General features: G+C 45.3%; 52 protein-coding genes and 1 pseudogene (1 of these 53 cut by a window edge). 26 read left to right on the top strand and 27 right to left on the bottom strand.

Translation table 11 applies throughout. The features are described 5' to 3' along the window. Positions 1-62 precede the first annotated feature (62 nt). On the top strand, positions 63-1,025 hold the full coding sequence (locus AC07M6_RS07150; protein WP_494888304.1) for an isopenicillin N synthase family dioxygenase: 963 nt from the start codon (positions 63-65) through the stop codon (positions 1,023-1,025). 444 nt (positions 1,026-1,469) lie between these two features. Here the strand turns inward: AC07M6_RS07150 and AC07M6_RS07145 are convergent, their stop codons facing one another. From AC07M6_RS07145 to AC07M6_RS07130, 4 genes are read right to left on the bottom strand one after another with little or no spacing between them, the layout of a single operon-like run. Further along, positions 1,470-3,011 carry a DHA2 family efflux MFS transporter permease subunit gene (locus AC07M6_RS07145; protein WP_494888303.1) on the bottom strand — a complete coding sequence of 514 codons (1,542 nt, stop codon included), beginning with the start codon at positions 3,009-3,011 and terminating at the stop codon, positions 1,470-1,472. 11 nt (positions 3,012-3,022) lie between these two features. Beyond that, complete coding sequence (locus AC07M6_RS07140) at positions 3,023-4,075, bottom strand: HlyD family secretion protein (protein WP_494888302.1); 1,053 nt, start codon at positions 4,073-4,075, stop codon at positions 3,023-3,025. 17 nt (positions 4,076-4,092) lie between these two features. Continuing rightward, the gene (locus tag AC07M6_RS07135) at positions 4,093-5,457 is read right to left on the bottom strand and encodes a TolC family protein (RefSeq protein ID WP_494888301.1); all 1,365 of its coding nucleotides are present in this window, start codon (positions 5,455-5,457) and stop codon (positions 4,093-4,095) included. Positions 5,458-5,461: 4 nt separating this feature from the next. Next, complete coding sequence (locus AC07M6_RS07130) at positions 5,462-6,091, bottom strand: TetR/AcrR family transcriptional regulator (protein WP_494888300.1); 630 nt, start codon at positions 6,089-6,091, stop codon at positions 5,462-5,464. Between the two features lie 214 nt (positions 6,092-6,305). Here AC07M6_RS07130 and AC07M6_RS07125 point away from each other — a divergent pair, with 214 nt between their 5' ends. Then, on the top strand, positions 6,306-8,825 hold the full coding sequence (locus AC07M6_RS07125) for a PIG-L family deacetylase (RefSeq protein ID WP_494888299.1): 2,520 nt from the start codon (positions 6,306-6,308) through the stop codon (positions 8,823-8,825). Between the two features lie 205 nt (positions 8,826-9,030). Here the strand turns inward: AC07M6_RS07125 and AC07M6_RS07120 are convergent, their stop codons facing one another. From AC07M6_RS07120 to AC07M6_RS07080, 9 genes are all read right to left on the bottom strand, one after another. Next, positions 9,031-10,362, bottom strand: coding sequence for a sensor histidine kinase (locus tag AC07M6_RS07120; RefSeq protein ID WP_494888298.1), 1,332 nt, complete (start codon positions 10,360-10,362; stop codon positions 9,031-9,033). A gap of 3 nt (positions 10,363-10,365) precedes the next feature. Further along, positions 10,366-11,043, bottom strand: coding sequence for a response regulator transcription factor (locus AC07M6_RS07115; protein ID WP_494888297.1), 678 nt, complete (start codon positions 11,041-11,043; stop codon positions 10,366-10,368). Between the two features lie 9 nt (positions 11,044-11,052). After that, the gene (locus AC07M6_RS07110) at positions 11,053-11,934 is read right to left on the bottom strand and encodes a hypothetical protein (protein WP_494888296.1); all 882 of its coding nucleotides are present in this window, start codon (positions 11,932-11,934) and stop codon (positions 11,053-11,055) included. A 21-nt stretch (positions 11,935-11,955) separates the two neighbouring features. Further along, a complete protein-coding gene (locus AC07M6_RS07105) occupies positions 11,956-12,291 on the bottom strand; it encodes a hypothetical protein (protein ID WP_494888295.1) in 336 nt (111 codons plus the stop codon). A 217-nt stretch (positions 12,292-12,508) separates the two neighbouring features. Beyond that, positions 12,509-13,336: an FAD:protein FMN transferase gene (locus tag AC07M6_RS07100; protein ID WP_494888294.1), complete on the bottom strand. Its 828-nt coding sequence runs from the start codon at positions 13,334-13,336 to the stop codon at positions 12,509-12,511. A gap of 581 nt (positions 13,337-13,917) precedes the next feature. Beyond that, positions 13,918-14,730: an SDR family oxidoreductase gene (locus AC07M6_RS07095; protein ID WP_494888293.1), complete on the bottom strand. Its 813-nt coding sequence runs from the start codon at positions 14,728-14,730 to the stop codon at positions 13,918-13,920. A gap of 135 nt (positions 14,731-14,865) precedes the next feature. Next, complete coding sequence (locus AC07M6_RS07090) at positions 14,866-15,951, bottom strand: acyl-CoA dehydrogenase family protein (protein WP_494888292.1); 1,086 nt, start codon at positions 15,949-15,951, stop codon at positions 14,866-14,868. Then, positions 15,948-16,616 carry a nicotinamide riboside transporter PnuC gene (gene pnuC / locus AC07M6_RS07085; RefSeq protein WP_494888291.1) on the bottom strand — a complete coding sequence of 223 codons (669 nt, stop codon included), beginning with the start codon at positions 16,614-16,616 and terminating at the stop codon, positions 15,948-15,950. The genes AC07M6_RS07090 and pnuC overlap by 4 nt, the downstream gene beginning before the upstream one ends. 143 nt (positions 16,617-16,759) lie before the next feature. After that, a complete protein-coding gene (locus tag AC07M6_RS07080; protein ID WP_494888290.1) occupies positions 16,760-19,153 on the bottom strand; it encodes a TonB-dependent receptor in 2,394 nt (797 codons plus the stop codon). A 483-nt stretch (positions 19,154-19,636) separates the two neighbouring features. Between AC07M6_RS07080 and AC07M6_RS07075 the strand changes: the two genes are divergently transcribed. The 5 genes from AC07M6_RS07075 to AC07M6_RS07055 all read left to right on the top strand — a co-directional run bounded on the left by AC07M6_RS07075 (position 19,637) and on the right by AC07M6_RS07055 (position 26,931). Continuing rightward, positions 19,637-19,828, top strand: a complete 192-nt coding sequence (locus AC07M6_RS07075; protein WP_494888289.1) for a hypothetical protein — start codon at positions 19,637-19,639, stop codon at positions 19,826-19,828. Positions 19,829-19,936: 108 nt separating this feature from the next. Continuing rightward, positions 19,937-21,643 carry a sodium:solute symporter family protein gene (locus AC07M6_RS07070; protein WP_494888288.1) on the top strand — a complete coding sequence of 569 codons (1,707 nt, stop codon included), beginning with the start codon at positions 19,937-19,939 and terminating at the stop codon, positions 21,641-21,643. 375 nt (positions 21,644-22,018) lie between these two features. Continuing rightward, positions 22,019-24,418: an ABC transporter permease gene (locus AC07M6_RS07065; RefSeq protein ID WP_494888287.1), complete on the top strand. Its 2,400-nt coding sequence runs from the start codon at positions 22,019-22,021 to the stop codon at positions 24,416-24,418. A 240-nt stretch (positions 24,419-24,658) separates the two neighbouring features. After that, positions 24,659-26,230, top strand: a complete 1,572-nt coding sequence (locus AC07M6_RS07060) for an ATP-binding protein (protein ID WP_494888286.1) — start codon at positions 24,659-24,661, stop codon at positions 26,228-26,230. 44 nt (positions 26,231-26,274) lie between these two features. Then, on the top strand, positions 26,275-26,931 hold the full coding sequence (locus AC07M6_RS07055) for a hypothetical protein (RefSeq protein ID WP_494888285.1): 657 nt from the start codon (positions 26,275-26,277) through the stop codon (positions 26,929-26,931). A gap of 5 nt (positions 26,932-26,936) precedes the next feature. On the opposite strand, the gene AC07M6_RS07050 is transcribed toward AC07M6_RS07055, so the two are convergent. The 4 genes from AC07M6_RS07050 to AC07M6_RS07035 form a co-directional block, all read right to left on the bottom strand. Continuing rightward, a complete protein-coding gene (locus AC07M6_RS07050; RefSeq protein ID WP_494888284.1) occupies positions 26,937-27,404 on the bottom strand; it encodes a hypothetical protein in 468 nt (155 codons plus the stop codon). Between the two features lie 14 nt (positions 27,405-27,418). After that, positions 27,419-27,826, bottom strand: a complete 408-nt coding sequence (locus AC07M6_RS07045) for a response regulator (protein WP_494888283.1) — start codon at positions 27,824-27,826, stop codon at positions 27,419-27,421. Between the two features lie 75 nt (positions 27,827-27,901). Beyond that, a complete protein-coding gene (locus AC07M6_RS07040; RefSeq protein WP_494888282.1) occupies positions 27,902-29,524 on the bottom strand; it encodes a sensor histidine kinase in 1,623 nt (540 codons plus the stop codon). 288 nt (positions 29,525-29,812) lie between these two features. Beyond that, entirely contained in the window at positions 29,813-30,172 is a 360-nt protein-coding gene (locus AC07M6_RS07035; protein ID WP_494888281.1) for a SnoaL-like domain-containing protein, read from the bottom strand. A 174-nt stretch (positions 30,173-30,346) separates the two neighbouring features. On the opposite strand from AC07M6_RS07035, the gene AC07M6_RS07030 reads away from it, so the two are divergent. After that, positions 30,347-31,087 carry a TonB family protein gene (locus tag AC07M6_RS07030; RefSeq protein ID WP_494888280.1) on the top strand — a complete coding sequence of 247 codons (741 nt, stop codon included), beginning with the start codon at positions 30,347-30,349 and terminating at the stop codon, positions 31,085-31,087. A gap of 268 nt (positions 31,088-31,355) precedes the next feature. Next, positions 31,356-32,411: pseudogene (locus AC07M6_RS07025) on the top strand (YifB family Mg chelatase-like AAA ATPase); the annotation flags it as partial. Here AC07M6_RS07025 and AC07M6_RS07020 read toward each other — a convergent pair. The 6 genes from AC07M6_RS07020 to AC07M6_RS06995 form a co-directional block, all read right to left on the bottom strand. After that, positions 32,386-33,888: a recombinase family protein gene (locus tag AC07M6_RS07020; protein ID WP_494888279.1), complete on the bottom strand. Its 1,503-nt coding sequence runs from the start codon at positions 33,886-33,888 to the stop codon at positions 32,386-32,388. The pseudogene AC07M6_RS07025 and the gene AC07M6_RS07020 overlap by 26 nt on opposite strands. A gap of 77 nt (positions 33,889-33,965) precedes the next feature. Then, complete coding sequence (locus AC07M6_RS07015) at positions 33,966-34,439, bottom strand: RuvC family protein (RefSeq protein WP_494888278.1); 474 nt, start codon at positions 34,437-34,439, stop codon at positions 33,966-33,968. 415 nt (positions 34,440-34,854) lie between these two features. Next, positions 34,855-35,088, bottom strand: a complete 234-nt coding sequence (locus AC07M6_RS07010) for a helix-turn-helix domain-containing protein (protein ID WP_494888277.1) — start codon at positions 35,086-35,088, stop codon at positions 34,855-34,857. Positions 35,089-35,218: 130 nt separating this feature from the next. Next, a complete protein-coding gene (locus AC07M6_RS07005) occupies positions 35,219-36,772 on the bottom strand; it encodes a hypothetical protein (protein ID WP_494888276.1) in 1,554 nt (517 codons plus the stop codon). 86 nt (positions 36,773-36,858) lie between these two features. Further along, entirely contained in the window at positions 36,859-37,482 is a 624-nt protein-coding gene (locus AC07M6_RS07000) for a DNA/RNA non-specific endonuclease (protein WP_494888275.1), read from the bottom strand. A gap of 99 nt (positions 37,483-37,581) precedes the next feature. Then, a complete protein-coding gene (locus AC07M6_RS06995; protein WP_494888274.1) occupies positions 37,582-38,475 on the bottom strand; it encodes a tyrosine-type recombinase/integrase in 894 nt (297 codons plus the stop codon). A gap of 1,334 nt (positions 38,476-39,809) precedes the next feature. On the opposite strand from AC07M6_RS06995, the gene AC07M6_RS06990 reads away from it, so the two are divergent. From AC07M6_RS06990 to AC07M6_RS06955, 8 genes are all read left to right on the top strand, one after another. Further along, positions 39,810-40,049 carry a hypothetical protein gene (locus AC07M6_RS06990; protein ID WP_494888273.1) on the top strand — a complete coding sequence of 80 codons (240 nt, stop codon included), beginning with the start codon at positions 39,810-39,812 and terminating at the stop codon, positions 40,047-40,049. 497 nt (positions 40,050-40,546) lie between these two features. Then, on the top strand, positions 40,547-40,903 hold the full coding sequence (locus AC07M6_RS06985) for a hypothetical protein (protein WP_494888272.1): 357 nt from the start codon (positions 40,547-40,549) through the stop codon (positions 40,901-40,903). 55 nt (positions 40,904-40,958) lie between these two features. Then, positions 40,959-41,675, top strand: a complete 717-nt coding sequence (locus AC07M6_RS06980; protein WP_494888271.1) for a Cthe_2314 family HEPN domain-containing protein — start codon at positions 40,959-40,961, stop codon at positions 41,673-41,675. 6 nt (positions 41,676-41,681) lie between these two features. Beyond that, entirely contained in the window at positions 41,682-42,608 is a 927-nt protein-coding gene (locus tag AC07M6_RS06975; protein ID WP_494888270.1) for a hypothetical protein, read from the top strand. Then, a complete protein-coding gene (locus AC07M6_RS06970; RefSeq protein ID WP_494888269.1) occupies positions 42,608-43,201 on the top strand; it encodes a hypothetical protein in 594 nt (197 codons plus the stop codon). Before AC07M6_RS06975 ends, AC07M6_RS06970 begins: the two co-directional genes overlap by 1 nt. After that, complete coding sequence (locus tag AC07M6_RS06965; RefSeq protein ID WP_494888268.1) at positions 43,167-44,756, top strand: hypothetical protein; 1,590 nt, start codon at positions 43,167-43,169, stop codon at positions 44,754-44,756. Before AC07M6_RS06970 ends, AC07M6_RS06965 begins: the two co-directional genes overlap by 35 nt. A gap of 2 nt (positions 44,757-44,758) precedes the next feature. Then, a complete protein-coding gene (locus AC07M6_RS06960) occupies positions 44,759-45,487 on the top strand; it encodes a hypothetical protein (RefSeq protein ID WP_494888267.1) in 729 nt (242 codons plus the stop codon). A 394-nt stretch (positions 45,488-45,881) separates the two neighbouring features. Next, entirely contained in the window at positions 45,882-46,496 is a 615-nt protein-coding gene (locus AC07M6_RS06955) for a hypothetical protein (protein WP_494888266.1), read from the top strand. A gap of 12 nt (positions 46,497-46,508) precedes the next feature. On the opposite strand, the gene AC07M6_RS06950 is transcribed toward AC07M6_RS06955, so the two are convergent. Together AC07M6_RS06950 and AC07M6_RS06945 are read right to left on the bottom strand one after the other, a co-directional pair. Then, a complete protein-coding gene (locus AC07M6_RS06950; protein ID WP_494888265.1) occupies positions 46,509-47,240 on the bottom strand; it encodes a class I SAM-dependent methyltransferase in 732 nt (243 codons plus the stop codon). 488 nt (positions 47,241-47,728) lie between these two features. Next, positions 47,729-48,646, bottom strand: coding sequence for a tyrosine-type recombinase/integrase (locus AC07M6_RS06945; protein ID WP_494888264.1), 918 nt, complete (start codon positions 48,644-48,646; stop codon positions 47,729-47,731). A gap of 112 nt (positions 48,647-48,758) precedes the next feature. Here AC07M6_RS06945 and AC07M6_RS06940 point away from each other — a divergent pair, with 112 nt between their 5' ends. From AC07M6_RS06940 to AC07M6_RS06925, 4 genes are all read left to right on the top strand, one after another. Then, positions 48,759-49,931: a type IV secretory system conjugative DNA transfer family protein gene (locus AC07M6_RS06940; protein WP_494888263.1), complete on the top strand. Its 1,173-nt coding sequence runs from the start codon at positions 48,759-48,761 to the stop codon at positions 49,929-49,931. 105 nt (positions 49,932-50,036) lie between these two features. Then, a complete protein-coding gene (locus AC07M6_RS06935) occupies positions 50,037-50,939 on the top strand; it encodes an ArdC family protein (protein ID WP_494888262.1) in 903 nt (300 codons plus the stop codon). 350 nt (positions 50,940-51,289) lie between these two features. Then, positions 51,290-51,811: a hypothetical protein gene (locus AC07M6_RS06930; protein ID WP_494888261.1), complete on the top strand. Its 522-nt coding sequence runs from the start codon at positions 51,290-51,292 to the stop codon at positions 51,809-51,811. A 201-nt stretch (positions 51,812-52,012) separates the two neighbouring features. Continuing rightward, positions 52,013-52,210 (top strand): hypothetical protein, encoded by a 198-nt coding sequence (locus AC07M6_RS06925; protein ID WP_494888260.1) that lies wholly within the window; start codon positions 52,013-52,015, stop codon positions 52,208-52,210. 72 nt (positions 52,211-52,282) lie between these two features. On the opposite strand, the gene AC07M6_RS06920 is transcribed toward AC07M6_RS06925, so the two are convergent. Beyond that, positions 52,283-52,450, bottom strand: coding sequence for a hypothetical protein (locus tag AC07M6_RS06920; protein ID WP_494888259.1), 168 nt, complete (start codon positions 52,448-52,450; stop codon positions 52,283-52,285). A gap of 332 nt (positions 52,451-52,782) precedes the next feature. On the opposite strand from AC07M6_RS06920, the gene AC07M6_RS06915 reads away from it, so the two are divergent. From AC07M6_RS06915 to AC07M6_RS06905, 3 genes are read left to right on the top strand one after another with little or no spacing between them, the layout of a single operon-like run. Beyond that, on the top strand, positions 52,783-53,901 hold the full coding sequence (locus tag AC07M6_RS06915) for a hypothetical protein (RefSeq protein ID WP_494888258.1): 1,119 nt from the start codon (positions 52,783-52,785) through the stop codon (positions 53,899-53,901). A 1-nt stretch (position 53,902) separates the two neighbouring features. Then, entirely contained in the window at positions 53,903-54,586 is a 684-nt protein-coding gene (locus AC07M6_RS06910) for a queuosine precursor transporter (RefSeq protein ID WP_494888257.1), read from the top strand. Beyond that, a complete protein-coding gene (locus tag AC07M6_RS06905) occupies positions 54,543-55,385 on the top strand; it encodes a hypothetical protein (RefSeq protein WP_494888256.1) in 843 nt (280 codons plus the stop codon). Before AC07M6_RS06910 ends, AC07M6_RS06905 begins: the two co-directional genes overlap by 44 nt. A 614-nt stretch (positions 55,386-55,999) precedes the next feature. Here AC07M6_RS06905 and AC07M6_RS06900 read toward each other — a convergent pair. Further along, positions 56,000-56,278: a hypothetical protein gene (locus tag AC07M6_RS06900; RefSeq protein ID WP_494888255.1), complete on the bottom strand. Its 279-nt coding sequence runs from the start codon at positions 56,276-56,278 to the stop codon at positions 56,000-56,002. 126 nt (positions 56,279-56,404) lie between these two features. On the opposite strand from AC07M6_RS06900, the gene AC07M6_RS06895 reads away from it, so the two are divergent. Together AC07M6_RS06895 and AC07M6_RS06890 are read left to right on the top strand one after the other, a co-directional pair. Continuing rightward, positions 56,405-56,872 carry a hypothetical protein gene (locus tag AC07M6_RS06895; RefSeq protein WP_494888254.1) on the top strand — a complete coding sequence of 156 codons (468 nt, stop codon included), beginning with the start codon at positions 56,405-56,407 and terminating at the stop codon, positions 56,870-56,872. A gap of 1 nt (position 56,873) precedes the next feature. After that, positions 56,874-57,671, top strand: the beginning of a protein-coding gene (locus AC07M6_RS06890) for a type IV secretory system conjugative DNA transfer family protein (RefSeq protein ID WP_494888253.1). It continues 2,100 nt past the right edge of the window; 798 of the gene's 2,898 nt are visible here — the first part of the coding sequence; it begins with the start codon at positions 56,874-56,876; its stop codon lies beyond the right edge, outside the window.

The following is a 57,671-nucleotide window of genomic DNA, read 5'->3' as shown; positions in this document are numbered from 1 at the left end:
TTTTACACAGGTGCACTTATTAAAATATTAATTGGATATTTTTACTTTTTAAACTTTAAAATATGAGTACAGTAAACATCCCCTGCCTTGACCTGGACACCTATGTGAACGGCACCGCGGAACAGCGGAAAAAGTTTTCGGACGAAATTGGCAAAGCTTTTAACGAAACCGGCTTTGTAACCATCACCAACCATGGTTTAAGTAAGGAACTGATAGACAATTTGTATACGCAGGTAAAAGCCCTGTTTGCTTTGCCCGATGCCGTAAAAGAAAAATACGAGATCCCCGAATTAAGCGGCCAGCGCGGCTATACCAGTAAAGGCAAGGAAACAGCTAAAGGCTTTAAAGTGCCCGACCTGAAGGAGTTTTGGCAAATAGGCCAAACGGTAACCGATGGCGACCCCGTAAAAGAAGAGTATCCCGATAACGTAATGGTAGCCGAGCTGCCCGAGTTTAACAAGGTAACGCTTGAGGTTTATAAAAAACTGGAAACTGCGGGCAAATCGGTGCTAAAAGCTATTGCCATTTATTTGGGCCTGGACGAGGATTATTTTGACCCGCATGTGCATAACGGCAATTCGATATTGCGCACCCTGCACTACTTTGGTATTGAAGACCCCGACTCGTTACCGGCCGATGCGGTACGTGCCGGCGCGCATGAGGATATTAACCTGATCACCCTGCTGATTGGCGCCAGCGCCGACGGCCTGGAATTGCTGACCCGCGAGAATACCTGGTTCCCGGTGAGCGCCCATGGCGAGGATGTGGTAGTTAACGTAGGCGATATGCTGCAGCGCTTAACCAATGGCAAGTTAAAATCAACCACGCACCGTGTAGTGAACCCGCCGCGCGAGCTGATGAAGAACTCCCGTTATTCGGTACCTTTCTTCCTGCACCCGCGTTCGGATATGGATTTGACCAGCCTGCCATCAACCATTGATGCCGAACACCCTAAACAATTTAGCGATATGACCGCCGGCGAATACCTGGACGAGCGCTTACGCGAAATTGGTTTGAAAAAATAGAGGCTATACCTGTTATCAGCCAAGATAAACGGAGCGGGCCGGTGCACATGCACCGGCCCGCTCCGTTTAATATCATGTCGGTTGTAAATAATCGCTTTGCAACAATTTTGCTTCAAACAAAACAATCCCGGAAATAAATTTTAGATATTAATTAATTTTTTTTATTTTAGTGGTATGATTAAATACACTCGCGGCCACATTTTTAATCGTTAGTGTTAGAATGTATTTTTCCCGTTGAGGTGGAAAATTTAATTGTTGATTTTTGGGAAAAAGCCGTTCCGCTTAACAGCAGAACGGCTTTCTTTTTTCACCCTTCTTTTTTTATGTCATTGCGAGGAGCGGCCCGGTCGGTGAATTGGGGCGACGTGGCAATCTCGTAGCTATGCAATAGTAAACTAACTACGAGATTGCCACGCTATCGCTCGCAATGACAATTGATTCGCATTAATGCGAATCAGCAACAGCTTTTAACTTCTTAAACGGTTGCAGATACAGCAGGGGTATTGAACATAACATTACCATACCCGATACCCAGTAGGCATCATCATAAGTAAGCAACATGGTTTGGCGGGCTACCATACCCTCAATAGCTTTATAAGCCATAGTAGTTGCATCGCCTACAGATTTTCCGGCAGTCATAAATCCGTGTATCAGGCCATTAAACCTATCGGTAAAGGCAGGGTTGTACTGGTTGATATTGACCAGCAGATCGCTACGGTGTTTCCCCGAACGGCTATGGATCAATGTAGTTAAAATCGCTATCCCGAACGATCCGCCTAATTGGCGCATCATGTTGTTCAAGCCCGATCCCTGCCCTAATTCCGGCCCTTTTAAATCGGCCATAGCCAGGGTGGTTAACGGCACAAATAATAAGGCCATACCTACACCACGGATCAGCAAAGGGATTAATACATCTTTCTCGCCTGTTGCCAGCGTGGAGTGACTAAGCATATTGGTAAACACAAAGAACAAAAACATACCAATGGTAGCCATAAACTGCGCCGGGATACCTTTATTTAATGCCTTACCTATAAAGGGCATCATGATAATCGTACACAAACCACCGGGGAACAATAGCTCGCCCGTTTGCTGCGCGTTGAACCCGAGCAGGTTTTGGCAAAATACCGGGAACACAAACACCGAACCATATAACCCAAACCCCAGCACAAATGATGTAAACATCCCCACCGCAAAACTTCGGTGCCGAAGGATGCTGAAGTTGACAATAGGGTGATCGGTGCTCATTTCCCTCCAGATAAATAATAGCGTACCTAATACCGCTGTAATGGTTAATACAAGTATGTAGGATTTAGCAAACCAATCTTCGCTTTCGCCTTTTTCCAGTACGGTTTGTAAACTACCAACTGCAATTGCCAGCAATACAATGCCCCACCAGTCAACCGGCTTTTTCAGGTCTTTGGGTGTCTCTTTAATATAGGTGACGGTACAAAATGCTGCGAGCGCCCCAACCGGGATGTTTACATAAAATATCCACGGCCAGCTATAATGCTCCACTATCCAGCCCCCGATAGTTGGGCCGACTGTTGGCCCTACTACCGCACCTAAACCAAACAGGGCAGTAGCAGTGCCTATTTGCTCACGCGGCCAGGTTTCTATCAGGATAGCTTGTGCTGTTGATATCAAACCACCGCCGGCCAGGCCTTGTATAATGCGGAATACGATCAGCTCATCCATACTGGTGGCATTACCGCATAGGAAAGATACGATAGTGAACACGATGATAGACGTAAGGAAATAGTTTTTGCGCCCGAAACGGCCGCCTAACCAGCCCGACATGGGTAATATAATTACGTTAGCCACCGCATAACCGGTCACCACCCAGGCCACATCTTCGAGGGTTGCCCCAAGGTTACCCTGCATTTTGGGCAGGGCAACGTTTACTATGGTGGTATCAATCAACTCCAGTAACGAAGCCACTATCACAGTGATAGTGATGATCCACTTTTTAAAGCCTGTTTCAGCCATAATTTTAATTTTTAGATATTCACAGAAACCTTAACGCTCATGCCCGGACGTAATTTTTCCATTACCTCTTTACCCGCGTTAATTTTAATTTTTACAGGTACCCTTTGTACAACTTTCACAAAGTTACCGGTAGCGTTATCCGGTGGCAGTAACGAGAATTTAGCACCCGTAGCCGGCGAGAAATTGTATACCGTACCTTCAACTTTCATATCAGGATAAGCGTCAACTTCAATATCTACTTTCTCGCCGTTCTTCAATTTTTCTAACTGTGTTTCCTTAAAGTTGGCGGTGATGAAGATGCTGTTATCGTTAACAATAGAGAACAGCGTTTGCCCTGCCTGTACCAGCTGACCAACCTGTATGCTCTTTTTTGACGTAATACCACTTGCGGGGGCTTTAATGGTAGTATAGGTTAATTGCAATTTAGCATAATCAATATCTACCTGCTTTTGGGTAACGCCGGTATTAATTACCGTCATTTGGCTGCGGGTTGCGCCTATTTGCTCAACCGATGCTTTGTACTGATCTTGCGCGGCTTTGTAGGTTGCAGCAGCCACATCGCGGTCGGCTTTGGCCTGGTCAAATTGTTGCTGGGTTACACTGCCGTCTTTCACCAGGTTGGCGTAGCGGGCGTAGTCTTTTTCGGCCTTATCTAAACGTGCCGCTGCCGATACCACCTGTGCTTTTGCGCTGGCCGAATTAGCTGTTTGCGATAATACCTGCGCCTCGTTTACACCGGTGCCTGAGCCCGCGCCTTGTTTGGCGGCTACGGCCTGCTCCAGTTTTACTTTGTAGTCGCGGTCATCTATTTTAACCAAAACCTGGCCTTTGTTTACGTGCTGATTTTCCTCGAAGTAAATACTATCCACGTAACCGCCTACACGGGCTACAACCGGACTGATATCGCCATCAATCTGCGCGTCATCGGTATCCTCATGCTTGCTGTAATAGATATATTCTTTAGTCCCGAATATGATACCTCCTAACAGTAACACGCCCAAAATGATCGGCATCACTTTGTTTTTCTTTTTAGGTTCCTGCGGAGTAGTTTGTTCCTTTGCCATTGTATGTTGTGTTTGTATTATTTTATAAGTTTTCCGGTTGATTTTAATAAAGTATAGTAAGCTAAACCTGCATCGGCTTTAGCCAGTTCCAGGTTTATTTGCGCCTGGTAAAGCAGTGTTTCGGCATCTGCACGGTCTGTAGCCGACGCGATATTGCTTTGGTATTTCGATTCCAGGATCTTGTTGTTCTCGCCTGCCTGCTCAATGCTGGTTTGCAGTAATTTGATCTTGTTCACCGTCATCATATAGTTCTGATAGTTGCGGTTCACCTCGTTCTTCACGTTATCCACGGTCATATCCTTGCCAATAACGGTTTGGTCGCGCTGGATACGGGCTTCGGCAATTTTATTCTTGTTGGTCCATAGGGTACCGAAGTTCCACGACAGGGTTAAACCCGCGGTGATAGGGGTAATGAACTTTCCGTTTTGCGGGATAGGGTTAGCCGATACATCTACATAATAAGCGCCCAGGCTTGCGGCCAGTGTTGGCGACTGGTTGGCGCGGATAGATTTGATATTGGTTTCGGCATACCGTGTACGCAGATCATCCTGCTTTAACTCCTGGCGGTTAGCCATAGCGGTATCCAGATAGTTAGCCAGCGGACCAATACTTTTATCGGCATCGGTTATCTGCGCTATACTTAGCTGAGTGCTTTCGGGCAGGCCTAACAAAATATCCAGGTTATAGTTGATGATCTTGCGGTTGCTTTCCAGATCAATACCGTTCAACTCGATATTAGCACGTTGCAGTTGGAAACGCAGTACATCATTTTTGGTAACCAAACCCTGCTCAAAAAAGCGTTTAGATTGCTTGATCTGCGCATCAATAGTCGCCAGGTTTTGATCGACCACCTTTTTGCTTTGCAACACCTTGTACAGGTTATAGTAAGCGTTAATAATATCGTAGGTAATCTGGTCTTTATCCTTATCCACATCCAGCCGGGCCACCTGTACCAGCAGGTCGGTTGATTCGCGGGCGTACCTTAGCTTGTTGCCGGCAAAAATAGTTTCGCTTACCGACGCGATGCCTAAATAAGCATTGGCCGATGATGGCAGTTTAATCGGGTCGCCGCCGCCAAGGTCGAGCGTATGGGCGGGGATCTGCGCACGGTTATAAGCAAAGCTGGCTTCGCCGGTTGGCAGGGCCTTGTCTTTCGCCTGGTTATACTCGGATACCGCCTGCTCTATTTTAGACTGCGACATTTTGAGTGTTTTGCTGTTTTGCAGGCCCAGCTTAACCGCCTCGTCAATAGTGATGGTACGGTCTTGCGCGCTGGAGGCTAATGTTAAAATAATAAGTAACATGGCTATCATTGCCGTAATGATACCCGTAGCCTTAAACACCCTTAAGATTTTGTGAAATTTATGTGTTTGTGTGTTCATTGTATTAATTGAGTAAGTAGCATTTAAGCAGGTTTTTCATATAGCTTTTCATACGGGGCTTAAACTTTTCTTCCAGGATCTTATCGTCCTGTATATCGTAACCCAGCAAGGTTGATGTCATCAGCGGCATGTTCACCACGTAGTTTTTGGTGCCATACAGGGTGGCGGTAACCATATCGGTATCTGTATCGGGTTTAAACTCGCCGTTATCAATCCCATCCTGTAATATCTTGCGAAACTCTACTATGTTTTGCATCAGAATATTGCGGACCCTGTCAGACAGTTCAGTGCGGCGGTTCATGCCCAGTTCCTGATAGATCAGTTTTTGAAAACAGTTGTTGGATACGATCTTCTCACTGTACAGGTCGATGTATTTTACCACCTTTTCCCATTGGGTTAGGTTATTATCGCCGCTGATATTAACCAGCAGGTCTTTAAAACTGCTCACTTTACGCGCTATCACTGCCAGGAGTAACCCTTCTTTCGATCCGAAATAATAGTTCAGCATAGCCATGTTTACGCCGGCCTCGCCCGATATCATCCGGGTGGAAGCGCCGTCGAACCCATTCTCTGAAAATACCCGTTCGGCTACGTCCAGTATGTGGTCCTTTTTGTCTATTTTATCTTTGTCCATAATTTTACCTGCACAAAATTAATCAAACGATTGATTAATGATATTAAATCTTTGTCATGTTTATGTAAACAGTATTTAACCATTTGATTATCAGATATAAAAAACTAATCAAACGATTAACATAGTATATAATAGTATGACGATTATATTTGTTTTTAATTTTAAACTTTTTTGAAATTTATTAATTACCATTGCTTTTGATCTGCATATCTCCATGAAAACGAAATATTTAGCCCTTATCCTTTTTATATTTTCAAAAAGCCTGCTGGCGCAAACCGCCCCGCCATCCAATACCGGTGTTATTAAACAAAACCTGAATAAAATGCAGGTGCTCGGCAGCGTGTTGTACATAGCCGCCCACCCCGACGACGAGAATACCCGCCTGCTGGCCTACCTGGCGCAGGAAAAACATTACCGTACCGGCTACCTAGCCCTCACCCGCGGCGATGGCGGCCAAAACCTGATCGGTAACGAGCAAAGCGAACTATTAGGATTGATACGTACGCAGGAGCTGTTAGCCGCCCGCAGGGTGGATGGCGCCGAGCAATTTTTCACCCGCGCTAACGATTTTGGTTTTAGCAAAGGCCCCGAAGAAACCCTGAAAATATGGGACCGCGAAAAGATATTAGGGGATATGGTTTGGGTGATCCGTAAGTTTCGTCCTGATGTAATGATCTGCCGTTTCCCAACAACCGGCGAGGGCGGCCACGGGCATCATACCTCATCGGCCATATTAGCGCAGGAAGCATTTGCAGCGGCGGCCGACCCGAAGCGTTTTCCCGAACAATTGCAATATGTGCAGCCATGGCAAGCCAAACGCTTGCTATGGAATACCTTCAATTTTGGCGGCAATAATACTACTGCCAGCGATCAGTTTAAAATTGATGTAGGCGGCTACAACCCGCTATTGGGTAAAAGTTATGGCGAGATAGCTGCCGAAAGCCGCAGTAACCACAAAACCCAGGGCTTTGGTTCGGCAGCGCAAAGGGGCGCTTCTTTCGAATATTTCCGCACCATTTTAGGCGATGCGCCGAAGACCGATTTAATGGATGGCGTGAATACCACCTGGAGCAGGGTTGAGGGCGGAGACGCCATAGCGACAGACCTTGATGCGATAAAAAAGACTTTTGATGACGAGCATCCGGATAAATCGGTGCAGGCAGAAGTTCAGTTGTTAAATAAACTGGCCAAAATGCAGGCTTCCTATTGGAGAGATAGAAAAATAAACGAGTTGAAGGAATTGATCGCTGCTTGTGCGGGTTTATGGTTCGAGTGTTATGCGCCGGAGGCCACTTATCCTCAAGGGGAAACTATAAACGTAAGAACACAGCTAATTTTACGTAGTGACATACCCGTAATCCCTGCCGGAGTATATGACAGCAGGATGACCCGCGAACAATTAGCGAGACAATCTGAGGCTTATTCTAAAAAGGCTGAAAAGAATATTCTAATAACCGGCAATACATCTATTACTGCTGATCTTATTTCACAACCTTATTGGCTTAAATACGATCATCCTATTGGTATTTATAATACTTCTTATCTTGACAGCACCAATATTAACCAAAAAAGCCTGCCTGAAAACATTCCATACAGCGTTAATTTTAACTTTGATATTTACGGTACTTTCATTACATATACGCGTCCGCTCGCATACAAATATGTAGACCCCGCCAAAGGCGAGATCTACCAGCCGGTGGAAATTACCCCGCCTATTATTGCCAATGTGGCCAGTCCGGTTTATGTGTTTAATGGCAAAAAGCCCAAAGTGGTGCAGGTAAGTCTGAAGACTTTTGTGGCCGGCAGCGGCAGCGTGAGTATGCAGCCTGTTGCGGGTTGGAGCATTAGTCCCGCCAGGATTCCTTTTACCGATAAAAAGAAGGGCGAGGAATGGACCGCCGAGTTTATAGTAAGTCCGACCGATAATCAGCAAAAAAGCGCGGAGCTGACCGCCGTGGCCGAGATCAACGGCAAAGCGTCATCGCTGGGGATCTTGCGTATCCGTTACGATCATGTGCCTAATATTACCTTATTCCCGCCGGCGCAGGCCAAACTGGTCAGTATAGATCTGAAACTTAAAGGCGGCAGCAACAAGATAGGCTACATTGCCGGCGCCGGCGACCTGGTGCCCGAAGCCCTGAAACAAGTAGGCTATGATGTGCACATGCTCACCGAAAACGAAATTATGAACACCGACCTATCCGGTTATGATGCCATTATTACCGGGGTGCGTGCCTATAACGTAAACCCGCGACTGGTAGTTGAACAACCCAAACTGCTGGAATATGTAAAAAACGGCGGCAACCTGATGGTGCAGTATAATACTTTCAACAACCTGGTCACCAACCAAATTGGCCCCTACCCCTTCCGGGTGGTGAATGAGCGCGTGACCGACGAAGATGCTAAAGTTACCTTCACCAATCCTAACAGCCCGATATTGAATTTCCCCAATAAAATTACCCAGGCCGATTTTGACGGCTGGATCCAGGAGCGCGGGCTTTATTTTGTAAGCGGTATCGACCCGAAATATCAAACCCCGTTTGAGATGAACGATGCCGGCGAGGCGCCTAAAAATGGTTCGTTGATTTATACCGATTATGGTAAGGGGCGCTTTGTGTATACCTCGTTAGATTTTTTTAGGGAATTGCCTGCAGGCGTGCCGGGGGCTTACCGTTTGTTTGTGAATTTAATGAGCGCGCCGCCCAAGCCGGTGAAATTGAATACAGGGAAGTAGGGCACAAACCCATGTCATTTAGATAGAGCAAGAGGTGGGTTGTGCAATGGGGCGAAAGAGAACTATCTCTTGACCGGAGGGAAAAAATCTTATACAATATGCTATACCGCCTGCATTGCGTATAAGATTTCTCCTCACGCCCGCGCTTTGCCCCTCACGGGTTCGTCGAAATGACAAATTGTGCGCTCCTAACGGAGCGTCAGAATTATAAGCCCACTAACCTATCCGGAAAAGTTAATTCAAACGTAGTGCCTACATTTTCTTCGGAGGTGATGTGGATGTTGATGTGGTGAAAATCGGCGATGGATTTTACAATGGGCAGGCCCAGGCCAAAGCTATCCTGCTCCAGCGATTGGCGGAATTTTTTAAAGCGGTTAAAAATATGGGGCAATTGTACCGCGCCAATGCCAATACCCGTATCGCTAATGCTGATCATATAACCCCCCTTTACCGGCTGCCCTGTTACGTTGATGGTGCCGCCGCCCTCCTTATTGTATTTAATGGCGTTATTCACCAGGTTAAAAAACAAGTTAAACAGCAGGAATTTGTTTACATGCTTCAACTTTATATCGGCGGGCAACTCAATTATGCAGCTAATATTTTTATCCTGCAGGCGTATGGAAATCTCGTCGTAAACATCCTGCAGCAGTTCGTTTATCCCTATTACGTCTTCCTTTAAAAACTGCTCGTTCTCAATCTGCGATATCAGCAACAGCGTTTTGGTAATGGTTTTAAGGCGGTTCAATATCCGCTGCATTTCCAGCAGGCGTATTTTTACATCATCGGGCACATCCTCCTCCTCAAACATGTTCTCAATTTTTGATTGCAGGATAGATATGGGGGTCATCAATTCGTGCGAGGCGTTGGAGATAAATTCGCGCTCTTTCTGGAAGGTGCGCTCTATCATCTCAATCATCTCGTGGATACTCATATCCAGGTATTCAAAATCGGTAGTAGTGGTTTGCACCTTTTTATACGCGCCAAAATTGGGGAATTTATTGCCGCGCAACTTTGTTTTAATAATCAGACCCAACGGGCGCAGCACGTAATTTGAATAGATCAGGTCGGCCAGGATGGTGAGCACAATCATGCCCAATAAAACCTCTAAGGCTATGTTTTGAAGCGGCCCACTGGTTTCGCCAATGGTATTTACGCTTTTTGCCACCTCCAGCAGGTAGTTCTTTTTGTTGATCTTAAACGTATGGCTTAAAATACGATAGGGTATGGTATCGCCTTCAATAATGCGCCGTTCGTTGCGCAGGGTATCTAAAAACTCGGTTTGCGGGACGGTATCCAGACTTACATATTCCTCTTTTAGCGGGGTGTAGCTGGCATAAGGCTCGCTATTTTCAATAAAAAAATTGATGCCCTTATTATGTACTACCTGCAGCACTTTATCCTTTTGCTTGCGCAGGCGGTTATCGGTATAGTTTTGGTTAATGGTTTTAATAAGCGAGGGCAGCAGCGCCACAAAAAGCAGCACAATTACCAGTTTAGATACGGTATTGAATAAAGTAAGCTTAGTTTGCAGTTTCAATACTTACAAGTTTATCCTGTAGCCTAAACCCCTTACGGTTTCCAGCCAGTCGGGCGGTTCATACACGTTTAACTTTTTACGGATATTTTTAATGTGGGCATCAATATAATTGCTGTCATAATCATCATTAACCACGCTGCCCCAAATATGTTCGCTTAACTGGGGGCGGGTTAGCGTACGGTTTTTATGCAGGATGAGATAGCCTATCAGGTCAAACTCCTTTTTAGTGATGGTATTGATCATGGTGCCGTTAAAAGCAATGGTCCGGTCGGTCAGATCCACCGCGAAATTTCCCAGCGAAACCAGGTTGTGCTTAATGCCAAATTTGCGGCGGATGATAGCCTGCATCCGGCTTTGCAGTTCCAGCAGCGAGAATGGTTTGGGCAGGTAATCATCGGCGCCCATATCCAGGCCTTTTATACGGTCGTACACCTCGGCTCGGGCTGTCAGGATCAGGCAGGCCGCCTCGGGGTTGCTGCGCTTGGCTTCCTTTAACAGGTCAAGGCCATCGTAATCGGGCAGGCCCAGGTCTATCAGGATAAAATCGTACTGACTGGTGGCTATCTTTTCAGACGCGGTTGCGCCGTTGTAGCAGGTTTCGCACAGGTAGTTATTACCCGTCAAAAAAATTTCCAGTTCGCTGGCTAATGCTTTTTCGTCTTCTACAATTAAAACATTCATGCCGGTTAATTAATAAAAAAGGTAATAAAAGGTGAGTGTAAAAAATACTTCTTTGTGGTTTTTCAATTGCCCTTCCACGTTTACCGGGATAGAGTACTTGGTACTGGCTTCCAGCGTATAATGCGGCCGGTTATAAGCAATAGGCAGTTTAAAACTGTAATTTAACACATTAAACTGGCGGTTAGCATGCGCTGTGCTTAAATCATCCGTCTCGTGCCCGAAACCAGCGTCCGGATTAGGGTCGTCCCGTTCATTGGTTGTGTAATGTTCCACAAAGTTTTGCGTGCCTAAAATCATACTGATACCGGGTGTGAACGACAGGTAATCCTTATTATCAAAAATACCGAATTTGGTTTCGTAATAACGGGATATGGATGGCGTTAAAAAAACATCGTTTGCTTTGCCAAAAAGGTAATCGGCAGCAATACTGGTTTTAAACAGTTTCCAATCGTAAGTTGTTTTTAAATCGACATTATTAGTAGATGCCGATTTAATGATCTGCGCGTCGCGGTTAAAAAAGAAATGGGTATAACTGGCTGTTCCGCCAAGTTTTTTTGTCAGGTGGAAAATATACCCGCCGCCTACATCAACTTCATCCAGTGTGGGGTATGATCCGGATACCTTCCAGATGGTACCATAGGCAAAAAACCCGGATTTGGCATTGTAGATCACATCGGCCGTATAATAACGATAGCGCTTGGGGCTGGTCCGCCCAAAAAACATCGCATCGCTGCCCCCCATAATACCTACTGATAGCGATTGTTTTCTGATAATGGTATCCGTATCCGATTTTACATATTCGCGGTAGTTTTTTACCACAAACGGTTTTTTTACCTCCGCAGCAGCACCGAGGCAAATAATAAATAAAGCAAAGGCATAAATTAATCTCATTGGTTTGGGCTATGTTATCCTTTAGTTATCATTTCTTCGTGGTATTTCGGGCGGGCGCACCATGCCATCAGGCCTTCGCTGGCGGCCGGTATTCCCTTTTTTGTCGTTGGTATCGTCCACTTTTTCGGGCTTCGGCTGTTTTTTGGATTTAGCTACTTCTTTAACCTTCGCATCCGGTTTGGTTGATGTTTTCAGCGTTTTAACCGTATCGGCAAAGTTATTATTTACCGGGCGCGAAAAAACAACACCTTGCTGTAATCCAATAGCATATTCCCTGCGGCTAAGCTTTGTTTTAGCCGACAATAAATATGGTGTGAATACCAATAAAAAAACAATATACACAAACCACTTTATCATGAGAAATTGGATACCCTCAAATACATGCTTAAATTAGTAAATACTGTTTGCCCGGTTAACATTTTATTATTTTTTATCCTTTTTTAAAAGCCGTTTGGTTAAGGCCTTTTAATCAGAACAGCGCACAATTAATAGGTAAGTATTAATAGTAACGCTGTTCATCTATATATTGATTAAATAGGGAGGAAATTTTTTAACCCACAAGGGGTTTATCAGATCAGGTTAGGATGGTCATAAATTTGGAAGCAAACATTTGGTTATACTCATCAACAAATACACAGGCTAATTGCTGCAGGCGGTTCACCAGGTCGGTACCGGCGTTAATGCCCAGCATAATTACAGGAGTGGTCATGGCGCCGGCCATTTCGGCACGGGTGCTCATTACGCAAACACTTTTTGTATGATCAACCTTGTGGCTATCTTCGCGGTTGATGGCGGTGGCTACAGCCATATTGCTGATATTAAAATCCGAATACGGTTTCATCCTTTGCTCGGGGTCGGCATCGCCGATGGTCCATTGTCGGCCGTCGGGCTGCAAGCCCCAGGTAATCAGGTCGCCGGCGGCATTAATTACTCCGCTGCCTACACCCTCCATCTGTAAAACATATTTGGCGCGGTCGGCCGCATAGCCTTTGGCAATACCGCCAAAATAAATGCGCATCCCTTTTTCCTTTAAAAAAACGGTGTTTTGAGCAGCATCAAGCTCTACTTTGCTGTAACCAAAGTTAGTACCGTAAGTAATATCAAAGGCGCCCTGAGTTAGTTCGGCTATTTTAAGCGACCGGTCTATCAGTTTAAATAGCTCGCCGCTGATTTTTACAGGGGCAATGCCGGCACTGCGATTAATTTGACTGGCCTGGCTATCCTGGCTTAGTGTGGTCAGTAGTTTATCAATCCGCTTTATTTCCGCTACCGCTGTTTTCACCCGCTCCTCTGCCCAATCCGCGTCAGCAGCCACTATACTGATCTCGAAGGGGGTACCCATCAAATTCACGTTTTTTTTGTGAACGAGGCTTTTGCTGACAATACTTTTTACAACCTGCATAACCAAACAATTTACACCTGCAACCCAATAACCTATCCATGCTTTTCTCAGGGAATCAGCATGGATACTATTCGAAAGTAGGTGGCTATCATGAAATTAAGATGAAAAGGGAGGGCTAATTGTTAGCCCTTCATGTAAACTTCACACTATTTAACATTTAGCCGGCACAAAGCGGAAGTTTTCAGAATACCAGGGGGTTAACACGACTTAACATAATTCAATTTTACAATGTATTAAGTAATTAATAATCAGAGATTTAACCACATTTCGGGGTTAACACAAAATGACTTAAAAGTCAGTGTGACCCGTGCAAGACAAAGCGTTAAGTGCCTGTGGGGACACGGGCACCGGGTTTATTAATTCATTGCCGTTGGCTTCAGCCAACGGATGCCATGTGGTATGTGTCCTGGCTTTAGCCAAACTCCTATTCTTACCCGGTGTTCCGTTTGGCTAAAGCCAATAATTAATACCTGTTTATCCGTCCCATAAATGGGACGGCAATGAATTTCTTTGCATGTCGTGTCCTTCAGACTTTCGCAGGGTCCTCTCCGAGAGACCCTGCGAAGACACAAACAATGCCTTTACACCCCGCTAAACACGGCGAAGCCGCCATCCACATTAATCACCGTGCCGGTTACAAATTTGGACGCATCACTTAACAGCCACAGCAGCGCGCCTATCAGTTCATCCGGCTCGCCGAAGCGTTTGAAGGGAGTTTGCTTGATCACTAAATTGCCCCTGTCGGTATAGCTGCCATCGGGCTGGGTAAGCAGGGTACGGTTTTGCTCGGTCAGGAAAAAGCCGGGGGCGATGGCGTTCATGCGCAGTTTATCGCCATGGCGGTTAGCCATCTCTACCGCGAACCACTGGGTATAGGCATCAATAGCCGTTTTAGCCAGCGTATAGCCCAGCACCTTGGTAATTACCCTTTGCGATGCCATGCTGGATATATTCACTATACTCCCCTTGCCGGTTTTGGCCATCACCTCGCCAAATACCTGGGTGGGAATCAATGTACCCCACAGGTTTAGCTCCATTACCTGGCGCAGGCCGTTCATATCCAGTTTAAACACATCGGCATCCGGCTGCACAACACCACCCGGCATATTGCCGCCGGCGCCGTTCACCAGGCCATCTATCCGGCCAAATTCGTTGATCATTTTATCACGGGCGGCAATCAGTTCGTCTTCTTTCATCACATCGGCCACCAAGGCCAGCGCTTTACCGCCCAAAGCGATAACCTCTTGTGCACGCTCCTCCGCTATTTTTTGGTTACGGCCTAAAATGCCTACCGCACCGCCTGCCGCGGCTATGCCTTTTATAAAAGCATCGCCCAAAATACCTGTGCCGCCGGTAACTACAACTACTTTATCTTTTAATGAGAACCCGTCCATTTTTATTGATCTGATGTAATAGGTAAATAAATAAACCCAAAGCAAATAAAAAAACAGCATACCACTTGTATCGTGATATGCTGTTTATTCATTTGTATTAACAATTTGTTATTATGGCGTATTAACCGCCATTTTTTATTCGGCAAAGGTTAATAAGGAGTGTTGCCCCGCCGTATGCAGATCGCGCCATACCCGGTTAATTTCGGTATCAGGGGCAGCGGCCATCAAGCCGCAATAAGGATAAAGCCTGTCAACCGCTTGCCGCGATGTAATAGCCAAATGCCGGCTGGTTTTGCTGACAGCCCTTAGCCCTTCTTCGCCGGGATTAGTCCACGATGCATCAACCGCGGCAAAAAGATTATTCCGTGCCGATTGTAAGGCATCAATGGTATCCTGCAATTCTTTTGTTATTTGTGCTTTATGGTCATCGGTTAACTTAGGCTGCTTCGCCCGCTCCGCAAAAACATCCCGGCACAAATCGGTAAAGTGCACCGCCATGCCCGATAGATTTACAGCCAGCGTGGCCTCGGCTAACTGCAAAAACGGGTATTGGTATAGCGGGCTATTCACCTGGGCATAATGGGCATCGATATGGAAACTGCGATTTTTAGCTACCGTTACATTACTCATGTTAAATGAGTGACTGCCCGTAGCTACCATGCCTATATACTTCCATGTAGGCAACAGGCTTACATCTTTTTTATCAATAACAAAAGGCAACACCAGTGGCTGATTATCATCACCCAATACCGTTTCACCATCTTCTTTAATCAGGCAATTAGCCGTAAAATGCGTGGCATGATATGCCCCGCTGGCATATTTCCAGGTGCCGTTGAGGCGGTAACCGCCGTCCACTATTTCCGCTTCGCCGCTTACCGCACCGCTGCCCGCAAGGCAAACCTGCGGAGTGTTAAATATCCGTGCTGCAACATCAGGAGCAATAAATCCGCTAAACCAGCCGGCACCGCAGCACAGGGTAATTACCCAGCCGGTACTACCGTCGGTCCAGCTAATGGCTTCCTGCAGGCGTACCAGGTTGGGCAGGCTTATTTCGTGCCCGTTGTAGATCTTCGGCACCAATAGCTTAAACCAGTTGTGCCGGTAAACCAGTTCCAGCTGTGCCGGGTTGAGCATGCCCAGCGCTTCACCTGCAGCCGCGTTATCGCGCAGGATAGCGGTATCCTGCGGTGTGATATAAGTTGATGGGTGCGGCGCGCTCATGATGCCTCCCCTTCAGCCTCTTCTAAACCGCCACCACCGGTTGACGCAGCGGTCTTTGGATTTTCACTTTTCCAGATCCGCAGCCACTCATAAAATCCGGCGAAAGCCACAATGAATAAAAACAAGGTGAGCAGGCCAAACAGGGGCAGTTTTTTATAAAACAGCAGCGGTATGGCAAACAGGTTAGATACGTTGAGCAGGATCCAGTTTTCCAGCTTGCGCCTGGCCAGCAGCCACATGCCCGCCCAGGCGGTTGACGATACCCACGAGTCCCACAACGGCACGTTAGAAGTGGTATAGTTTTTTAACAGGAAATATAAAAGCGCCCAGCCTGCAAAAACAATCAGTAAGGTAATTACCCATTCGCGTTTGGTGGCCCAGGTAATTTTTACCGGCGGTTCACCGCGTTTTTTTATCCAGTAGATCCAGCCGTAAATGCTCATCACCAGGTAATAAACGTTCAGCGCCGATTCGGCATACAAGCCGGCTATTAGCAATACATAAACACTTAGGACTATCCCGGCAATACCCGTCGGGTAAAGCCAGATGTTGTTTTTTTTGGCCAGCAGCACCTCGGCTACGCCCAATAATACAGCCGCCCACTCCCAAAAGGTGGTTTGCTGTACCTGCTCATTAAAGAGCTGTATCCAGGGATGGAGGTTCATGATTTTCCTTTTTATTTTTAGTTCCCTCCCATGGGGAGGGGTGCGTTGGGAGGGTGATGTGGCAGGGAGGGGTTTATTCCGCATGACAAAACCCCTCCCTACACCCTCCCTATGGGAGGGAATCGCACGCCCCTCGCTTCTATCTAAAACTTAACATTTAAACTGGCCAAAAAGTTAACCGGTGCCTGCGGGAAAAAGTAATTATAGTTAACTACTTTGCCGCCTTCCACATCTGGGTAGGTTGCCCCGTCCGACTGGTACTTTTTGCTGAAGATGTTATTCACCAATAAACCTACACCCACATTTTTAACGCCTTTAAAGCTGAAGTTATAGTTCAGGCGCACATCGTTCACCAGATAGCCATCCAGCGAGCGGCTTTTTGTGGAGGTATTATCCAGGTACTGGCGGCTTACATATTTGCTGATAAAAGCGATCTCGCCGTTTTTAATGGCCTGCCAGCTAATGGTGCTTGAGCCGGTAAAGTTTGGCGAGTAAGCAATATCGGTTTTGGTATACTGCGTAGCATCCAGCTTGTCGGTATCATAGTTGTATAAAAACTGCTGAAAGTTTTTCACCTTGTTGGCGCTGATGGTTGCGTTTACAGACCAGGTTAACGGCTGAACAACACGCACCCTTGCATTGGCTTCTATACCTGCGCGGTAGCTGTCTTTAATATTGGTGCGGATAGCCTCGCCCACATCATTCAGCGAGCCAGTTAATACCAGCTGATCTTTATATAACATGTAAAAACCGTTAATACCCGCGCCAAAGCCCGGCTTGTTGATCCGGTAACCTGCTTCAAAATCGGTTAGGTGCTCGGCTTTGGGGCGGCTGGCCGGTGACGAATTGGTAAAATCGTTACGGTTAGGCTCGTGATTGGCTACCGCTACCGACGCGTATACATTACTGTTATCGTTCAGGGTATAAGTTAAACCTGCTTTGGGGTTAAAAAAGTTAAGCTGGGCCTGTTGCTGCACGTTGTTCAGGTTACGGTCGAACCCTAAGAACGAGTAGTAGATATGGCGGTATTGCATATCGCCATACAGCAGCAGGTTATCGCCTAAATGATATTCGGCACGGGCAAAAATATTGAAGTCGGTTTTCTTGGCATTATCGCGCGAATACTCATATCCGGGCGCGATGTTAGTGCTTTGCTGCGTCCACTGGATATTATCGTAGTGCTGGCCTTTGTACTCGTTATAAGCACCGCCAACTTTAATATTCAGTTTGTTAGTTGGCGTATAGTTGAAGTTATAGGTCAGTCCGTAAAAATCATTATTTAACCATAAGCGGCGCACCAGATCGGTATTGGTGATGGGTGTCCCGCCGATAATCACCGGTGTTAAGCCATAATTAGTTACATCCTGATCGTTTTTATACTCCTCGTAATAACCCATTCCTTTGGTATAGTGCAGGGCGCCGCTGAAAGATAGCTTGCTGCCTAATTGCTGATCGTACAGTAACTGGTAGTAGTTTTGCACGTAATTATCGGTTTGGTTTTTATAGTAATCTTTGTACTTATTCATATAACCCAACTCGTTATACCGGTAGTTACCCTTCAGCACTTCCTCTTCGGGTACGCCGTTCCAGGCCTGGTAGGTTTGCTCGTATCCCGAAAATACGTTGAGGCGCAGCACGCTGGTTTTGCCATAATATGCGCCGCTGAGGAAATATGATTTCAGTTTAGAAAATGCCCGGTTGATATACCCGTCCGAGTTCATCCGCGATAAGCGGCCATCTACGGTAAAGTGGTCATTCAGTAAACCCGTACCCAGGCTCACGGTATTTTTAATGGTACCGTATGATCCGGCCGAGTTGTTCAGTTCGGCATAAGCCGAGTCACGGCGGGTAGTGGTTTGAATATTGATGCTGGCCCCAAAAGCGCCAGCGCCATTAGTAGATGTACCCACGCCGCGCTGGATCTGTACGTTATCAACAGATGAAGCCAGATCGGGCACATCCACAAAGTACGATCCCTGGCTTTCGGCATCATTCATCGGGATACCATTCAGCGTTACGTTAATGCGCGATGCATCCGAACCGCGGATCCGGATACTGGTATAGCCCACGCCCGCGCCTGCGTTTGAGCTGACTACGGTTGATGGCGTTTGCTCCAGCAGATACTCAAAGCCGCGGCCCGAATTGTTTTTTTCGATGTCCTTTTTATTCAGATTGGTAAAAGCTGTGGGCGAATTATTAGAGGCACGGGTACCGCTCACGGTAACTTCGTCGGTAAGGACGGTGCCGCTGGCCAGGCTAAAATCGGCAATGGTATTGCCTGATACCGTAATGGTTTTTTGCGTGGCGCGATAGCCTACATAGCTTACCTTTATGGTGTAAGTGCCGTTCTTCAGGTTTTTGAACAGGTAGGCGCCTTGTGCGTTGGTAATGGTGTTTAGCTCGTTGTCGAGACTGATGGTTGCGCCGGGCAGTGTGGTGCCGGTTTGCTGATCAGTGATTTTTCCGGATACGGAAAACTGGGCCGCGGCCAGGACAGGCAGCAGCAGGGCGGTTAGCGCCACAAATAATTTTTTCAATGTGTGTAAAATAAAAATTGTTAAAATAACCACACGCCAGGGCAGACGCGCAGCACTATAACTTATTACCTTTCCCTACGCCGGCATTATCCGGATCAGGTGCATGTTCAAGTCTGAAGTCGTGAGTTGGAAGTCTGAAGTCGAACGCGCTGACTTATGACTTAAAACTATGGACTTTGTACTTAAACAATGGGTATGATCTCAGCCTGTCTTTGTGTTTTGATCGCTCAAAGCAAGGCACCCCCTTGAGAATTACAGGGCAAATGTAGTAAATCAACCGGGATTTTGTGCACGCATTAATAATTCCCACGTAATTTCTATATTTAAACCCGATGAAGAAACTACCCCTCCCCTAAAATTAGCTACAGGCTCACTATGATACCCAGTTGAAAAATTGCATATGCCCGTATCCCCACATTAATCCCCTCTTGCACATTAAACATTAATCCCCTATTTTTACGGCATCTTTAAATAGATTACATTATGGCACACCATCACACCGAAAAAAAAGAAAATATCAATAACCTGTATTACCTGGTTGGTTTATTAGCCGGCTTGTTTACAGGCGCGGTTATCGAGTTCAGCATTATTTACCTGGTAACCGGCGCAATAGTAGGCTTGTTATTTGCCGCCTTATTCCTCAATGTGTTGGTTAAAGGCCGTGTTGACGCCTGATCCCGAATTACCCTCATTTATACGTAACTGGAACCAGTTTTACACCCTTGTGGCTGTATGGCTGGTTTTTTTAATTTTCATCTTCTGGCTCATTACCCTTTATTTTAAATGAGCAATACCGACTGGATAGTACTGGCTGTAACGCTGCTTTCCATTGTTGGCTTCGGCGTTTGGAAAAGCGGCAGCAATAAAAATATCGATCAGTTTTTGGTGGGCAACCGCTCGCTGCCCTGGTATCATATCGGCCTTTCGGTAATGGCTACACAGGCCAGCGCTATCACCTTTCTTTCGGCGCCGGGGCAGGCCTATACCGATGGGATGCGCTTTGTACAGTTCTACTTCGGGCTGCCCCTGGCTATGATTGTGCTGTGCGTTACGTTTGTCCCCATCTTCCATAAGCTAAAAGTTTATACTGCTTACCAATATCTGGAGCAACGCTTCGACCTGAAAACACGGGCGCTTACTTCATTCCTGTTCTTAATCCAGCGCGGGCTATCAACCGGTATTACTATTTACGCCCCGGCCATTATCCTATCCACCATCCTGCATATGAATGTGGTTTATACCACCCTGTTTATTGGCGGGCTGGTCATTTTTTATACCGTTTACGGGGGCACCAAGGCGGTATCGTACACGCAGGTGCTGCAAATGAGCATCATTTTTTTTGGGATGTTTTTTGCCGGTGTAATGGTGGTGAAGCTATTGCCCGATGGTGTGGGTTTTACCCACGCGCTAAAAATTGCCGGTAAAATGGGCAAGATGAATGTGATAGACTGGCACTTTGACTGGAATAACCGCTACACGGTTTGGAGCGGACTAATAGGCGGCTTTTTTTTACAGCTCAGCTATTTTGGTACCGACCAAAGCCAGGTGGGGCGTTATCTGGCGGGTAGCTCGGTAGCGCAAAGCCGGTTGGGGTTAATTATGAACGGCCTGATTAAGATCCCGATGCAGTTTTTAATATTGCTGATAGGGGTACTGGTTTTTACTTTTTACCAGTTTAACCGACCGCCCATGTTTTTTAACAGTTACGAGGTTGACCAGGTTAAAAAAAGCGCCTTATCTAAGGATTATAATGGCCTGGAGCAGCAGTATCAAGATATCTTCGCGCTGAAAAACCAAAAAAGCCAGGTGTTGACCAATGCCCTGACCAGCGGGGACCAGGACAAAATACACGCGGCTAAAGAAGGCCTGAAAGCCGTTGACGAGCAAACCACCACCATCCGCAACCAGGGTATAGCCCTGATGAAGCAAAATAATCCTGATGCCAATACCGACGACACTAACTACGTGTTCCTGAGCTTTGTAACCCAGAACCTGCCCGTTGGCCTGATCGGGTTATTAATTGCCATTGTATTCCTGGCTTCAATGGGTTCAACAGCCAGCGCCTTAAACTCGCTGGCATCAACAACGGTGGTTGATATTTATAAGCGGATTATTAACCCCAATGCATCGGAGGCTAATTACCTGCTGGCATCACGACTGGCCACCATATTTTGGGGGTTGGTTTGTATTGGTATGGCTCTTTATGCCAGCAAAATGGGCAACCTGCTCGAAGCGGTGAACCAGTTAGGTTCCTACATCTACGGCACCATATTAGGGGTATTTGTGGTAGCGTTTTACTTCAAAAAGATCAGTGGCACTCCTGTGTTTATAGCCGCTTTAATTACCGAAGCGCTGGTTTGCGTTTTAGGCTTAACCGGGTCGGTAGCTTATTTATGGCTGAACCCTATCGGGTGTTTTTTGGTGATCATTATTGCCTTTGTGCTAAACGGATTTTTTAACAAATCAACAACTCTTCAAAAAGGGACATAGCGGCAATTTAACCACAAAGGTCACAAAGAGAGAAACACAAAGGACACAGAGATTTTATTTGTGATTAAAGAAGGCTATTGCCGTTTCAAGCGTCCACGCTTGAAACTTATTCTGAGGCAAGCGTCCACGCTTGTCCGGCGGTTTTCCCGGTGTCTTCCGTGTAAAACATAGTGGCAATTTAACCACAAAGGTCACAAAGAGAGAAACACAAAGGACACAGAGATTTTATTTGTGATTAAAGAAGGCTCTGTGATTAAATTGTCGCCAAACTTTATTGTATTTAACATCTTTTTGTTAAAGATTGTTAATCATCAGCTACTTAGTTGATGGATAACGGATTGTTAAGTAATATAGCGTTACCAACATCAATCACACATGCTGAAAAACTACTTTAAAATAGCCTGGCGCAATATTGTTAAAGGCCGTTTCCACTCCGTGGTAAATATTATTGGCCTGTCGGTAGGCATCGCGTTTACGCTGCTGATAGCCGCTTATGTATACGGCGAGCTGCAGGTTAACCGGCAATTACAGGATGCCGATAACCAGTACATCGTCCTGAGCAAGTGGAAAGATCCCAACATGGGCTACCCGCTGACTACCCTGGCCGAGTTTCCGCGGGCGTTGAAACGGGATTATCCTAATTTAGTAGCTAATTATTACCGTTGGGATGGGGTATCGTCTACCGTATCAAAAGGTGATAAGCATTTTCGCGAAGTGCTGCAGATAGGCGATAGCACCATGCTGAAAATGTATGGCTTTAAGCTGATCCATGGCGATAAAAACACCGCGCTGAACGATCCTTTTTCGGTGGTGATTACCCGGGAGCTGGCCATTAAGTATTTTGGTAAAACCGATATCGTTGGCCAAACCATTAATATCGAAAACTTTAAGGGCGGTAAGCACGATTTTACCATTTCGGGCGTGCTGGATAAAACCCCGCAAAATACGGTAACCGATATGGTGGCCCACACCACCGTATTCCTAACCGCAAGCGCGGCTACCTTTATGGGCCGCTTTATGGACGGCTGGAACAATACGGGCATTGCAGGTTATGTGCAATTGCAAAAAGATGTCGACCCAAAACGACTGGAAAAACCCATGCTCGACCTGATAAAAAAGAACGCGCCGCCGCAAATAGCCGCCAATATGACACCCTACCTGGTGCCTCTTAAAGATTATTACCTGGATGCAGGCAACGGCACGGTGAAGCGCATGTTATACACACTGTCGTTCATCGGTCTGTTTATTTTGATGATGGCTATCATCAACTTTATTAATATGTGTATAGCCCGCTCATCAAGCCGGATGAAGGAGATGGGTATCCGTAAGGTGCTGGGCGGTATGCGCAAGCAGCTGATCTGGCAATTTTTGACCGAATCGGTGTTGCTGGTTTTTCTGTCTACCTTAATGGCTTTGGTATTATACCTGATCGGGCGGCCATTCTTTGCCGGTATGGTAGGTCGCGAGATCATTAGCCTGTTTGCCTTCCCGTTATATTTTTATTTGATCCCGGTTGTACTGGCCGTGGTGATTGGCTTATTGGCCGGCGTTTACCCGGCGCTGGTATTATCGTCGCTGCGCTCGGTCGATTCGTTAAAAGGCAAGCTGAGTATTAAAGAAAACATCTTTACCCGTAAAACGCTGGTGGCTTTCCAGTTTGGGATAGCCATTGTGGTACTCATCAGCTCGGTTGTCATATCGCAGCAAACCAGCCTGTTTTTTAATGCCGATCTGGGGTTCGACCGTAACTATGTGGTTTATGCCCCGCTCCCGCGCGATTGGTCTAAGGCCGGTATCGACCGCATGGAAACTGTAAGCAGGCAATTAACACAAGTGCCGCAGGTAAGCAACGTAAGCCTGTCATGGGAGATCCCCGATGGCGCTAATATGGGCAATACCCCGGTATTTTTGCCCGGCGCCGATTCACTGCGTGCACCATCGGGGCAATTGCTCACTACCGATAACCAATATGCCGCTACCTATGGCATCCGTTTAAAAGCGGGCACGTTTTTCACCCCAACTTTTTCGCCGGGTGATGAAAATAAGGTGGTGATCAACCAAACGCAAGCCAAAGCCCTGGGTTGGGCCAATCCGGCTAAAGCCATAGGCCAGCAATTGCGCATCCAGGGCTATCAGCCAACCTTTATTGTTTGCGGGGTAACCGCCGATTTTAATTTCGGATCGATGCGCGGCAGTATCCCCCCGATAGTTTTCCTGAATGTAAATTATACCAACCTGTACCGCTATTTTTCCATCAAACTAAAAGGCGGGAACTTACAGCAAAGCATTACCGCCCTGCAAACTGCCTGGAACCGGGTATTGCCTGGCGCACCATTCGAGTATAAGTTTATAGATGATGCCATCCAAAAACTATATACCGTTGAGCTGCAGTTGAAAAGGGCCGCTTACCTGGCTACCATACTATCTACCATCATTGTGCTGCTGGGTGTATTGGGACTGATATCGCTCAGCGTACAAAAACGCACTAAGGAGATCGGGATCCGCAAAGTGCTGGGATCATCTGTAGCGGGGATCAGTATGCTGTTCCTGAAGGATTTTTTAGCGGTGGTTATCATTGCCGGGGCAGTGGCATGCCCTATTGCCTACCTGGTGATGCAAAACTGGCTGAACGATTATGCTTATAAAATATCGCTGTCTATTCAACCTTTTATTTTATCGGTTATGGTGTTAACGTTCATCACCGCTATGATCATTATCCTGCAAACTATAAAAGCCGCCTTTGCTAACCCGGCAGAGAGCTTGCGCAGCGAGTGAGAAGTTAACCACAGAGGACACAGAGGTTTTCACGGAGGGTACAGAGGTATTGTATAATGATCACAATTAAAATCTCAGTGTCCTCTGTGCTTCCCATCTCTGTGATCTCTGTGGTTACTTCCTCCGTGGTTAAATTCCCATCAAAGTTTGAAACATTTTTAATTTCCTGCCGTTACTTCTTATTACACACTAAGGAGCATTAGCCTCAATTTAGCGTATCACAAAATCTACTTTTATTAAATGTCTTCAAGCAATAGCCTGCAATCTGTCTCTCGTCTGTATTTAGCGGGCGGCGGCGAAATGGGGCAACTAACCCGCTCATTCAACTGGGAAGGCACTGTTTTAGGGGAGCCTGAAACCTGGCCGCAAAGCCTGTTGGCTACGGTTAGTTTGATATTAAACTCGCGTTTCCCCATGTTTTTATGGTGGGGGCCCGATCTGATCCAGTTTTATAACGATGCTTACCGGCCAAGTCTGGGTATCAGCGGCAAGCACCCCAGCGCCCTTGGGCAGCGGGGCCAGGATTGCTGGCCCGAAATATGGCCTGTTATTAAACCATTGATAGACCAGGTACTGGCCGGCGGCGAATCGACCTGGAGCGAGGACCAGCTGATCCCCATTTACCGTAACAATGTACTGGAAGATGTTTACTGGACATTTAGCTACAGTAAAGTACGAGACGACTACGGGCAGATTGCCGGCGTACTGGTAACCTGTAACGAAACTACCGAAAAGGTAAAATCGTACAATAATTTAAAAGAAGCCAAGCAGGAGTTAGAACTGGCTATTGAGGCTGCTAACCTGGCCACATGGGATTTAAACCCCAAAACCAATCAGTTTATCAGTAACACGCGTTTAAAAGAGTGGTTTGGCCTACCGGCCGATGGTGAGATTGACCTGAACGATGCCCTTAGCGCTGTTATTGAAGCCGACCGGCAAAATGTAATCGAGGCTATTGATCAGGCATTGCAAAAAGGATCGAACGGGGTTTACAATATTGTTTATACCATTGTTAGTCATAAAGATCAAACCCAGCGGGTGGTTAAGGCCAGCGGCAAGGCTATGTTTGATACCGAGGGAAACCCTTACCGTTTTACCGGTATTTTAGAAGATGTTACCGATGATTACCAGATGCAGCAACGCAAGGATGAATTTATCAGCGTGGCCAGCCACGAGCTGAAAACACCCATTACTACGCTCAACGCATCCATGCAGATATTGCAAAAGCTGGTGAAAACCGACCCTACATCCGATAAGGTGCCGATGTTTCTGGATAAGGCCAGTAATAACCTGAATAAGCTGGTACGGCTGATGGATGACCTGCTGAATGTTACCCGAATACAACAGGGGCAGCTGGGCCTTAATAAAACCGTGTTTAACCTGATTGAACTGATAAACGATTGCTGCGACCATGTACGCGTAACCGGCAGCCACGAGTTTATTTTAACCGGCGATACCGAACTAAGGGTTTTTGCCGATTACCGCCGGATAGACCAGGTACTGGTTAACCTGGTTAACAACGCCGTAAAATACGCCCCGCAATCTAAAAAAATCGAGATCCATGTGGAGCATAGCGGGGATATGGCAAAAGTATCTGTAAAGGATTATGGGATAGGCATTAACCCCGAAAAACTGCCGCACCTGTTCGACCGGTATTACCGGGTAGACTCGCTGGGCCACCAGTTTTCGGGATTGGGGTTGGGCTTATATATCAGTTCGGAAATTATTGCCAGGCATGGCGGCGAAATTGGTGTGGAAAGCAACCGTGGCGAAGGCAGCCGGTTTTGGTTCACTTTGCCAATTAACGGTTAAGTTTATCCTGATAAACCCACGCTAAACTGTATTTTTGCAGCACTATGAAAAGAGTTTTGTTATTGGCGATGATAGTGGTGGTTACCATTTTAGCCGCTTGTTCTGATAAAGAAAAGGAAGGTGTAATGGTTTACAACCTTGAATATACCCTGCCCGATAGCCTGCGTAGCTATGCCGATTACCTGCCCAAACAATCCACCGTTTATTTTAAAGGCGATTCGGTAGCCAATGTGCATGGCTCGGATACCGAATCAACCACCATGATCACGCATCAGCCTACGGGTTATTTGCTGGCCTTGCTTAAGTCGGGCATCAGGCGCTACCAGGTGGTTTATAATAAGGAAGAACAGGCGCATGAGTTGCCTGATATGTCGAAATACGACTTTATACAAGGCCCCGCCACTAAAAAAATAGCCGGTTATAATGCGCAGCAATACATAGTTAAGGATAAATTTACCGGCGATACCACCAGCGCCTGGTTTACACACGATATTAACGTGCCGCCCAGTTTTGCAACGTCGATGTTTAAGCCCGAACTGGGTGTGCCGCTTTCATTCAGCATTAATCAAAACGGGATGATCACTAAAACAACTTTAACACATATCAGGTTTGAGCCGGTACCCGCCGGGATTTTTACCGCGCCTGCCGATTACAAAAAATTGACACCTCAGCAGTTAAACGAAATGCCGGTTGGCAATTAGGGGTATTATTTCCCTGCAGCCGTATTATACCTTGCCTGGTATTCGGCCTTGCTTAGTTTTAACGCGGTAATGGTAAATATTTGCCCGGGCAAATCCTCTTTGATCATCAGGTGTTTAGAAAATTTGGATACGTATTGATTTGTACCCGCCTGCTTCCATTCAAATTTCTTTTTATCTAACAGGGTATGCAGCATAATGTGGTAACAGGTATCGCACTCAAAAATCCATTTTTGCGAGTAGCAGTTGCCTTTTTTATCAAACAAAAAATATAATTCCTCGGGCTTAACATCTCCCCGCAGTAAATAGGTATAGGAAGAATCGGTTTCGCTTTTAATGCTGGTTTTATTGTACTTGCCGGCATTAACCCCCACCCAGAATTTCAAACTTCCCTTCCCTTTACCCACGTAAATTTGCGCAGAAATTACACCGCTGAAAAACAATAGTAAGCATAAAGCCAGGGCCGCTTTCCTCATGTTTGTTGATTTGGTTATACCTCGTTCAGTACTTCTACCATTTTTTGCAGCTTAGCCACATTAATGGGCTTCACTATAAAATCCGAGATGTGCTCGTACGAGCGGGCTTTGGCAAAATCGGCCTCATCTATGGATGAACTGACAATGTAAATGGTCACCTTCTTTTTTATCAGCGGGTGTATCTTTACAAACTCATCCATAAACTGCCAGCCATCCAGCACCGGCATATTAATATCCAGCAATATCAGGTCGGGCAGACTGTCGGTTTGGTTTACGTACTCCGTAAAAAAATCAAGGGCTAATTTCCCGTTGGGAAAAAAGAGGGTTTTGTGAGCAATTTCAGAGTTATTGATAATCCGTTTTACGGTAAAGGTATAGATCTCATCATCGTCAATAACACAAGCGATATCAAATTTTTTCATTCTTTATTTAAGGCACATTATTACAAAAATACTTTTTTACAGGTAAAATATAGCTATTCGCTATAAAATATTAAACTAAAATATAATTTTAAAAACAGCGCCCTGACCAGGTTCGCTTTCAACCACAATTGTGCCCCCTTGTGATTCAACCTGTGTTTTTATTAAAAACAAACCAACACCATGCGCCTCCTTATGGGTATGGAAAGTTTTATATAAGCCAAATAAACGGGTACCATGCAATTTTAAATCAATACCCTGGCCATTATCGCGGCACTCTAAAACAGTGCGGTCTGCATCGTCCTGATAGGTTTTTAAGGTGATCACCGGCGGTTCGTTCTCCTTCCGGTATTTAATGGCGTTAGATAACAGGTTCATAATGATACTTTCCAGGTATAGTTTAGGGTACCGGATGGTTTTTGTACTAAAATGATATTTAATTTTTGCCCCGTTCGCTAATATCATCGATTCCAGTATTTCCACCACATTTCCGGTCGCTTCCCTGAAGGATAGCTCTTCCGATTCAATTTTACTTTCGCGGATCCTTATCGCCGCGGCCAGGTCGTTCAGGGTGTCATTTAAACCAACCGATACTTTGTTGATCTTTTCAAACAGTTCGCGGTTATCATCGTCCATCCCATCCGGATTTACCAGGCTGGATAGCAATGAGATATTGCTGGCATGGTTGCGGATATTGTGCGATAGAATATGAGTGAACGTTTTTAACTGCTGATGGCTGCGGAACAATAACTCGTGCGATGTATTAAGTGCTTCTTCGTTGTTTTTATAACGGTCGATATCCATAAATACCCCGCGCAGCTTGCTCATTTTGCCGTGGTCATCATAAAAGCACTCCCCGCACGATCGTACCCAGATATGCGCGCCCTTACCGGTGATCATTTGCAGTTCGAGGTCCCAGTTGGTACCATCAGCATACGCTTTTTCAATAGCGGCTTTGAGCAATACGGCCGATGGTTCGGTATAAAAAGAGAATGGGTCCGAGCCGTCGATATCATAATCATGCGGAACATCATAAATGTTATATACCATGGCCGACCAGGTTGATTTTTTTTTCACCGGATCAAATTCCCAGCCGCCTACCCTGGCAATACGTTCGGCCTCTTTTAACAAGAATTTGCTTTGCGCCAGTTTGATTTCTACCAGCTTGCGCTCGGCAATTTCGCGCTCAAGTTCATCAATCGTCCGCAGCGAGAGCACACCGGGCATTATTTTATATACAGCATACACCGTAAAAGCCGAAACCACGGCTGTTGCAAACCTTATCAGCGCGCTTAAGCGATAGGCCGGCCACCAAAAAATAATAGCATCGAGCAAATGGGTGATGCCGCACAGTACAATAAAGCCTACAAACAGCCAGATGATCCTTGGAAACGGGATATCTTTCCGCCTGGTAAGCATTACGATAAGCAAAATGGGGATAGCAAAATAAGATGCCCAGATCAGCAGGTCGGACACGATATACAGCCAGCCGTGAAAATCAGACCAGCTACCGCAATGCCAGCGTGCAGGCCAGTTTTTGGTATCAAATAATCCTAAGAAAAAATCTGCCGCCTGCCTGCCTAAGCCGGCCTGCTGTGCTGTTGCTGCGGCGGGAGGGCAATTAGCCCCGCATACTACAACCGGCTGTGCATGGGCCACAACAGGTGTTAATTTTGCCACGGTATCCGGCAGATAGCTCATGATGTATAGCGTTTAGCAATAGTTTTCTTGATCAATGAATCAGTACCGGCCTGTAAATTTATTTAACAGAGGGGGTGCCTCTTTCAAATATCGTAAACTGAATACTATTTTTTCGATGTTTTATTAGTTAAGAAATGGCGCGTTGGTTTGAATATTTATCGAATGGTTAAACCCGCGGCATTTAAACAGAACGTTAGTATGCGCCGGCAAAAAGCCCCGTATTTTTGGTGAAAAATTAAACCAAAAATACGGGGCTTTTATGCTGTGCCTTCAGGCTAAATAACCAGGCTACATATTATAAAAAAACTGGTCGGCAATAATCTGGCCGTCCTTTACTTCGTAAACGGCAATTTCGTTCATGGCCATGCGGCCATGTTCCTTATAGGTCACATCCATTTCCATGGTAACGGCAAAAAAGTTACCGGTAACAATCGGGTCGGATATTACCCCGCTATGGATCTCCTGCACCATGTTGTACCAATCCTGATTTTTTTGCAATACACCATCCTTGCCTTCAACCAGTTCGGTTGCCGATCCCTTAGGTTCCCTGCTTACTATATTATCGGCATAAAGCTCATTAATCGCATCAATATTTTTGCCTTCGCGGCAGTACTGTACCAGCTTGGCGGCTACTTCTTGTGTGGTCATAATTATTGGTTTTTAATTTAATTAAAGCTAAGTATTGCAAGTTCATAAGCGGCTTGTTTTGTTTTAAGTTTTTATTAAGATTTTGTGTTTAACCGCTTATACCTAAATTCAATACTTGTTATCTTTTTTCTTGCGGTTCAATTTTCATATCTTCATATGTTCTTAAATAAACCCATGAAAAAGCCAATTCTGATCGCTTGCCTTATCCTTGTTATGCTGGGGTGCCAATGTTTTGCGCAGGCCACAAAAAGCGTTACTAAAGATACCCTTAACTACCGCGAGAAATTTGAGGTATTGCGATCGGCCCCTCATATTAAAGATGGAAAATATATGCTGTCGGTTAAATCGTCGGGCAAGATACTCACGATGGGTTTTTACAAAAACAACCTTAAAGATGGTTTTTGGCACGAGTATAACGGTAAAGACAACGTAGCTGCCGAAGGCCATTTTAAAGACGGCAAGAAATATGGCGAATGGAACTATTACGGCCGCCTTTGGAAAATAGTAAACACCTACGATTTTACCCGGAACGAGCTCATATACCATTTACCTACGCATGACGACAGCACGCACGTTTACCGGGTTATCAAGGGCCTGGATACCGTTGAAACCCTGCTGCAGCGCGCGCCCATTTACCTTAGTCCCGATTTAATGTACCGCCCCTTAATTTATAATATTGTATACCCCGCCGCGGCTATCAGCAAAAAGGTAGCAGGGCGTGTAATCATTAGCTTTACGGTTGATGAGAACGGGCACATGCGCGATTATAAGGTTGAGCAAGGCATGGGCTATGGTTGCGATGAGGAGGCGCTGCGGGTAGTTAAACTGATCCCCGAAGATTGGGTACCCGGCAAGCTTAACGGCAAAAACGTGGCGGTATCCATGCGCCTGCCGGTGGTGTTTAACTTGTGGTAGGTACAAATGCCCCTAAAAAAGGGCCCCCACTCCATGTGAACATGCCGGGTAAGAATGCCTTTTTCAGGGTTAACACTATAAAAAGTTAATGTTATAATTGTCAATGATTTATCTCAAAAAACGCCTGAATTGTGTTAAGTTATGTTAACCCAATTTTTACCACCTATCTGCCTAAAGGTGGAATTCCTGAAATAAGTTTACCTATGGTAAATACCCGCTTGTGCAATTATAAAAATGCCTTTATCTTACGCTAAATTAAATTATCACATTGTTAGTTAAAACCTTTGGCAGCGCCGTTTTCGGTATCGAAGCTATTACCATTACAGTTGAAGTAAATATAAGCGGCGGCATGCCCAACTATTTTATAGTAGGTTTGCCCGATAGCGCCGTGCGCGAATCCATGTCGCGTGTGGAAGCTGCCCTGCAAACCAACGATTACCGTATGCCACGGCAAAAGATACTGGTAAATATGGCCCCTGCCGATATCCGTAAAGAGGGTTCGGCTTATGATTTAACCATTGCTATAGCGATACTTGCCGCATCGGGACAGATAGGCGCCGAAGAATTGGATAAATACCTCATCATGGGCGAACTATCCCTTGATGGTAGCTTGCAGCCCATAAAAGGCGCGTTATCTATTGCCATACAGGCGCGCAGGGAAGGCTATAAGGGCTTTATCCTGCCGGCACAAAACGCACGCGAGGCCGCCATTGTGAATGACCTTGATGTTTACGGCATAGAGAACATTAAACAGGTGGTCGATTTTTTTAATGGTGATAAAAGCCTTAAACCCGAGATAGTAAACACCCGCGATGAATTTTTTAACAGCCTGAGCAATTACGACAGCGATTTTAGCGAAGTACGCGGGCAGGAAAACATCAAACGCGCGCTGGAAATTGCCGCCGCGGGTGGGCATAATGTAATCCTGATCGGTCCGCCGGGAGCGGGTAAAACCATGCTGGCGCGCCGTTTGCCTTCTATTTTACCCCCGCTCAGCCTGTACGAGTCGTTAGAGACCACCAAGATCCATTCGGTAGCCGGTAAACTATCTGCGGCTGATGCCCTGGTTACCACGCGGCCGTTCCGCAGCCCGCACCATACCATTAGCGATGTGGCCCTTGTAGGCGGCGGCAGCAACCCACAACCCGGTGAGATCTCGCTGGCCCATAACGGCGTTTTGTTTTTGGATGAACTGCCTGAATTTAAACGCAGCGCCCTGGAAGTGATGCGCCAGCCGCTGGAAGAACGCCGGGTTACCATATCGCGCGCCAAGTTTACGGTGGATTACCCGAGCTCGTTTATGTTGGTGGCGAGTATGAATCCCTGACCCTGTGGGAACTATTCTCCGGTTTTGGGGGAACGGGGGGCGCATAGGCAAGCGTGATGGTGATCTCGTCCGAACCGATCTCGATGTCGGCGGTGATGGTTTCCACGATGGCCCGCTTTTGCCCGAAGGGCATTCGCGACCATTGCGCGTGCAGCGTCTGGATTTCCGATAGCACGGTGCCGCTGGACAGCAGCTGGATGGTGCGCACGTCAATATCGGCCTCAAGTTCCGGCAGCTGCGCGTCAAGCTGCAGCAGTCGTTCCTCAATGGGCCTGTACTTCTCCGCAAACAGCTCCTTGCTGATTTCCTGATTGACCCGCAAGTTCAGCCATTCGTCCGCCTGCTTGGAGAGCCTGGCGCGCTCCCTTTTGGTGCTTTCATGCAGTGCTTGCTTTTCCCGCAGTTCCCGGTCGGAGGCCTCGACGAAGTTCGAGTGCGTGATGCCGTTGAGGTACTCCTTCAGGTATTCCTGATAGATGTCGTCCAGGTCGCCGACCAGAATCCGGTTCTTGCACGCCCTGCAGGCGTAGGTCTTGGAGTTCTGGTAGACGTACATGATCTTGCCGCAGGCGCAGCGCACGAAGCCCGACAGCAGGTATGTCACCTTCGGGCCGATAGGCTTGCGCAGGGACTGCTGGGTGTCCAGGATGCCGTTGACCTCGTTCCACTGCTCGGGCGAGACGATGGCAGGGCACGGCATGATCACCCACTCCTCCTGCGGCTTGATGTCCCAGCCCTTGCCCTCGCCGCGGCTCTTGGTGTAGTTGGCCCGGCGTTCGCCTTTGGCCGAACTGTCGCGCAGCAATCGCTCGATGCTGGTGGCGGTAAATTCCGAGCCGTTGCGCGAGCGGTAGCCCATCTTTGTCAGGGCTTTGGCGGTGCTTTGCTTGCGCTGGTGGATGATAAACAGCTCGTACATCAGTTTGCGTACTGGTGCCTCCTGCTCGTCAATTACTAACTCGTTTTCCTGCCAGCGGTAGCCGAACGAAGCCGAGCCGCCTAAGGGCTTGCCTAACTTGGCTCTGATGGGTACCGACGCGGCAACCCGGCTTGCGATTTCCTCCCGTTCCCATTCGGCCATCGCGGCGATCATGGTGTAGAACAAGCGCCCTGCTGGGCTGCTGGTGTCGATGCTTTCCGAAAGCGATACCAGGTCGGCGTTGTAGGTGCGGAAGATTTCGGAGAACTCCAATAATTCTTTGGTGTTGCGCGCCAGTCGGGCAAGCTTGGAAAATACCAGGCCGGTGATGTGTCCGTTTTTGATGTCGGAGAGCATCCGCTTTGTTTCGGGGTGCTGCATCACCGACTTGCCGCTGACGGCATCAAGCCGGTATACCTCCAGTACCTGCCAGCCTTTGGCTTCGGTGTAGTAGCGGGCGCGGCTTTCGTGGTGCTCGGGGCTTTCGTCCCTGACTTGCATGTCGGTCGATACCCGGATGAAGATGCCGACGCGCTTGGGATTTGTTGTTTCCATGTTGAATTGTTTTAAGGAATTGGTTTAGTTAAATATAGGAAAAAACACCGCCGCCTCATAGGGCGGCGTATTGGTCGTTAGGGACTGTTTTTGTGCGTATCGCTTTGCTGGTGCAGGTGCGCGATGAGCACCGCCTCGAACATCTTGTGGTGATACTTTTGCTTGTTGGTGCGTTCCTTGGCCTGCTCGACGGTCAGTATGGGGTATATGCTGGTTGCAAAGGCAATGGCGTCACTGGTGTTACGAATTGCGGGGAGGGCTTGTTTGATAGCAGTGCTATCCTTGTACGCGACCATGCAGCCGTGATACTCGAATAGCTTCAATATGCTTGTGAGTATTGTTTTCAGCTGTGCGCTTAGGTGCGTGGCGGGTGGAATTTTCAGCACCACTGTACGAATGCGGTATTGCCGGACGTAGTGGGCAAGGGCGACGGTGTGGGTTTCTTTGGTCGCGTCGCGGGCTGTCAGCGTTCGGTAGTCCAGCAGTTCCTTGTGCTGCACTACTGCAATGCCGGTGGTGCGGGTGCCCAGGCTAATCCCGAGTATTGCCATTATTCCAATTGCTAAATCGTTCGCCCTTATTCCCTCTCAATTGCTGCTCCACTAAAAAGATAAAGTATGCGCCGCGGGAATTGGTTATTTTTCTTTCCGGCAATGAGCACACGTATTCTAACTTCTCGCGCAATATTTTGTGAGGATACTGCTTGGCGTATTTTAAATATTGCGTTACAGAATGTGGGTCGTTTAAACGTTCAGCAATTTCATTTGCTAATTGTATTTCGATAGGACTATACATATATGTTGTTAACTCGTTGAGATTACTTAATAATTATCATCGTTCGTCGTTTTATTTTTTTGGGAAGCTTATTGACTAAATATCATTTTAAAAATGATATTTTCTCTGTGTCCGTTAGATAAAGGACACAGAGAAAGACCGCAACAGTGCTTGCTCTTGTTTGTATTGTGGTTATTGGTTTGCGAATTGGTGCAGTTCCAATGCTGTCAGTTCCGCTTTGAGTTCTACGTATAACTCATAATACAATTCGTTGGGGAAAGTGCGGTAGATGATACTTAGCTTGATGAGGTTGCGAGCGTTAGGCATGGCAAGTCCTTTCTCCCATAGGGAGAGATACTTCGTATCATGCAAGCCGAGCAGTTTTGCCACCTGGCGTTGCTTTAGCCGCATTGTTTTGCGGTGCATTCTTAGTCTATTGGGAATAGGTTTGGTTCCTGGTTCCACCCTCATACAGTATCAATGCGGCGAGTATAGTATAAGAATGATCAAGAAGTTCTAAAGAACCAGTTGTGGGGATAAACAATATTGCAAATAATTAAAATTTCAATATCGCACCAAACAGAAAGAGCAGGCAAATCAGTCCAAAAAAATACTGGATGAAAAAGTACAACATCAGGCGGGTTCGGCGGGAATCTATCTTAGCCAGTTCAACTCTCAAGGAAAAGAAAATATAAATTGTCAACACAAATATAACCACTCCGTAATTCAACGCCTTGCGAACCGGTGATATGGCTGATGTATGGTCACCTTTAAAAATCGGGTAAAATTTGAGTAATACATCGCCCAGGAGCATGTTCAGGAAGTAAAAGAATAGGAGGGCAAAAGCGGTTATGTAAATAATTCTTTTTTTATCATATCCATAATTCCACCATGCTCGGTCTACGTAGCTAACTATTTTTCCCAGTATTCCCGATTGATCGTATTTGAATTCCTTGTATAAGATGTCCACATTCTTATAACTGTTTTCCTTTCCTTCTTTTTTAAATTTTTCTAACAAGGTTGCATATATCTGATTTTTTTGATCTTCATTAGTGTCGTGTTCAAACCCCAAAACCATATTTTCATAGAGCTCGAAATTTAAGCCGTTAATGTCGGTTTTATGAAAAACGAGTGTTAGGGGCTTTCTCAGAGAGTCTGTTCTTAAATAAACATTGCTATCTATTTCACAGCGAAAAAATATTAAGGTGTCTAAATTAGCTGTTTCTATTTCGGTTTCGTTTTCAAATTTACAACCGCTAAAAAACAGCCGGGTTCGTGATGGGCGATCTGATATAAATCTATATATTCCCAGTTTTTGAAATTGCGCATCCAAAAATTCATAATTGTTTCTTGAATGCCCAGTGTTAAATAATGAGATATCTCCGATTTTACCGCCATAGGACGAAACGTGCAGATTTCGTTGCAGAGATTTGATTTTAATTAGGTTTACCGTATCCCGTGATGCATTGCCATCAAAATTGCTTAGTTGAAGGTCTGTATTTAATGTCTTTAAATGGATTCCTGTTTTGGGATTGTTACCGTATAGTGTAACATTAGCAGTAGAGTTCCTAATTTTTACCGTCTTGGTATGAATCTCGTTGCTGTCAATGGAAATAGCCGCATGTAGGAATTGAAAGTCTAAGTCATCGTGTATTTCGTTTTTTAAGAGTGCTATAGATTTAGACGCTTTAATATTTTTAAATACCCCGGAATATTTTAATAGCGAGTTTTTAATAATTAGTCCGTCAGACCAAATATAATAGTTTCCACCAAATCTGTTCAAACAAGCAGGGTTTAACTCGAAACGACAGCTATCCAAGATCACAGTAGGTTCCTTGCGCAATGATTCACGCACGATATTTTTTCCTTTTTGCTTGATTAAAAACTTCTTAAACTCTGCCGGCAAGAAATAAATGTATGGCGTTATATCGTCATACTTACATAATGTATACGTTTGCTTCTTGATGTAGAAGGTGGTGTCTTTGTCCGAATAGTAATGTATATTTTTCACCGTGCCAATTTTTGAAAAAGCCTGACCATAACAACGTATGGTGGTAACGCTAATTACAACAATAGTTATTAAGAAACACTTCTTTTTTAATGACGCCATGATTAATATGGTTTAAGAAAATTAATTACATATTCACTCAGTTCCTGAAACAACTCGCTATATGCATGGGCTGGACTTAAATACTTTTACGGCATTGACGCATACCCCAACCGTTGCTTTAGCGTAGCTAAGTCTATTGGTTGGACTTGTGACGAGTTGTTATTCGGGAACAGCAGGCAATACATGACCGCCCTTGTCCGTGGGTTGATGACAATCTTGTAGCAGTAGTCAGGCACGATAACGGCAGAGCCGGGCTTAATGTGCTTGTTGCTGTAGATGCCCCCGGCAATGATGAACAAGGGCTGTCTTTGCGACAAGTCCCGCAGTTTGGTTTCCCACACTTTCCAAATGCCGCGGTTCAGCCGTGCCGTTTGCGGCAGACAGTTGAAGAAACAGAATGTGTTTTTGTCCAGCGTACAGTTATAGGCAAAATCTTCTGCATTGGCTAAATGCCCCTCGTCATAGCCTGAATGCGCGTAGTCGGTTGCCGTGGCGGTGTTTATGCCGCAGGCGGCAAAGTGGAAGTGCGAGCGGTCACAGTCGCCCCCGCCCTTGCTGAGGGTATAGGTAACGTAGAGGGGATTTTTGACGGCATAGGAAAAATAGGACTTGTAGTTTCCCATGTTTACCACCGTGTCTGTCCGTTGCGCGAATGCGGCTGCGCTAACCAAAAGAGCCAGGGCGACAAAGAGTTGTTTTAACGTGTTCATGCGAAAGGGTGTGGGATTAAAGATTTACTAAAGATAAGCCGAGGTTTTAACCTGCGGTACCGTTAAAACACGGTATTTTCCAGGACCTTGTGATGAACATCAAACATCATTCAGGGGATGCTTTGTCATTTGTGCCCTTAGGTGCTCCGCGCTCGCCGCCAGGTAAATGGTGGTGGTTTTAATGTCGCTATGCCCCATCATTTTGGAGAGGCTAAAAATGTCGCACCCTCCCTCCAGCATCAACGTTGCAAACGTGTGGCGCAGCTTGTGGACGGTAAAGGCTATTCCGAACGCTTTACGCATCTGCTCTACCAGCTTCTTGAGCCCGTTCTCCGTAAAGCCCATGTTTCCCTGCAATGACGAGAAAAATTCAGGGTTGGTCTTGTTGAGCCTTTTCCGCTCCTGGGCGTACCGCTTTAGGCTTTGGGCCAGAGTGTAGCTCATGGGTATTATCCTGTCCTTGTTGCCCTTGCCCTGACGGATGAAAATAGTGAGGTTGTCCAAATCAATATCCGCATATTTCAGGCTTATCAGTTCATTCTTTCGCAGCCCCGCAAAGATGAAGGTTGCGAATATGGCGTGATTTCTATACCGCAAGAATGTGTAACCGTACGGATAGTGATAGACCAGCTCCAACAGTTTCAGCGCGTCTTGCTTCGTTAGCTTTGGGGGCAGTTTCTTTTCTTTTTTGGGTATCTCGATGTCAATAATGGGGTTTCGTTCCATATACCCCTGCTTGATGCACCACCGAAAGAACACCAGCAGCGACTTGTGGTACACGAGGTACGTATTGACCGACCACCTGCGGTCTATTCTTCCTCTGTAGAAAAAGGCGCGCACGTTTTCATCGGTAACCTGATCGAGTTCTGTAATTTCCGCATATCGACAGAAGAAGCCTATTGAGGTTCTGTATCTTTTTATCGTGTGCGCCGAAAAGCCCCGGATGGATGACGAGTAATCGCAAAACTTTCGCGAGAGGATATCTATATCCATAAGTGTGTGCGGGCAATATTGAAGCTTCCTTTACGCCGACAACCTGTTTTCCAAAAGATGTGGCCGTTCCAAAAGCCTGTTTTTCCGAAATAACCCTTTGTTATTAAGTATTGTGCGCTCAGAGGGATTCGAACCCACGACCGTCTCCTTAAGAGCTGTATGACGTGGGCGTTTGCTCATTTTAGCGAGGAAACATATGGCTAAAAGGATTATTTCGGAAGAAAGCAGGGTGATTTTTGACGGCCTGTTTTCCCGTTCGCAAGTGCTTCTCTATTGCGCCGTAAATTAGCTTGTAACGTGATTCCGAATCACTCTAATAGTATGGGCGGTTTGGTAAAAAAAGCAAGAGATCAACGGACTGCAATCTTACCGACCAATACCGAAAGCGTAAAATGAATATTAAGATAATTTAAGAGCCAAATGTTATACTCATTGATATTAAATGTGCTTTAATTGGTTACAATAGATAATGTTCAGTTATCCTTTGTTGATAGTTTGTACTGTTCGTCAATTTAGGGTATCGAACCGTTTTAGAAATCGAAGTATCCGTTCCGTTAAAATCTGGTTCGAATCTAGCCTCTGAAGGTTTGACTAGTTAGCGGCAATGTTTTTCGTCCTCAGACTGGACATAGTTCGAACCACTTAGTGGAACAATTGACGCCATTAAACGAATTGCATGTAGTTTGATTTACGGGATTTGATTTCCCTACTCGCTGGGACCTATGAGTTCCTAATTTGTTATTTTATTATTTAATCTTTAGTATTCAACATATATAATTTATTGATGTAAATACATATGGTTCCGATACGTCAGAATCGCAAATAAACCCTTAATTTCTAAGCAAAAACCACTTTAGCCCCTCAATTTGGATATTATATTTCAACCGGTATTTTTGAAATAAGCCTATCACAAGCAAAACATCATCACTAAGCCGTTACAAAGCTTATTCGCTAGTTCTGCAAGTGCATAGATTGAATTCAGCCAATTTTAACTTAACGATCATTAGCTTGCTAATACTTTGTTTTAGAACGTTTTTGGATAAGAGTAATATCTGTAATAATAGCCTGAGATGAATTAGTGAAAAATAATTGATATTTATTTTTTACAAAACACACGACTCCAAGCGCTTTGGAAAGGTAGATCATTTTCTGTGCCATAAAATCAAAACTGTATGGCGTTAGGTAAATCAGCATCCGGACAGGCATTGGGATACTTATATCAGTTCGAAAGGACCTTATTTGGCTTGCTGACCCAGATATTGATTTTGTTTCAATTGAAACTGATGACGATGTTGTCGCCGAATTAAAAGCTGGTTCACAAATCGAAGTGATCTATGAACAGGATAAAAGTGTTTCCGGTAGGTATAGCAAAAGCTATTTTTGACGAGATCATGGCAGATTACTCCAAACCTGATCTCAAAAACCTGCTCAGTAAGATCGTATTGTCCTGCGATGAATTTCAAACTAAAAAAGATGAATTTCGAAAAGCGGTCAGAGAAAAGCTTCGAATTGGCGCGCAAGTTCCTTTTAACGCGGTTTACACTAAAATACTGGGTGGCTTGTTGGAGAAGTGATAGAATTGTGGACTACCGGCAAAGAAGGTATGATAAGATCAGCAGATTTGGTTGATGTCAAAGATCAGTATGTTAAAAAGTCACTTGACCGGCCTTTCATTCGTTTTTTTTTGTCATATCAATGTCTGCCTAACTGCCAAATTGCCGTGTCCATCAACATGCTAACTGCCACTTCATCAATTAATTCTGCCATGATATAGGGAGGCATGATATGTGAGGTATTGTGTGTTCAACAATTAAGACCGTAAACGATTCCTATTGGATGAATAAGAGGGTAAGCATACCGGATTGTATGCGCCTCGGGGGCTGGTAACCCCAACGACAAAGAATGAGCCTTAGACAGGGCGAAGATAATGAAATAATGTAATTCACAAATTTTTTTATCAAGCACTCATTTTAGTCATACCCGGAGCCAAAAATACAGCAACGAGAGTAACGGTACGATGTGTTATTATTTAAAAATATCAGAGATGATAAAACAAATACTTTAAATCAAAATGAGTTTAAAAATTAATAACCTACAAAAAGATGGGGATGAAACCAAAGAGTACATCCTCCTGGAAGCAACAGCAGATGTGAACATTGGAGACTACGCTGTTGTAGACCGCACTTTTACTAAAGGCGGCAAAATATCAAATGTACACCGTCATTTTTATCGTTTCCCATCAAAAACGATAAAAAAAGGTGAGTTTGTTTCTCTTAAGACCGGTAAGGGCACTGATACCACTTCTGAATTGTCGGGCAAACCGTTATATCGTTTCTTTTGGGGTTCGGACGAACCTTTTTGGAATGATAAGGAAATTGAAAAAGCAGAATTGTTGAAGGTTTCGACCATAGATAGTAAAGCGGCTTAATATCCATTTGTTTACATAGTGAGGGTGCCTTTTGGTGCCCTCTTTTAATTCTCTTATGCCGTCGATCACAATTAAAAACGAAGAGTTCCGCTATCCAACGCGGGATGAATTACGGGCAATAAAACCTGATACGCCTCGGCTTCAAACATTCGGGTTCCCTTATGTACACGATTTGATAGAATTGTGGAATAACATCGGCAAAATGGAAGATGTTGCCAAGAGAAGCCATTTGCATTGGTGGGATCACTGCCTGGCTAACCGGCTTGGTAGTTTAAATCATGCTTATACTACTGCATTGGTGCATTTTGAACGCGGTGTACCGGATGAACTTGAAGATTACCAGCATGAGCATTATGTCAACCGGGTGCAGTTTGGATATTACGGGGAAACGTACTTTTACTTCTTTATGAGCGTGCGTGACACCATAGCCCAGCTATTAAATGTTTATTTCGATATGGGCCTGAAAGAGGATAAACTTTATATCAATGAGCTTTTTTGTAAAAAAATAACGGACACGCAGGTTAAGGATAAGTTTATCCAGTTCATGGACGATACCAAATTGACCTCTGACTTTCGTAACAGAATGGCACATCGCTTTTTAATCACCCATGCTGACCATCGGCCAACGATCAGTTATGAGAACGGCGGTATGATGTACGGTGCCGGGCGAGGCGGTGCGATCAAATCAAGTGAGTTAATGGCAGAGATTAAGAGGTCGTTTGCACTGATCGCGCAATTTGTTGAAGATATTAAATCACAGATTAATCCTTAATACTCTATGGAGCATTTACAATTAGTTAAACCCTGGGTCGAGTTCAAAACGGAACTAGAAGTATTTATTGCAGAAGGCAAGTCGTTAAAAAATATGCCTGTTATTACTGCAGAAGATATTGAAGCTATGGAAAGCGCTATAGAGGAATGGGATCAGCAGATCAGGTTGTGGTTGGAGAGTAGCTTTAACATGCCCAGGAATAAATTCCTGATCGCTTATCATAATGCAGGGGCAAACAATTTTAATATCCCTGGTCAGTCTTTTGCTAAAGATCAGCAGATCTTTTTAATGAAAGGCAAAATTCAAACGCGCACCGATGCCTTGTTTATGTTCGAGCGTATTTTGAGTGTGAGTGATGCGGTGATCGCGCCGGGGACTATTGATCTATCGGTACGCGCCAACCTTACGATCAAGCAAAAACAGGAGTTTATTCTGCAAAAGTTACACGCATTATACGATGATCTGTATTATCCTTTATTGGATATTTTGGAGGGTAATGGGATTATAATGAAGCGTAAAGGCGAAGCCGCCGAAATAGCAGAAATACTGGAAAATTTGGGCTATGTAGATCAGATTACTCGTATAGGTTCGTCGGTTCAGATCAGGTTAACAACGACGGGTGCGCAAATAATGGAAGAAAGCGCAAGCTCCGCCACTGAAAATTATGATGATATCCGCTACTCTTATACAGAGATGTCGGCTAAGATCGATCAGGTGAATGAAGAGTTAAAGAAATCAAACCTGGGACATGAAATTTTATACAACGAGTTACAGGAACTGAAGGAATTGTACGTAACACTTAATAAAAAGAGCTGGGGGCAGTTATTAAAAGGTAAACTGTTTGATGTGGCTTTAGGAAAATTGGTGGATAATGCCACTATCGCTTTCGTCTATGAGGCGATCACTGATCATAAACTTAAATTGTTATCCTGATGCTCCCGGATTTTAGTAAGGCACGCATTGGTTTGCGGGAGCATTTGAATAAATTCCTGAAAGAACGCATGAGGTTTCATAACAGCGCTTTTCAGGATGTGCCGGTAATGGTGATCCACGAAGGAACCGGAAGCAAAACGGTCAATGCCGACAGTGATTTTGAAAATGATATGAAATTGAGCCGCGTACATGCGGAAACTTCCGTTGGGCATGACGAGCTTATCGAAGATCCATCAAGGGTTTATCAAATGTTGGACGAGATAGCTAAGCAGATGGCTTTTGAACAGGGACGAATGATGGTGCAAACCGTTTCTGATGTAACTGAACGTACCGGGCGCGTGTCAAAACGAAAAGGTGATCCTGGCCCGGAAGTTATCCTGGAGATGTATGAGCAAATGCTGATCTCGTTCGATGACGAAGGTAAAGCTAATTTACCAAGGATATATTGTGCCCCCGAAATGGTACCCAAATTAAAAATTGCGTTGACACAGTTGCAGCGTGATCCTCAATGCGCCGCGTTATTTCAGGATTTGCTACTAAGGAAAAAACAGGAATGGTATGATCGAGAGAGTAATAGAAAACTGGTTGGATAAAGCTTCTGAAAAGGCATTTCAGGTGCCTTTTTGTTATATCCTGATCGATCAGGGACATACAATCCTGCACATGACACGGCATTGTGGGATGGAGCATGGCAAGGACATTATTACACGAAATAAGGATGGCGAAATATGTGCTTATCAATTAAAGGGCGCGCCAAGCAGCAAAATCAAATTGCGGGACTGGCAACAGGGTATTTTAGGTCAGTCCATGCAGTTGGTATATACACCGGTTATTCATCCTTCTGTATCTGCCGGCAGTCGGCATAAGAGCTTCTTTGTGACGAACGGGGGATTGGAGGAAGAGGTGAGCGCTGCAATCAATGCCCAAAATCAGCAATGGGCTTCCGATGTGCAGACCGCTCATTTACAGTTGCAGACCATTGTGGATGGTGAGTTAAAGGCGATGGCCAAAAAGCTCACCTATGCTTTTCTACCCGCCGACCTCAAGGATTTTAAAGCACTATTGGAGTTCTTGCTTGAAGATGGCAACGGGTGTTTAAATAAGAGCAAACTGGCAAACTTAATTGCATCTGTACTAACCGATGAGGCGGTCGGCTCAGCGAAACAAAAAGAGCGGGTGAACAGCGCAGCCTTATTGACTGCTATCGCCCTTTCTGGTTATATCAATAAAAATAATCACTTTGCTGTTTTTGAAGGCTGGATGATTTATTTAGCTGCTCTACTCGGATATAGTGTAAAGCAGGGATCAAAAACCAATGATTTTAAAAATGAATATCGTGTAGGCGAACAGTTAGCACTTGACGCTTTGGAGGATCTTTGGGATGAGGTTAAGGATCGCCGGGACTTTATGGGTGATAGCCCAATGGAAGATGTGTTTTTTCACTCAGCGAAACGTTTGTTGCTGATCGGTTTGATGAGTAATTTAGGCATGTACCGTAAAATGCAAAACCACCCGTTTGACCATGCCGTTTTAAAGGCATTCATAGGGAACAATCTAAAACAACTGGACCTTTGGGGAGAATCTGCTATCCCGCATTTACTATCTGTCTATTGGTATCTACATGGCGAAGGCTCAATGATGGCCGCATTAGGGGTATTGAAAGATGCTTTGGGGGCTGTTTTACTGGCCAGTAAAGATGATCAGGGCCTGATCGGGCCGTATTACGATGCGGATAGTTGTTTGGATGAGATATATAATCAGAAAGGAAAAATAGCTTTTGACAAATATCAGTCATTTTATCTGGAATCTATCCTCCATTTACTGACCAGACATGGAGAAAAGGATTTTTTGATCGAATATTGGCCGCAGATCACGCACTTTCGTTTTGTTAATTTCCAACTGGCAACACCTTCTGATTTTTTCAACTGGAAAAATGAGACTGGTAAAGAAATTTGGTATATCCCCAAGATCACTGAAAACTGGACAACACTGAGCGAGAGCGCGGCTGAATGTGCGGGTAATGACTTGCCGGAGGCTATCAAAGCGCACCTTATACTTTACCCACTGCTATTGAGTGTGATGCCTCAGCGTGCTAATACCGGCGATATCCGATGGTTTGATGAGCTGATGAACAAAAATACAAACTAACCATGTCGAGGATATATTTTGATACCAATATTTACAGTAACCTGAAAGCAAACCGGCAACCAGTTTATCAGGAATTAAATCGTTTGTTGGCCATTTATGGTAACCGGTTGAGTTTTTATTTCTCCTGCGCACATATCCGGGATAAGCGAAAAGATCATACAGACCATAAATTCGATGACTTTGATTTTATGAAAAAATATACCGGTGATAATTACCTGGCTTACGATCCTTTAACCAAGGTGCCCGGTTTCTACCTGGCAACACCGCGCATGGTTTATGATGATGACGATCCCGCAGAGTTAGATTCATTAAAGAACTTTTTTGATGTCGGGCCGGACGATTCGCCGGAAATTACGATGATGAAAGGCATGATCAAGGCGTTATATGGCAATATCCCTGTACCGCAGCCTGGGCCGGAACTGGATCAGTTGCCACCGGACCAGCGAAAGTTGTATGAGGCATTGTTTCCCACTGACCGCGCCAATATGTCGTTGTTCAATGTGATGGAAAATATGGGCAATTACACCCGCGATCTTTTCATGAACAGCGAATTATACAAGCAACTCAGAACAACGCTGGATGGTACCATGAATAACGGAAAGGCCACCTTGAATGGTGAAGTAAATTTTAATGAGGCGTTTAAGGTGGGCGTTTCGGAGATATGTTACACCCTATTCCGTGGCAAAATTGACCACCTATTTGCTGGCAAAGAAATGCAGCTCATGCTTTAGCAGCATAGACAAAGATAATTATTTACCAATTTCCATTTAGCCTGGTGCTCGTCCAGCTATAACATCTTTATTTTTTTTGAAGCTTAATACTTTGGGTAAGTTACCTGGCATGTCCTGCTGGTGATGGCCGTTTATCGCTTTAATAGAGGCATTCCAGAGCGACTTCGCATACATAATGAGGCTTCCGGTCAACTCGTTCCTCCGGAAACGGTATCTGGCATTTAAACAGCACAGCCGGTATCTAAAGCATAAAACAAAAAAAGGGGGTGGTCAGTTTGATCCGGAATGAGGTGGTCACTTTGGTCCGGAATACCCTGGTCACTTTAAACCGGAATCAGGTGGTCAGTTTGAGCGGAATCTCCACCCTGATCAACACATTATTTATCCTGATTTCTTGGTTAAAAAGGATAACGATGTTATCGGAGTAGAACATACTCGTCTTATAAATCCCCAGTCTAAGGCCGTGCTTAAAACGGTTCAACAATTTCTCGATAAGGCTCATGAAAGATTAGTACAAAAGTATCCCAATTTATACGGCTCGATAAATATATTCATAGACTATAACCAACCTGTTATTGGTGCAAGCGATTTTGAAAATAGACAATTTACAAAAAAAGAAAAAGTCGATGTTATCGATTCTATCGCTGAGTATATCCGTACAAAAATTACAGGCGAAGTGATGCCGAAACCCGCATTTATCGGTGAAGTTTCCTACATACCTAATCCAGAACCTCGTTTAGATATCACCCTTGGTGAGACTTATATCGCTAAAGACGGCTTTGAAGATTTAATATTGGAGAGAATTGCTGCCAAAGAAAAAAGGTTCAATAATTATATCACTTCAGCATCCTTAAAAAAATGTTGGCTCCTGATTGTAATTGACGGCGTTAGTAGTTACTCGGGATTTGATCTGTTAACCGTCCAATTCCCCAAAATTGAGCAATCAAATTTTGATGCAATTATTTTGCTTGAAGCCATTAGCCATAAGGTTATTTGGCTTCATGGGTAAGTTCAAACGATACTAAAGTAGTTTGTAAATGCATATTAAATCCGCTTCTGGGTGATTTAGTAATTCCTCATCTTTAATCGATTGGCGTTTAGCCTTATTGAAAATCTTCAAGTGGTCAAGATACTTTTCGAGCCATTTCTCTTGTGTGTGCATTTCCTTTTTTGAAAAAAGGCGTTCCTTTTCTGAAAATAACAATTTTTCAAAGCCCAATGGAATGAATATGCTATCCAGATCGGTTAACGTAAAATAATGCTTGAAGTATTCATTGTTTTCTGGGTTAGTTGGATCATTGGCGTAGTATTTTTCCGAATGGACACAAACGTATATAAACGAACCTGAAATCAAATTAAGCTTCAATTGGGTTATTATCTCCTGACATTGTGCCAAATCGAAAAAGTGTAAGATGTTTGCTAAAAAAATAACTGAATAGGTTTCTGATGGTAATGTATCATCAAGCAACGTGCCATTTCGCAATTCAATAGTTGCGGTATGATCAGGGAGAGCATCTAATCTATTTTTCAGTAGGTCAAGTTGATATTGGTCGTTATCAATGCCTATTAACTTTCTATCTGTATTGATATAATCGAAGATAAAAGTTGTCTGACCACAACCTATATCGACTATGGCTCCATCAACAAATTCGTCTTCATAATCCCTCAAAAGATTATGCAATCCCCTAATTAAATCCTCGGTATCGTATGTTTCGGAGTAAGCTTCCCAATACAGGCGCATCTGAATATCCATGGACATTAAATTTAAAAGTCAAATTACGATTTCTCAATGTTCAATCCAATTTAAGGCAATAGATAGTTTAACATTTAGTCTTTTTTGAAAGTCAGTTTATTTCTAAAGAATTTTTGAAAACTGCCTATTTCAATCAATTCGTCCACAAAACGGTTCAAATTTTGCTCCGTGATTGACCAATGTCGTCATGTGACTTGAACCGGTAGAAAAATGAAGCAGTATTTTTTAAACTATGTTTTGGAAAAATTCATGGATCATTCTTATTAATTTCATTTGGGAAGAGCCAACAATGGATAACTATTTATTATCGCTATTATACCTTAGCAAAGATTCCTCCCTTTTACATAATATGCGTTAAGTATTCGTGTGAACCATTCCTTTTAGAGGGAGGTGATATTCGACGCTGGCTGGAATGCGCCCCCATAAACTAGTTTCGGTGATTTATATAAAGAATTTAGACTGATCGAAAAAGCAACACAGCGATTTCGTCAAATCGTTATCTTGCCGATATCTTCGGTCATGTCCTCGGTTCTCATTGACCGGGCGTATCTCATGGTCATTGCTATGTCATTGTGCCCCATGAGCTTCTGAACCTTGAAAACGTTCACGTTAGCCTCGCACAGCTTGCACGCGAAGGTGTGCCGAAACTGGTGCAGGTGGAACCTGACGCCCGACTTGATAATGAGGCTTTTCACCCAGTGCTTGAGGCCGTGCCGGGTCAAACCTTCGTCTTTTTTGGAGGAGACAATCAGGTACTCCGTCTTTAACGCCTTTCTCTCTTTGAGATAATCCTTCAGGTGAAGTCCTAGTGTGGGGTGCATGACAAGCACCCGGGTCTTTTTTGACTTGGAAGTTTCCGCTCGTATGGTGATCTCGCTCTTGATCAGGTCAATGTCCTTCACCTGCAGCGATATGAACTCTCCCTTGCGTATGCCGCAGAACAGCAGCAAACTCACCATTACCGTGTCCCTTCGGGTGACGAGCGGACTGGCTGAACAGCGGACAATCGAGGAGTATATCTTGTTGATTTGGCTATCTTCAAGCCTGCGGAAGTCGTCATAGTTCGGTCGCGGTGCCCTGATGTGCTTGAGCGGACTTTCGACTATGTAGTCCCTTTTGCACAGCCACACGAAAAACACGTTGAGCTTGCTCCATTGCGTTTTTATCGTTGATTTTTTGACACCCGATTGTATCTTTTTCCCAACTCGGCGGGGCCTGGTTTCAATGCGCCTAAAAAACTCGTTCAGCATGTCGGGAGTCAGTGCGGCGGTGTCCGTTATTTCGGGCATGACTTTCAGAAAAAGCAAAAAGACCGCCTTATATCCGCGTGTTGTTTCGGGTCTTAGCTTGCGAGTATACTCGCACTCAACCATGAACTCCTTGAATAATAGATGTATGTCCTTCATCAGTTGTAGTGTGGAACATGTTTGTGGAAATTATCAGAGTGGCTCAATTGGCACTGCGAACAATTCAGCCAACCTATTTTCAGTGACTGTTTTTTCATAGCATGAATGGGGTATGTACGACCACTCAAAACCGTTCACCCCCATCGGCACAACCAACTGGCGCAACACCAACACACTGTTCGGCATTTTGCCCAACGATCGGCTACAGCATATCTACGCCATCGGAAAAACTGGTGTGGGAAAAAGCACCCTGTTACTGAGCATGGCGCTTGACGACGTACGCAAAGGGCATGGCATGGCGGTATTAGACCCGCACGGCGATGTTGCGGAAACACTAATACAGGCCGTGCCCGAACATAGGAAAAAGGATCTGATTTATTTTAATGCCACCGATCCCGCCCACTGCACAGGCTTTAACCCGCTACAAAACGTGCCACTCGAGCAGCGGCACAGCGTGGCCTCGGAAGTGGTGATGATGTTTAAGAAGATATGGGGCGACACCTGGGGCGCACGGTTGGAGTACATCCTGCGCTTTACTATACTCACGCTGCTCGAATATCCCGCAGCTACGCTCCTGGATATTCAGCCGCTTCTTTTGGATACCGCTTTCCGAAACATGGTATTGCTCTATACTGACAACACATACATTCACTCATTTTGGCGCAATGAGTTCGACAAGTACCCCGCAGCACTAAGGGCCGAGGCCATTATGCCGATACTTAACAAGTCGGGCGTGTTCATCGCAAGCGAAACGCTGCGCGGTATTGTCGGGCAGCAGTACGGCATATCGCTTGACGAGATTATGAATAAGCAAAAAATTTTGATTTGCAACCTTTCTAAAGGGATCATTGGTGAGGATATATCACAGTTGTTAGGAAGCCTGCTGACCACGGGGCTGCAAATGGCATCCATGCGGAGGGCCGCAATGGCGGAACACGAGCGCACCCCGTTTTATATCTTCATAGACGAGGCGCATTCCTTTATCTCAGCTTCGTTTACCACCATGCTGTCGGAAGTGCGCAAGTATAAGGTCGGCCTGTTCCTGGCTCACCAGTATTTGGAGCAGCTGCCCGAGGACATGCTAAAGGCCATATTGGGGAACGTGGGAACGATCATCTGCTTTCGCTTGGGTACGGCAGACGCTGAAGTGATGGCAAGGGAGTTTTACCCCGTGTTCAGGCAAGACGACTTCGTCAGCCTGCCGAGGCATTGCATGTATTTAAAACTATTGATTGACGGTGCGGGAAGCAAGCCGTTTAGCGCGAAAACTTTGATTGAGACATAATGGGAATATTTGTTCTTGGAAACATATTAGCCACCCTTACCGCCGCACCCGTTCCGCTGTACGCTTAAGGAAACATTTCTTTTAACAATTTAAAAAGCACACAGCATGAACAGCACACGACAACCCCTTGACGTCTACGGCATCGTCACCAGCCGCATCATCGAGCAACTGGAGCAAAACAACGTCCCTTGGAAAAAGCCCTGGACTAACGCCGGGCATCCACAGAACCTCATCACCAAGCGCCACTATACCGGCATCAACACCTGGCTCCTGGCATCGCTGGGCTACACCCAAAACTACTTCCTGACCTATAACCAGCTCAGGGAAGTCGGGGGAACCCTGAAAAAGGGGGAGAGAGGCAACATTGTCATTTTCTGGAAGAAAATGGAGATGAAGGAGGAAGCCGACCAGGACAAGGCGCCGTATCTTTTGCGCTACTACTATGTCTTCAACCTCGCGCAGTGCGAGGGGCTGCCCGAAATCGTCACCGTTCCCGACACGCCGGGAACCGTCTCTCAGATTGCCGCCTGCGAGGAGATCATCGATCAGATGGCGCAATGCCCGGTCATCAAGCACGGCAAGCACAAGGCATTCTATGACACCAAAAAGGACTTCATCAACATGCCCAAGCAGGCATCGTTCAGCACCCCCGAAGGCTACTACTGCACCCTGTTCCACGAACTCATCCACGCCACCGGCCACGCCTCGCGCCTGGGCCGGAAGGAAATCGTGGAGTTTGACACCTTTGGCTCGGAGCAGTACGGCATCGAGGAACTGACCGCCGAGATCGGGGCCAGCTACCTCAATTCGGTGGCCGGCATCATCGACGCGGAACTGGAGAACAGCGTCGCCTACATCGGCGGCTGGCTCAACCAGCTGAGGCGCGACAAGCGCCTGATCGTCTACGCCAGCGGCCAGGCCCAGCGCGCGGTTGACTTCATCCTGAACGTGCAGCCTTATCAGAGGAGCGAGGAAGTGCCGTCAGAGCAAGCTTCAGAGACCCAGTAACGGGTCTCTTTTTTATTGCCCGGCATCTGTGGCGTCCTTGCGTCCCGCTTTAACATCGCTTGCACCGCCAGTTTCCTTGCCATTTTTCATGGTTCACGGCCAAAATCGCCATCCCGTCTCTGTCGCCCAGCATTTTTCAGCAAAAAACAAAAAGAGCCGCAAAGGTCGCGCCCGCGGCACATGCGAGCGCATAATGCCCTTTCAGGCCACCCTCCGGGACTTATAGCTCTCCTGTTGCCGCTGTGGGCACGCTTTATTGGGCTTTCTTTTCCTTTTTCCTCTGAAAAAAATCAGGGAAGGGGACGGAGAGAAAGCAACAGATTTTTTAACCCTTAAAACCCATTAAGAAAATGGAAACACAAACAGAAAGCGCCGCAAAGAACGGCACCGTCAAAGCGACAGGCAGCAAGCCCCAGAACGCGCCGGCCAGGCAGGAAACCGCAAAGCCCGATCCGGCCAAGCCGGAGAAGCCGCAGTCGGCAATTCCGCAAGCAAGCAACGCGGCACCGGCGGAATCTCCCGCACCAGAACCTGAAAAGCCGAAGGAAGAGGCAAGGCCGACCAGGCCGGTCCTTAACCTGGAGGGCACCCTGAAGGTGGTGCAGGATCTGCACCGACGGAGCATTCAGCGCGTCAACCTCATTTCCCGCATAAGGCAGCTGGAAGCCTTCGAGGTGAACCTGTCAGCAGAAAACGACGAGCTGGAGGAAAACCCCTATCAGGGATGCAGGCTGATCATCGAGGATGACAAGCGCAGGCAGTTCGTGACCACCACGCCGGGACTGATCCGCCTGGTGTCGCAGTACATCTTCACTGCTTGCCACGAGAAGCTGGCCGAGATTGAGGCGAACATCGTTTTGCCAATGGTTTAAACTGCAATGGTGCAACGGCTTTTTGCCGTTGCGCCATTGTTCATATAGTCGCCAATGAACAACGCGCCGAAGCCTACTGAAGAATGGATTATGTCCCTTTCCACAAGAGCATCAAAACGATATCTTGCCGATGTCATCGGCCATATCCTCCGTTTTCATTGATCGGGCATACTTTGACAGGTACGGCTCGGAGCAGTATGCATGGAGGAACTGACCGCTGAGAAAGGTGCTAGCTACCTTAACTCCGTTTCCGGCATCATCGAAGCGGGATTCGACAACAGCGTTTCCTACATCAGCGGGTGGCTTGACCGGGTAAGGCGGGACAAGTTCTTGATCATCTATGCCAGCGGGCAGGCGCAGCGAGAGATAGATTTTATCCTTGATCTAAAAGGTTATTAAGAAAGCTGACACATGCAGTTAGAGCAAACTATACCCTTACAGGGTCTTTTTATTGCTTAATGTATCTTAATCTTATGGCTTATTTACGGAACCATCCAAAAAAAAGTAGTCTTCCCAATCGATTCGGAGTTTCGGGCTATTGGCTTCTTCTTTTAATAGCTGTTTTTCATTAAAAACAATAGGCTTTCTGTCAAATATTACATTATTTGGTACTGGCGGCGGTTCAATTTCTTTTTCCATTACTTCAAGTTTGATTTGAAAAAATGGAAAGTCTATTAAACCTTACTAACTATACAACCTGTAAGGATTAACTCCAATTCCCATTTAATGCGGTTTGTCTATTCATTATCATTATTATTTGTGTAATTATAATTAAGCATTACTTTTTTTCTATTTGTATCCAAAAAAAATAATTTTGTCAGATTTGTATCTTTTTATAATGCTTATTAAGTAAATATAAAGATAATTTTTGTTACTACAAAATATTTTATTTTTTTTTATTATTTGTGTTTATTGTATTTTTTCCGAAATTGTTACCGAAAAAGGATAATTTTTGTTTTTCGTAGCTTACTATGCAAGATGATTTAAATGATTTGCTTTTTAGCAAAGTGGTAAGGCATAAGGATAATACTCGCAAGGCGCTATTTCGATTCCAAAGTGAATTAGCTAACGCAATTGTATTGACATCAACAGACTATGCTGAAAAATCGGCAGAATCAATTAGGCCATATCTCAACCAAACTTTAAAAGATGGTGGCTCAGCCTATCAAAAACCAATGTCACAAGAAATGCAAGCCGCAATCATTCAGGTGATAAAGCATAGATTACATGAGGAAGATCCACTCTATTTAACTATTAATCGCGACTTCGAAATTGCCTATAGTCTGCTTAAAAATACCCAATTGAGTAAGAGTATAAGAGCGGAAGCTGAATATCAGGAATTATTTGAGTGGCAGTTAAAAGCAAACCGGACCTTTATATTTAATCGTGAACCATCGGAAGCTAAATGGCATATTAAACAAGGGAATTCCACAATACCAAAATATCCTGAAGCAAAAGAACTGGTAAATACAATGGTTAATAATTTATTTAAAAACTTTGCAAATTCAAAAATTGATATTTGGAATAATTTAATAGAAATAGATACATATGAACCGGAAATAGCAATAAATAATTTAAATAATCAGTTTTTTTATAGTTTTTATGTACCGTCATTTAAAATGGCTAAGGAAGTATGGGAGGGATTGTTACATTTTTTGATAGATGATATTCAACAGATCGATGCCATTAGGAAGATTTCCGTCGAATCCAATCTTACAGCAGCTTGTAGATTATTGGAAATATTAAATGAACACAAACGAGTTGATGGAATTAACACTGGTTTTATAAATGTGCATAAAATAGATGGCCATTTGACAACAATACCGCAAGTCTACTTTGAATCTACATACGGTTTAAATGATTCCATTATTTCTGATCCTATTCATGAAATTTTGTTTACCTTAATTTTTGATGAAAAAAAGGGTGAAGTAAGCGTTAGTAAAATGACAGGGGCTGATTTAGAATTTTGGAAAGAACATATTTACTACTTGATACATCTGTCCTCTTATAATGCTTTTGGTCTTAATGAAATTCCTTTTAAAAACATAAAAGATCATATAAGACGAATAGTAACTAATATAAACAACTAATATGAACAACCAGGAGAATCTATCACCTAAGGGTTATCGTTATTTTCATATAATAGCTATGTTATTTATCGCTTCTTTAATTACAGCAAATACTGTAGCAGTTAAGCAAATAACTTTTTCATATTTTAATGTCCCGGCAGGAATATTATGTTTTCCTATTGCTTATTTAATTAACGATGTAATGACAGAGGTTTATGGCTTTAAAAGAACGAAAAACGTTATCTGGATAGGTTTTATTTGCCTGGCTATAATGACTATTGTTTATTATTTTGCAACTGTAATCCCGCCAGCAATTTTTTGGAAAGATCAAGATGCCTTTGAAAAAGTCTTTAATGTGATTCCCCGTATTGCTTTGGGGTCGTTAATCGCATATGTAATAGGAGGAATATTAAATGCAATTGTCTTATCAAAAATGAAAATATGGACAAACGGGAAATACTTGTGGACAAGGACAATTGGTTCTACAATAGTGGGTGAGGCTGCGGATTCGATCATTTTTAACTTAGTGGCTTTCATCGGAATTTTTCATTCCAATGATTTATTAAAAATAATTGTATCGGGGTTTGTTTTAAAAACGTTATATGAAATCATTGCAACCCCTCTGACATATTTGATAGTTGGGTTCTTGAAAAAAGCAGAAGATGAAGATAAATATGATACCGGAATTAAATATAACCCATTCTAACGAAATCGATCAGGGTATTATCAAGCTATTTTTGGATTACCCAATGGGTAGTTACATTCCGGCTTGGAAGATGTTTAGAGCATTTACTAATGAAAACAAAGTTATTTCTGACCATATTACCTCCTTAAAATGTTGGACAGAAAAAGAATCTTGGAATATCTTAGATATTGGAACGGGTGATGGTTTAGTTATTAAAGAAGTTTTCAAAAGTTGCCCAGTAGACATTAAGTTGTTACGTATAGTCGAACCCAATCCGATTCTATACACTGAAGCAATTAAGAATCTAAAGGAATTTAATTCTGAGATAAATTTAAATGCCTTAAATTCTGATGTAAATTCAGTATTAGCTAATGTTTTTCACGAAATTGAATTAGTTATTATTGCTCATGTTTTGTATTTATTGCCGGAGGCAGAATTTGACAAAATATTAGAACATTTACCCATTAATGTGCCTTTAATTATAATTACAGATGATGACAATTCATTATTTTCGAGTTGTTGGAATATAACCGCGCAAAAATATTTCAAACGGTCACAAAGTATCCATAATAAGATAAAAGCTCTTTGCAGAAATACTTTTGAAATTGAAGAAAGCAAGTTTAACACTATAATAAAGAACCCTTATTCTATTGATCGTGTGGATATTCAACAACAAATATTATCATTGATTACTTATAGCGACTATAATAATCTAAATCAAAAATCAAAAAATGAAATAGAAGCTATTGTCGAGTCCTTCAGCGACAAAGACCTTACCTATTGTCGATCTACCTGCTATCAAATTGTAAAATACTACTAACAGGAAATAAGGCATTCTTCACTCAAAAACTCCATAAAAAATCGCGCCAGGTTGTCATCACAGCGGATAAAAGCCTTGTCAGGCACATATCCGCCGTGATCTGCTATTCCCCTCCCGGGGGCAGAACCTGTCACGCTTTTTTCTCGGAGTAGGGTCGTTCATCATACAAGCTGTTTCTGCCCCGCAGTACGCTCCATTGCATTGCGCCCACTCCGTGCCAAGCGCTTGTCTTGTCTGGCTCGCCTGCTCTGTCGCGCACCGCTGCGCAAGGGGACGGCGCTTGAAAGCCCGGCTTGACCCATTGCACCTTTCAAGCACGGCAGCCCCTTGCTTGTGTAGGACATTCCGCCCAGCCGCTGCGCTCTCCCTGTGCGGACGGTGCGCTCCGCTCGCAGCCCCTTTCGCTGCGCTTCAGGGCCTCGGACGCTCGCGTGGACGCATACCTTTCAGGCCGATAACGTGCACTCAAAAAGCAGCGGCAGCCCGCCGGCCAACCGCCGCTTTTCGAGTTGCGAGATCCCTCAACCACTTATCAATGGTAATCGTGCAAGTAGCGCAGGCCCGATAGCAAAATACGCATACTTGCTTGGCTGGTAACCCGAGACTGCGGACCGTCATAAAAATTTGTCGCCAAGCCTCGCAACGATGCTCTGGTGCTCCTGAAGCATCGAGTTCTGCCGCTCAAGCATTGAGTTATGTTGCTCAAGCAGATCGTTATATTTGTCTTGCGCGCGACGAAGCCTGCCGACCCCGAAGAACCACCGCGCGAACCATCGCAGTACGAATAGAATGGCAATAACACAAAGCAACGGGTGTTGATCCCACAGGGAATACCACGAATAGCGCAGGCTCCACGAGTCGGCGGCTTGCAAAAGGACGGGAGAAAGGGTCATGAGGTCAGGGTTTAGGGTTAAAACTGCACTAAAGGTAGGAAGCGCAATCGGAAAATGCAAGCGGTTTGGATTTTCAAAAACTTGTAAGTAGCTTTATTCCAGCAATTAACCAAAAACCCTATCATCATGGCAGCACGCGCCCTCAACCACACCTACCGGCACTTCGCCGACCTTCAGCTTTCGTCCAAGGATTTCTACGAGCTGCTCGCGCAGACGGTAAACTCGTACGGGTACCCCGACGTCAAGGTTCACAACAGGCTCATGTCCACGGGCGGCTTCTTCAGCGTGAAGCGGGAGTACCTGTGCATCGCCTACCACCAGTACTGCTACTACGTCTGCGCCGCGCCGTTCGGCAGGAGCTTCTTCATAACGTGGTGGTTCCAGTACGAGCGCAACCCTATACTGGAATGGATGTACCGAAGCCCCGTCCTGAGCCTCCTGTTCGAGGAGAAGGAGACGACCATGTTCAGGAAGGACACGCAGCTCATGTTCCAGAACAGCGTAAACGAGATACTTACGGAACTTTCGGCAAGCGTCCAGCCGCAGCACGGGACACGGATTGCCGCCCCGCTGGCAAAGCGGCAGCTGTCGTAGCGTGGAAGGAAGAGACAGGCTCACCGCCCATTTCTACGAATGGGAGGTGCGGGGCCGGGGCTGGCAGTGCGCCGACTATCCCGTCGAGCTGGAGCCCCACTTTCACCCCTTTTTTAGGCATTACGTCCCGACACCCTATATTGATGACGGCAGGCGGCCGACCCTGCTGAGCCGCCTTGCGGACGTGTTCCGCGCGCCGCAGCCGATTCCCGACATTGCCGCAAGCGAGCCGCTACCAACGGAACCGTTTCCGTTTGTCGACCGGGACGACCTGGCAGGCTTTCGCGTCAGCTATGCCAGGTACAGCAAGCCCTCCGTTGAGCTGATGGAGCAGTGCCTCGTCATGCTGACAGGCATTACGGCACCCCTAAGCTTTGAGATCGTTGCCGACGGCAGCGCGGTTGCCATGCAGTTTGTCTGCCGACAGCGCTATGCCGCATTCCTCTATAGCCAGTTGAAAGCATTTTTGCCTGATATGGGCATAGTGCCAGTCGAGGTTGAGGATATAATCGATGACAGCTTGCCGTTGTATACCGTCGACTTCGGCCTGCAAGAGGAATACATGCGCCCGATTAATACCCTGCACGGGCACGCTGATAGCCTGGTCGGCTTGTGGGGAGTGGTGGAGCAGCTAAGGGGCAATGACAGGGTATTGCTGCAGGTGCTGTTTGCGCCGACGGTGAACCGCTGGGCTGACAGCATAGAGCGCGCCGTATCGGACGGCATCGGGGGCTCGTTCTTTCATGACGCGCCGGAGATGCCGGGACTTGCCCAGGAAAAGTGCGGCAGGCCCCTGTTT

The organism is Mucilaginibacter sp. GW821-FHT07H05 (assembly GCF_059418485.1).
This window is presented reverse-complemented; position numbering and strand designations above follow the sequence as displayed.

Bases quoted from the DNA above. Each gene is read 5' to 3' on its own strand.
- AC07M6_RS07150 (WP_494888304.1), top strand. From the start codon at position 63: ATGAGTACAGTAAACATCCCCTGCCTTGACCTGGACACCTATGTGAAC.
- AC07M6_RS07145 (WP_494888303.1), bottom strand. From the start codon at position 3,011: ATGGCTGAAACAGGCTTTAAAAAGTGGATCATCACTATCACTGTGATA.
- AC07M6_RS07140 (WP_494888302.1), bottom strand. From the start codon at position 4,075: ATGGCAAAGGAACAAACTACTCCGCAGGAACCTAAAAAGAAAAACAAA.
- AC07M6_RS07135 (WP_494888301.1), bottom strand. From the start codon at position 5,457: ATGAACACACAAACACATAAATTTCACAAAATCTTAAGGGTGTTTAAG.
- AC07M6_RS07130 (WP_494888300.1), bottom strand. From the start codon at position 6,091: ATGGACAAAGATAAAATAGACAAAAAGGACCACATACTGGACGTAGCC.
- AC07M6_RS07125 (WP_494888299.1), top strand. From the start codon at position 6,306: ATGAAAACGAAATATTTAGCCCTTATCCTTTTTATATTTTCAAAAAGC.
- AC07M6_RS07115 (WP_494888297.1), bottom strand. From the start codon at position 11,043: ATGAATGTTTTAATTGTAGAAGACGAAAAAGCATTAGCCAGCGAACTG.
- AC07M6_RS07110 (WP_494888296.1), bottom strand. From the start codon at position 11,934: ATGAGATTAATTTATGCCTTTGCTTTATTTATTATTTGCCTCGGTGCT.
- AC07M6_RS07105 (WP_494888295.1), bottom strand. From the start codon at position 12,291: ATGATAAAGTGGTTTGTGTATATTGTTTTTTTATTGGTATTCACACCA.
- AC07M6_RS07100 (WP_494888294.1), bottom strand. From the start codon at position 13,336: ATGCAGGTTGTAAAAAGTATTGTCAGCAAAAGCCTCGTTCACAAAAAA.
- AC07M6_RS07095 (WP_494888293.1), bottom strand. From the start codon at position 14,730: ATGGACGGGTTCTCATTAAAAGATAAAGTAGTTGTAGTTACCGGCGGC.
- AC07M6_RS07090 (WP_494888292.1), bottom strand. From the start codon at position 15,951: ATGAGCGCGCCGCACCCATCAACTTATATCACACCGCAGGATACCGCT.
- pnuC (WP_494888291.1), bottom strand. From the start codon at position 16,616: ATGAACCTCCATCCCTGGATACAGCTCTTTAATGAGCAGGTACAGCAA.
- AC07M6_RS07075 (WP_494888289.1), top strand. From the start codon at position 19,637: ATGGCACACCATCACACCGAAAAAAAAGAAAATATCAATAACCTGTAT.
- AC07M6_RS07070 (WP_494888288.1), top strand. From the start codon at position 19,937: ATGAGCAATACCGACTGGATAGTACTGGCTGTAACGCTGCTTTCCATT.
- AC07M6_RS07065 (WP_494888287.1), top strand. From the start codon at position 22,019: ATGCTGAAAAACTACTTTAAAATAGCCTGGCGCAATATTGTTAAAGGC.
- AC07M6_RS07060 (WP_494888286.1), top strand. From the start codon at position 24,659: ATGTCTTCAAGCAATAGCCTGCAATCTGTCTCTCGTCTGTATTTAGCG.
- AC07M6_RS07055 (WP_494888285.1), top strand. From the start codon at position 26,275: ATGAAAAGAGTTTTGTTATTGGCGATGATAGTGGTGGTTACCATTTTA.
- AC07M6_RS07050 (WP_494888284.1), bottom strand. From the start codon at position 27,404: ATGAGGAAAGCGGCCCTGGCTTTATGCTTACTATTGTTTTTCAGCGGT.
- AC07M6_RS07045 (WP_494888283.1), bottom strand. From the start codon at position 27,826: ATGAAAAAATTTGATATCGCTTGTGTTATTGACGATGATGAGATCTAT.
- AC07M6_RS07040 (WP_494888282.1), bottom strand. From the start codon at position 29,524: ATGAGCTATCTGCCGGATACCGTGGCAAAATTAACACCTGTTGTGGCC.
- AC07M6_RS07035 (WP_494888281.1), bottom strand. From the start codon at position 30,172: ATGACCACACAAGAAGTAGCCGCCAAGCTGGTACAGTACTGCCGCGAA.
- AC07M6_RS07030 (WP_494888280.1), top strand. From the start codon at position 30,347: ATGAAAAAGCCAATTCTGATCGCTTGCCTTATCCTTGTTATGCTGGGG.
- AC07M6_RS07020 (WP_494888279.1), bottom strand. From the start codon at position 33,888: ATGGAAACAACAAATCCCAAGCGCGTCGGCATCTTCATCCGGGTATCG.
- AC07M6_RS07015 (WP_494888278.1), bottom strand. From the start codon at position 34,439: ATGGCAATACTCGGGATTAGCCTGGGCACCCGCACCACCGGCATTGCA.
- AC07M6_RS07010 (WP_494888277.1), bottom strand. From the start codon at position 35,088: ATGCACCGCAAAACAATGCGGCTAAAGCAACGCCAGGTGGCAAAACTG.
- AC07M6_RS07005 (WP_494888276.1), bottom strand. From the start codon at position 36,772: ATGGCGTCATTAAAAAAGAAGTGTTTCTTAATAACTATTGTTGTAATT.
- AC07M6_RS07000 (WP_494888275.1), bottom strand. From the start codon at position 37,482: ATGAACACGTTAAAACAACTCTTTGTCGCCCTGGCTCTTTTGGTTAGC.
- AC07M6_RS06995 (WP_494888274.1), bottom strand. From the start codon at position 38,475: ATGGATATAGATATCCTCTCGCGAAAGTTTTGCGATTACTCGTCATCC.
- AC07M6_RS06990 (WP_494888273.1), top strand. From the start codon at position 39,810: ATGAACAGGATAAAAGTGTTTCCGGTAGGTATAGCAAAAGCTATTTTT.
- AC07M6_RS06985 (WP_494888272.1), top strand. From the start codon at position 40,547: ATGAGTTTAAAAATTAATAACCTACAAAAAGATGGGGATGAAACCAAA.
- AC07M6_RS06980 (WP_494888271.1), top strand. From the start codon at position 40,959: ATGCCGTCGATCACAATTAAAAACGAAGAGTTCCGCTATCCAACGCGG.
- AC07M6_RS06975 (WP_494888270.1), top strand. From the start codon at position 41,682: ATGGAGCATTTACAATTAGTTAAACCCTGGGTCGAGTTCAAAACGGAA.
- AC07M6_RS06970 (WP_494888269.1), top strand. From the start codon at position 42,608: ATGCTCCCGGATTTTAGTAAGGCACGCATTGGTTTGCGGGAGCATTTG.
- AC07M6_RS06965 (WP_494888268.1), top strand. From the start codon at position 43,167: ATGATCGAGAGAGTAATAGAAAACTGGTTGGATAAAGCTTCTGAAAAG.
- AC07M6_RS06960 (WP_494888267.1), top strand. From the start codon at position 44,759: ATGTCGAGGATATATTTTGATACCAATATTTACAGTAACCTGAAAGCA.
- AC07M6_RS06950 (WP_494888265.1), bottom strand. From the start codon at position 47,240: ATGGATATTCAGATGCGCCTGTATTGGGAAGCTTACTCCGAAACATAC.
- AC07M6_RS06945 (WP_494888264.1), bottom strand. From the start codon at position 48,646: ATGAAGGACATACATCTATTATTCAAGGAGTTCATGGTTGAGTGCGAG.
- AC07M6_RS06940 (WP_494888263.1), top strand. From the start codon at position 48,759: ATGTACGACCACTCAAAACCGTTCACCCCCATCGGCACAACCAACTGG.
- AC07M6_RS06935 (WP_494888262.1), top strand. From the start codon at position 50,037: ATGAACAGCACACGACAACCCCTTGACGTCTACGGCATCGTCACCAGC.
- AC07M6_RS06930 (WP_494888261.1), top strand. From the start codon at position 51,290: ATGGAAACACAAACAGAAAGCGCCGCAAAGAACGGCACCGTCAAAGCG.
- AC07M6_RS06925 (WP_494888260.1), top strand. From the start codon at position 52,013: ATGGAGGAACTGACCGCTGAGAAAGGTGCTAGCTACCTTAACTCCGTT.
- AC07M6_RS06920 (WP_494888259.1), bottom strand. From the start codon at position 52,450: ATGGAAAAAGAAATTGAACCGCCGCCAGTACCAAATAATGTAATATTT.
- AC07M6_RS06915 (WP_494888258.1), top strand. From the start codon at position 52,783: ATGCAAGATGATTTAAATGATTTGCTTTTTAGCAAAGTGGTAAGGCAT.
- AC07M6_RS06910 (WP_494888257.1), top strand. From the start codon at position 53,903: ATGAACAACCAGGAGAATCTATCACCTAAGGGTTATCGTTATTTTCAT.
- AC07M6_RS06905 (WP_494888256.1), top strand. From the start codon at position 54,543: ATGAAGATAAATATGATACCGGAATTAAATATAACCCATTCTAACGAA.
- AC07M6_RS06900 (WP_494888255.1), bottom strand. From the start codon at position 56,278: ATGACCCTTTCTCCCGTCCTTTTGCAAGCCGCCGACTCGTGGAGCCTG.
- AC07M6_RS06895 (WP_494888254.1), top strand. From the start codon at position 56,405: ATGGCAGCACGCGCCCTCAACCACACCTACCGGCACTTCGCCGACCTT.